This is a genomic window from Chryseobacterium arachidis (assembly GCF_900129245.1).
GTDB classification, from domain to species: domain Bacteria; phylum Bacteroidota; class Bacteroidia; order Flavobacteriales; family Weeksellaceae; genus Chryseobacterium; species Chryseobacterium arachidis.
Map to the genome: position 1 here is coordinate 115,343 of NZ_FQUT01000004.1, position 57,671 is coordinate 173,013.

Below are 57,671 nucleotides of genomic sequence, written 5' to 3' on the forward strand. Positions count from 1 at the left end.
CAACAAAAAATGCCCTGCATTTCTGCAAGGCACTCTTATATTGTTTACTAATAATTAGTGTTCAGCCTTTGGAGCGTGTGCTTCTTCAAGTTTTGCTGCTGAAGCTGCGCTATCTGTTTTTGGAGCTTCTTCACCATGCTTTTCAGCCATTGCTCCTTCTGTATGTTCTGCCGCAGCCTCATGACCATGTCCGTGGGCTTCACCGCCACCTTGTACATCTTCAGAATATCTGTCCGCTCCTTCTTCAAGCTTTAAAGTATTTTTGTTTCCTCCAGCCTGAATTTTTTTGCAGCTTACTGCAACAGTAGCAAGGGCTAAACATATAACTAATTTTTTCATATGCAAAATTTATTTTTTTAAGATCCTGTGAAATCACATTGCTTCAGAAGCAGGCAATTTCATGTTTCAATTTTTGTTTGCCCAAAATTAAGAAATCCTACATTTTTCGGCAACATTTTTAGACTGATTTTATTATTATTTTACCTTTTTTGGATTGTGTAAAAATAAGATATTGATCTCCACCGTCTTTCAGTCCGTATTTCCTCTTGATTTCTTCCGGTTTTAAAGGATAATTTTTTGAAATAATATTAAACTGACTTTTCTTTTTAATCTGTTTAGCATCAATAACTTCCACTTCTAAAATCCTTCCGGGAAAATCATTTACTTTTTCATTTGAAGTATAAATATGGGTATTGGGATGAAGTTTCTTTAGCCCGAAACGTTGTGAAATTAAATTGAAAATCCCAGCTTTTAAAATTGAATTGTTGGGGATATAAATAAATTTTTCAGGTTCTGAATATTCTGCTGCAGTATTTTCTTCATCACCCCAATTAAAAGTAAAAACAGATTCATCACTTTCTAAATTCACACAGTTGCAGATAATATTCTCAGAATTTTCCTTCGAAAGAAATACAACCACTTCTTTTACATCATTTTTAACAGCAATAATTTCAATCCTAAATATACCTTTCAATACAGAGACAAGATATTTTAAATCGATTAAAGGAGATAGTTTTATGACTACTTCATCAGAAATCAAACGCAATTCTTCCTGAATTTCAATAATATTCGGTGATAAATCTTCCAATAAAAAGACTTTATTCTTATTATTATCCCTTCTTGCCGGATCAAGATAAACGACATTAAAATATGCTTTATTGTCGTTAAGAAAATCTTCAAGTTTCTGATTGAGGAATTTTGCTTTTTTATCTAAAATATCCCAATTATGTTCAACAATTTCCAAAAGGTCGGAGTTTTGTTCGACTAAAGTAATTTCGTCAAAATTTTGAGATAAATAGTAGGCATCAATTCCAAAACCGCTCGTAAGATCAATGAATTTCTTTCCTTTTAAAATTCTTGATTTGTAAAGTGCTGTTTTTTCGGACGAAGACTGCTCTAAGTTTAATTGTGGAGGGAATATTATTCGGTCTTTTAGCAAAAACGGAAATTTCTTCTGGGCAACCTGTTTTCCTTTGATCTGCTGAACAATTTCCTGCATAGAAACTTCAGGAAATGGAGATTTTTTTAACAGTAAAGAATGTAAATCTGTATTTAGATTTGCGTTGATATAGTTTTGAATTTCTTGATTTAATATAATTTTTTCCACAGATTGCACAGATTTTCACAGATGATGATGTATATCTCTGCTTAGATTGTATTAATCTAAATTTCCATTTATTTTTCTAAAGATATTTTTAGCAATATAATCAGTATTGAAATTGACTAATATTCCTAACTTCAAATCTGATAATTTAAGATAAGTCAACAGCTGCTTATGATGAACTTGGCTGATTCTTGAATAGATTTAATTTCTAAATTACTTTATCTTCAACAATTATATCCGCAATAAAACTTGAATCAATAACTGTATCTTTAAATTTTATAGACATTGGAACTTGATTTCGAACCTTTAATCCGTGATTTTCAAGCTCAAGCATTAAAACCTTTTCATAAACTTTCTCCAACAATCCTGGGCCTAATTCATTATAAACAGAAAATATTGATTTTCTGACATAGAAACTTATCTCATTTTCTTTCATCGGTAAATGTGTTTTTTTGTGTTTATAAAATTTTCCCAGAATCTCATATACATCATCATCTGTGAAAATCTGTGCAATCCGTGGGAAAACTACTCAAACATTTCCGCCCAACGAACTGCTTTAATTTCCTTTTCGTTATATAATTCCTCCACAGACTTTTTTACGTCTAATTTTGGATATAAATTAACGCCGATCAGCTTTATTTTTCCCTCTTCTACCCATTTTTGCTCTTCAATAGCATGATCGTAGATTTTCTTTTGAATAATTCCCTGTTTTAAAAGTTCCAGATATCCTCCTGCTTCTTCGATTTCTACAAACAAAGCCCAAGATTTTTCGGCAATCTGTTGTGTAATGTCTTCCACATAATAACTTCCGTTGGAAGCATCTTCAAACACATTAATAATGCTTTCGTAAGCCAGAACAATCTGCTGTTTGAAAGAAATTTCTTCAGAGTTTTCCGTGCTTTTGTCAACTAAGTAATTATTACTGAAAACCGCATCAGCTCCACCAATCATCGCAGAAGCTAATTCTAAAGTTGAACGGATCAGGTTGTTTTCGTTGTCTGAAACCGCCTTATTTCTTAAGGAAGTTTCCGCAAAAATATAAGGAATTTCATCTAGGTTATATTCTTTTGAAAGTTGGTTAAAAACCAATTTAAAAGCTCTCAATTTTGCCATTTCAAAGAAATAATTCCCTCCGACTGCAATTCTGAAAATTAATTTATTTAAAATTTCTGAGCCGTAAATTTCAACCAGTTCTTTTGTTTTTGCTAAAGCAATCCCCAATTGCTGATCAATAGAAGCTCCCGCATTTTGGTGAAGGGAAATATCTACACAAATATTTCTTCTAAACTCTTTCGCTAATAATTCTTTTACCAGCTGATCATTAATTACAGCTTCTTTTTCATCAAAAACATCAATCAACGAAAAATACTGATCTTCCTCTTTCGGGCTGATGTGCCCGGCCAAATCAACATTATTAACGAAGATAGTTTTCTGTTCCAGATTTTCTACATTCTGATCCAAAATAAAAGCAAAAACATCCTCTTCCAGACTTTCATGATATCTTGCCACCAAATGTGTACTCTCTTCAATTTTCGGCAAGTTTACCAGTTGTTTCTCTACCGAATCATAGAAAGGTTTCACCACAATTCCCTCCAAATTTTCTTTTGTAAGAATTGAATAGATATCGTCTGTTTTAAGTTGTTTCTTGACTAAATTTTCCCAGGCTGTATTTGACATAGTTTTGTTTTGAGTGTGAATTGTGAATAGTCAATTCGCTTTGCTTGGTAATTTTAAAAATTCACTTACGAAGTAAAATTCACCGTTAACATTTCACTTTTAGAATTATTTTTTTGCAACGTTAGCACTATCCACCACCAAAATAAAGATTTCTTCATTTGGTTTTTTCATGAAATAGTTTTCTCTTGCATATTTTTCCTTTTCGGATTTGTTGTTCATCAGTTTTTTATAAAACGCATCATTTTTTTCGTATTCGGTTTTATAGTACTGAAGCTGTTCTTCATATTTATTAATCTCGCCGTTCAGCTCATTAATTACCAAAAAAGAAGTTTTATCAAAAAAAATCATCCACACCAGAAATAGACATATGGTAATGGTGTATTTGTTCAGAATATATTTCTGAATCAGTTTGAATGTATCAGACTTCGGCTGAATTTCTTTGATAAGTTTATTTTCTTTCATTTTAATGTTTTCTCAACGAATTTTTAATAACGGTAGTTAAAAAATCAATCGCTACGGAATTCTGCCTCATATTGGGAATAATTAAATCTGCTTCATTTTTAGAAGGTTCGATAAATTCCTGATGCATAGGCTTTAAAGTAGTCTGATAGCGATGCAGTACCTCATTAAGATCCCTTCCTCTTTCCTGGGTATCCCTTCTGATTCTTCTGATCAGTCTCTCGTCTGAATCGGCATGAACGAATACTTTTAAATCAAACTCCTTTAATAATTCTTTATTGGTAAGAACCAAAATCCCTTCCACGACCAAAACGTTTTTCGGCTCCACAGTAACGTGATCTCCTGTTCTTCCGTGTGTTACAAAGCTATAAATAGGCTGTTCAATCGGTTCATGATTTTTCAGTGCTTTCACATGTTTTATCAGTAAATCAAAATCGATGGATTTTGGATGATCATAATTTAAGGCTTCTCTTTCCGTTAAGGTTAAATTATGATTATCATGATAATAATTGTCCTGTGAAAGGATATTCATTCCTTCAATATCAAGCTGCTGAATAATCTTATCAACAACCGTAGTTTTGCCGGATCCTGTACCTCCTGCAATTCCTATTACAAGCATTGTTTTTTTGTTTCTTTATAGTTTTTACAAATATACTATTTTAGTTGAATGCAAATAAAATTATAAAAGCTGAATTTATTCCAAGAAAAAATCCGATGTGTATACACCGGATTGATTATTGAGTTGATTTTTATTTTTTAATAAATTTCGAAGATAGCTCTAAGCCCTTTATTCTTAAGATATAATCTCCTGTCTGTAAATGGGAAACATTAATTGTATTTCTTCCGTTTCCGATGGTTGTTTCCAAAATTCTTCGGCCCTCCATATTGTAGATTTCCACTTTTTCATCTTTATTCATTTTCATTGAAACCGTTAAAATATCAGATACTGGATTCGGATAAATAGCTATTATTTCTTTTTTCGAAACATCATCTACCGCCAAAACACAATTATATGCCGGCAAAACATAGCCCGCAGCTGTGAATTCCTGTGTCATGTCCGCAATATCAGCACAGGTAAATCCAAACGTTCCCAACATATCGATCGCCGCCTGTCTTACGGCAATAGCAGCACTTTGCTGGTTTGTATTGGAGTTCGTCATGCTTATTCCTTCCAAAAATGCTCTGTCGGTTTTTGCTTTACCAATTTTGTTGTAAATTCTCATCAGAGCGGATGCCCAGATCTGACCTCTGGTATGGATTGCTCCGGATCCCGGATATAAAACAGTATAATTGGTAATTCTTCCTGCCCAATATTCGTTGTGTCCATCCCAACTAAACATCCAGTTGTATGCAGCAGCAGATGAAGGCCACTGATTTAAACTTCTGCTGTATGACTGCGCCCAGTAATCTCCACATCCTTCGCTTAATCCCTGAACCTGAGACAGACTTCCGTTGGTCAACCAATCGTGTATCCCATGTCCTAATTCATGCAGAACCACATCGGCATCTTCAGCATCATCCACACCTCCTTCTCCGAAAACCAGCCTGCCGTTGCTGTAATAGGAATTATCATCTCCATCTAAGCCATGAGGATCATACCATAAAATTCCGGCGTTGGTTAATGGTTTACAAACAATATTTAATGTTTCATTAATATATCTTAAGCTGTTATCAACATGCCAATAAGCATTTACGGCTTCAAATCCCTGATCATTTCTGTTAAATAAAAACTGATTGCTAGATTGTGTAAAAAGTCCTGTTGAAGGTGTCTCCAAATCCTTGATTTCCGCATAAGAGCCTTTAAGCTTATACACTCCTGAAACCAAATCCAGCTCCGGAATGGTAACCAGCGTTCTTGCAGCATCTAAACTTGCATTGGTTGCATCATTATTATCCACATACTCTCCTGAGTAAGGCACCTGCATTTTAGAAAGCGGATCAGGATTGAAAATATAGCCTGTTCCTGAAACAAAAACTTTCTTGGACGCTACTTCATTTTTAGTGTTTTTCTTCCTGGGTCTTGGAGAATCGTTTTTATCATGATGATAAAATGCAATGTCTTTCACGCTTAAAACGTCTCCGCTTTGTGCATCAATAATTGTTTCCCAGCTTCCTGGATTTTCAAAAGAGTTTGTCAGTACCCGATAAACCAGTTTAGTATCCTGATTATCGGTGATGTAAACAAATAATTTATTTTCTTCAAACGTGATTTCTCCTTTCGTTCCCGATGCCTGATGTGCTTTTTTAAGCGCTTCGGCCGCAGGAAATGATGGTATTACGTTGATATCTTTTACGTTTTTTTTAAAGCTTTCCGTAGAAGTATAGGTTATTCTTCCTTCTTTATTGAAGTGTAAAACGATTTCCGACTGGAAAACAGGAACATTTTTTATGGTCTGCTGAAAACGCAATGTTTCGCCACTGTTGCCTTTTCTTACGAAATTTAATGTAAGCTTGCTAAAGTTCTGAATTCCGAGGGTTGCAGAATTTTCGGTCATCCATTTTCTTGCAGAAGATTCCAGAGAGGATTCCTGGCCCATTAATGCCGAATAAGACAGCACACAGCCAAGAACTAAAGAATTAATTTTTAGTTTCATATTATTGTTTTTTTATCTTAGATAGCTAATATAATAAATATTATTATATGTTAACTATTTTTAATAAATAATACGCAAAAAAAAGCTCCGACTATTGTCAGAGCTTAATATTATACGATTTCGCTTGTTAATTCCCTCGAAAGCAATTTCTCATGCATCGGCTTCAAAATATCCAATGAGCCTGTTTTTACCGTGCATTTACCTTTAAAATGTACTAAAATGGTACACTGCTCAGCCTGTTCTAAAGTATGTTTGCAGATCTCGATCAAAGAATCAATTACATAATCAAAAGTATGAATATCATCATTATGCAAAACGAGTTTGTAGACTTCATCCGTATCGTCCAATACAAGAACTTCTTCTTCATACTGACGTTTGGGGTCTTCATAATCTTTTATGGTATTATAAAAAATCATTTTTATTTTGTTTAAAGTAAATTAAACCTCTCCTATTTTATCGGCAAGGTCGTTGATATTATTGGGTTCATTATAAACCAACTCTACAAGTTCCACGCTCTTATTATTCATTTTTAAAATCTTAAAATGATAATTGTCCAGATCAAACTCCTGATTTTCTTCCGGAATTTCTTCCAAGGCATGCAAAATAAATCCGGCTAACGAATTATACTCACTTTCTTCTGAAAGAGGAAGTCTTTTAGGTAAGAATTCATTGATTTCATCCAATGGCTGTGTAGCCTGAACCCAATAGGTATTCTCTCCCATCTTATCAACGATTTTCTCTTCATCATCTTCTTCATCCTGAATTTCACCTACCAATTCCTCCAAAATATCTTCAAGGGTGATAATACCTTCAGTACCTCCGAATTCGTCGATTACAATCGCCAAATGCTGTTTTTTCTGCTGGAAAATCTTCAATAAGTCTGAAATTTTCTTGCTTCCGACAACAAAAAACGCATCACGCATTAATTCTTTAAGATCTTCGTGATTAAGCTCACCTTTCCTCTTAACAAATTCTCTGATGATTTCCTTTGTATATAAAACACCGGTGATATTATCAATCGAATTTTCGTAAACAGGAATACGGGAGTAGCCGCTGTCCATGATCTTATTGATAATCTCGTTGATATCTTCTTCAAAATCAATTGAAGTAATGTTCTGACGAGGAACCATGATCTGTTTGGCAGAATGATCTGTAAAATCAAAAGCATTTTTAATGATTTCATAGTTCTCTTCCTCGATTTCTCCACTGTCGGCACTTTGTTTTACCAACAGCTGAAGTTCTTCTGTGGAATGAATTTCCTGTTCAGAAGCAGGATGAATTTTAATTAATCTTAAAAAAGTATTCGACATTAAATTCATCAACCAAATAAATGGTTTGAAAACGGTATAAAAAACTCTCAACGGAACCGCAGTTGCCATTGTCGTTGATTCTGATTTTCTGATCGCAATCGATTTAGGTATAAGCTCACCAAATACAATGTGCATTACAGTGATGAGTACAAAGCTGGTCGCTACTGAAACTGTAGTAATCGTCGCTTGGCTCATTTCAATATTTAATGAATGAAAAATTCCTTCCACAACGTGGTGTAAGGCACTTTCTCCTACCCAACCAAGGGCTAAAGAAGCTAATGTAATCCCAAGTTGTGTTGCAGAAAGATACTCATCAAGGTGTTTGATTATATGCTCTGCCTGCTTTGCCATAGAGTTTCCTTCTGCGGCTTTCAGCTGGATTTGTGAATAACGAACTTTAACAATTGAAAATTCTGCGGCTACGAAAAAGCCATTAAGTAAAACAAGTAATAAGGCTAGCAAAAGCCTGACTATGTCCGAGTCCATTTAGAAATTATATAAATTTATTCTTACAAATATATACAAAATAAAAATAAGAAAAAAAGCATTGAGATACCCAATGCTTTTAATATTTGTTAAAAAACGTAATTCTTTAAGAATTTTTCAAAGCTTCTGCTCCTGAAACGATCTCTAGGATTTCGTTTGTAATAGCAGCCTGTCTTGCTTTGTTGTAGAAAATTACTAAGTCATTCTTCAAAGCCTGTGCGTTGTCTGTTGCCTTGTGCATTGCAGTCATTCTCGCTCCGTGTTCAGATGCAACTGAATCAAGAATGGCTTTGAAAACCTGAGTTTTAATAGATTTAGGAATCAAATTATCTAAGATTTCTTCTCTATTCGGCTCAAAAATATAATCTGTTTCTACTTGAGGTTCTGTATTTTCAGGCATTGAAATCGGAAGAAGTTGTTCCGTAGTCACTTCCTGAGTGGCAGCATTCACGAATTTATTGTAGATTAAATAAACCTCGTCAAATTTACCTTCTTTGAAGCTTGTCATTACTCCTTCTGCAACGTGAGCCACAGAATCGAAGTTTAGGTTATCAAAAACAGAACTTCCATTAGTATAAACTGTACGACTTTTTCTTACAGCGTCGAAAGCCTTTTTACCTATAGGAAGAACTTCAATCTCGTATTGAGAATTATTCTGAAACTGGATATTAAGCTCTTTTACAATGGAAGAGTTAAAAGCACCCGCCAAACCTCTGTTTGAAGTAACAGCGATGAAAAGTACTCTTTTTACCTCTCTTTTTTGAGCGTAAACAGAAATCTGATCAGGATCTGAGCTAGAATTCACATTCTGGATAAGCTCCTGTAATTTCTCAGAATAAGGTCTTAACATTACGATTGCATCCTGTGCTTTCTTTAGTTTCGCCGCGGAAACCATCTTCATAGCACGTGTAATTTGCATCGTAGATGAAATTGAACTAATTCTGCCTCGTATTTCTTTTAAGTTTGCCATTAATTGTGGTTCAAGGTTTAAGGTCTTAAGTTTAAGGTTTAAACATTAAATTTTAAACCTTAAACATTGAATTTTTTAGTTATATTTAGAAGCTAAATCATTAGCCGCCTGCTTAAGAACGCTCGTAATAGAATCATCGATTTTCCCAGCTTTGATCGCAGCCATTGTATCTGGGTGCTTAGATCTTAGGAACTCGATATATTCGTGTTGGAATTCTTTAATTTTTCTGATAGGAACGTTTCTCATTAAGTTTTCTGTTCCGGCGTATACGATCGCTACCTGACTGTCTACAGGAAGTGGTGCATTTACCGGCTGCTTAAGGATTTCTACGTTTCTTTCTCCTTTAGAAATTACTGCCAAAGTAGAAGCATCAAGGTCAGAACCGAATTTCGCGAACGCTTCTAATTCTTTGTATTGAGCCTGGTCTAATTTAAGAGTACCAGAAACTTTCTTCATTGATTTGATCTGAGCGTTACCTCCAACACGAGATACAGAAATACCTACGTTGATCGCCGGACGAACCCCTGAGTTGAATAGATCAGACTCCAAGAAGATCTGTCCGTCTGTAATAGAGATTACGTTTGTTGGAATATACGCAGAAACGTCACCCGCCTGAGTTTCGATAATTGGAAGTGCTGTTAATGAACCACCACCTTTCACGATTGGTCTCAAAGACTCAGGTAAATCGTTCATTTGGCTAGCGATTTTGTCATCAGCGATAACTTTAGCCGCTCTTTCCAACAATCTTGAGTGAAGATAGAAAACGTCTCCAGGATAAGCCTCACGTCCCGGTGGCCTTCTCAATAGTAGAGAAAGCTCACGGTAAGCTACCGCTTGTTTAGATAAATCATCATAAACGATCAAAGCCGGTCTACCAGTATCTCTGAAGAACTCACCGATAGATGCTCCCGCCATTGCAGAATATACCTGCATTGGAACCGGATCTGATGCGTTTGCTGCAACGATTACAGTGTATGCTAAAGCTCCTTTATCAGAAAGGGTTTTAACGATTTGTGCTACAGTAGAAGCTTTCTGACCGATCGCAACATATATACAATATACTGGTTTACCAGCATCGTAGAATTCTTTTTGGTTGATGATCGTATCGATCGCAACAGTAGTTTTACCTGTCTGTCTGTCACCAATGATAAGCTCTCTCTGTCCTCTTCCTACAGGAATCATCGCGTCAATTGCAACGATACCAGACTGTAAAGGTTCAGTTACCGGCTGTCTGAAGATAACTCCGGGAGCTTTTCTTTCCAATGGCATTTCGTATAAATCCCCAGTAATAGGACCTTTACCATCGATAGGATTACCAAGAGTATCCACTACTCTTCCCAACATACCTTCTCCTACTTTAATAGAAGAGATTCTGTTTGTTCTTCTTACTGTATCTCCTTCTTTTACTAATTTACTTTCACCAAGTAAAGCAACACCTACGTTGTCTTCTTCAAGGTTTAGTACAATACCTTCTACATCACTAGAAAATTTCACCAACTCTCCGTATTGTACGTTTTCTAACCCGTATACACGAGCAATACCATCACCGATGGTTAAAACTGTACCTACTTCCTCAACGTTGGATTGAGTATCGAAGTTGGCCAATTGCTGTTTTAAGATCGCAGATACTTCTGCCGGATTTATTTCTGCCATTGTATGGTTGTTTTTCTTTTTTTAATTAATTTAAGCTAAAATCTTTTTTAACCTGATTAAGTTTAGACTTCACAGAAGCATCTACTTGCTGGTCTCCCACTCTCAAAATGTATCCTCCTAAAATTTCAGGCTTTACATTCAGTTGTAAATCGAAGTTTGAGTTTGGATTAACAAGGTTGGTAGATCTTAAAATTTGATCCAGGTTTTCTTCAGAAAGCTGAGTCGCTGTTGTAAGAGTTACTCTCTGTACTCCATTGATATCTTCCACTTTATTGATGAACTCCTGAGCGATATTTTTCAATTGGCTTTCACGACCGTGCTTGATAACCAACGTGATCAAATTCTTTGAAGAACCTGATAAACCTTTGAAAATTTCGTTTGCTACTTCTACTTTCTTTTTAGAATCGATGTAAGGGGTCATGAAAAATTTGTTTAAATCCGCAGACTCTTTCATGATCTTTACTACATCTTTCATTTCAGAAAATACAGTAGCCGTTTGACCTGACTCATTCGTGAAATCAAGTAAACCTTGTGCGTATCTTTTAGCTACTTTAGATGTAAGCATTCTTAGTTAAGATTTGATTTGTTTAAATAATTCTGAACTAATTCGTTTTGAGCTTCGCTGTTATCCAACTTCTGTTTTAAGATAGATTCTGCGATGTTCACAGATAAAGCACCAATCTGAGTTTTGATGTCTGCCATTGCAGCATTTTTTTCAGCAGTAATTGTTTGTTTGGCTGCTTCGATCATTTTGTCCCCTTCTACTTTAGCAACATCTTTAGCTTCACCCACGATTTTATCTCTAATTTCTCTCGCTTCTTTAAGGATAGCATCTCTTTCGATTTTAGCCTCACGAATGATTCTTTCGTTATCTGCTTTTAGCACTTCCATCTCCTTTTTAGCCAAAATAGCTTGATTTAATGCATCCTGAATAGAAGTTTCTCTATCATTTACTGCATTTACAATTGGTTTCCAAGCGAATTTTGCAAGAAGAAATAATAGGATAACAAATGTAAGAGTCATCCAAAACAAAAGTCCAATTCCAGGTTCTATAATTCCCATATCTGTAGATTCTTTTTTAAGTGTTATTTTATGGATTGTTTTTAAAATTCTTAGCAGCAGCCAACCGCTTCACTGCTAAGAATGTTTTTTTTTGAGGATAATTACTTGATGAAAGCACCAAAGATAATCGCGATAAGACCAGCACCTTCGATAAGACCAGCAGCAATAAGCATTGCTCCTTGAATCTTACCAGCTTGCTCAGGCTGTCTAGCGATAGCGTCCATTGCATGACCTCCGATTTTTCCGATACCAAGACCTACTCCTAGTACTGCTAAACCGATACCTACGTAAATTAATCCTGCTCCAGTTGATAAATCCATAATAAATAAATTATATTAGTTAAAAATTATTTTCTTTTTTAATTAGTGAGCGTGCTCTTCATGACCATGCTCGTGCTCGTGTTCTGCAACTGCAATACCAATAAACAATGCTGATAATACAGTAAATATATATGCCTGCAATGCAGCAACTAATAATTCCAATACAGAAACAAATAATGCTAATGGTACAGATGCAAATCCTAAGAATGGAGATTTGAAAATGAAGATTAGTGAAATAATCGCCAGGATCATAATATGTCCTGCTGTAACGTTAGCGAAAAGTCGCATCATTAAAGCGAAAGGTTTTGTAAAGATTCCGATAATCTCGATTGGAACCATGATAGGATACAATAAAATTGGAACTGGCGGCATAAAGATGTGTTTCCAATAATCTTTATTAGCACTGAATAATGTAATTAATAATGTAATGATTGCTAAAACCGCAGTGATTGCAATGTTACCTGTAAGGTTTGCACCAAATGGGAAGAAAGGAATCAATCCGAATAGGTTATTAAACCAAATAAAGAAGAATGCTGTTAATAAATAAGGCATATATCTTTTATATTTTACAGATCCAATGTTTGGAATTGCTACTTCATCTCTAAGAAATACAATTACCGGCTCCAATAATTTACCAGCACCTTTTGGTAATTGAGATTTTTTATAGTTCCTTGCCATTCCTATGAAGATTACTGCCATAAAAATTACAGACAAAAACATTGAAGCTGCATTTTTAGTAATTGAAAAATCAAAGAACACTTCGTTTGATTTTTGCTTCCCACTAATTATAGCAAATAAAGTTGCTTTTTGAATCCCTTTAGTAGAAACCACCTGCCCTTCTTCTAAAGTATATCCATCATGCTCATGACCGTGAGCAATACTGCTTGATAGAAAAGTATGCACCCCTTCATTATCTTTAATAATTATCGGTAGCGGAACAGAAACGTGATGCTCTTCGCCGTTCTCATCTTTTGTAGTCCATAAATGCCATTCGTTTGAATCACCAATGTGCTCCATGATCATCTTGGTCGCATTGAAGCTCTCCCCGGCTTCTTTGTTCTCTACTTTTTCAGCTGACTTTTCACCTTCAGATTCGTGTTGTGCATTAGCGAAACCACTAATAAATACAAATAAAAATGCGAAAAATAATGAAGAAATTTTTCTGTTCATATCTCTTTTTTAATCGTGTGCAAATATATCGATTTTATTAAACTTTACCAATATTAAAAATTGATTTTTATCATCAAAAAAATTAAGATTTGTTAATGAGTTTTATTATAAATGTATATATAAGAAGTGATGCGACTATAAAGCATATCACTACAAAGAGAAAGTTTTCTTTCGTTTTATCAATAATCATTAAAGAAATTACAAGCCAAACAATATCCTTAGATATATTTACTATCAAAAACTTCATTCCGGCATCTTCTTTATCATAAATATTCCTTTTAAATATTATATATACAATAATATTGAAGATTAAAATCAATAGTACGATAATTAAACAATCCATAAAATTCATTTTGCAAAAATAGAATTATAATTTTTATACAAAAGAAATCTCCATACCTTATATATAATATATACTAAAATTCCTTATTTTTGCAAACCTATAATTTACAATACATATGTTTAATAGTTTACAGGATAAATTAGACAAAGCGCTTCATAATATCTCCGGAAGAGGAAAAATTACGGAAATCAATGTCGCGGAAACCGTAAAAGAGATTCGTAGAGCATTGGTGGATGCCGATGTTAATTATAAAGTTGCAAAAGATCTTACTAAAAGAGTTCAGGATAAAGCTTTAGGGCAGGATGTGCTTACATCGCTTACACCGGGGCAGCTGATGACAAAAATCGTTCACGACGAATTGGTAGATCTGATGGGAGGTTCTCAGGAGGGAATCAACCTTTCAGGAAAACCTTCAGTGATTCTTATTGCAGGTCTTCAGGGTTCTGGTAAAACAACTTTCTCTGGAAAATTAGCGAATTATTTAAAGACAAAAAGAAATAAAAAACCTCTTTTGGTAGCCTGTGATGTATACCGTCCGGCTGCGATCGACCAGTTGAAGGTTTTAGGCGGACAGATTGGGGTTCCTGTTTTTACGGAAGAAGGTTCTATGGATCCTTCAAGCATCTCTCAAAACGCGATTAGTTTTGCCAAATCTAATGGTCACGATGTTGTAATCGTCGATACAGCAGGTCGTTTGGCGATTGATGAGCAGATGATGAAGGAAATTAAAACTGTTCATTCTACGATTACACCAAACGAAACTTTGTTCGTTGTTGACTCAATGACAGGTCAGGATGCTGTGAATACGGCAAAAGCATTCAACGATACTTTGAATTTTGACGGGGTTGTTTTAACGAAATTAGATGGCGATACCCGTGGTGGAGCCGCGTTGACGATCCGTTCCGTGGTTGAAAAACCAATCAAATTCATTTCTACTGGCGAGAAAATGGAAGCTTTAGACCTTTTCTACCCTGAAAGAATGGCGGACAGAATCTTGGGAATGGGAGACGTTGTTTCCCTAGTAGAAAGAGCTCAGGAGCAGTTTGATGAAGAGGAAGCAAAAAAACTTCATAAGAAAATTGCTAAAAACGAATTTGGTTTTGATGATTTCTTAAAGCAAATTAATCAAATCAAAAAAATGGGTAACATGAAGGATTTGATGGGGATGATTCCAGGAGTTGGAAAGGCGATTAAAGATGTGGAAATCAGCGATGATGCCTTCAAACACATCGAAGCGATCATCTACTCTATGACACCTGAAGAAAGAAGAAGACCTTCTATTATTAATACTCAGAGAAAAAACAGAATTGCGAGAGGTGCAGGCAGAAAAATTGAGGATGTAAACCAATTGATGAAGCAATTTGACCAAATGGGGAAAATGATGAAGATGATGCAGGGTCCACAAGGAAAGCAAATGATGCAGATGATGAGCAAAATGCCAAATATGCCGGGAATGGGCGGAATGTTTGGAAAATAATTTAGCTTACATTTCATTTAAAATATAAAATCCGACTCAGTTTTGAGTCGGATTCTTTGTTTTTATCTTTAAAATAAATGGATTATTTATCAGATTTTTGAGCTTTAGCTTTGATGAAATAAGAGAAGCCTACGTTTACGCCAAAAGTGTTAACATTGTTTTTGAACTCAGTTCCTAAATAAGTTTCTTTGTTAGAAAACTGATCGAAAGATACTCCTAAGTTAATACCTAAAGACTGAGTAGCCATATAAGTTACACCTCCTTTTACTTTCCAAGCTAAACCATCAGCAGTATACTCGTCTGAACCACCTCCAGCATAAGTTTCTTTTGTCTTGTTAGATGCATAACCAATACCAGCACCTAAGAAAGGAACCAATTTGCTGCTGTTTGCAAAATAGTAAGTAGCAGTCGGCATTACAGAGAAATTAGAGATTGTAGCCTTATCACCATCTTCTTTTGTTGTAATACTTGCAAAATTCAAATCGATACCTACGGCTAATTTGTCAATTACAAAATATCCCACAGATGGGGTAACAGAAAACGAGCTCACTTTAGGTCCGTCAAAAGATTCACCATCAACTTTAGTCTTAGTGTTAATACTGTTGAATCCAAAACCTGTGTTTCCACTGATTACCCAGTCACCTTTAGTCATTTGAGCATTTGATAAACCGAAAAGTGCAACTGCACCTGCCAATAATAATTTTTTCATAGTTATTTATTTAAAATTAAAAAAATAGTTTTTATAAGTAGAAAAAGCCCTAAGTAAACTTAGGACTTTATTTTAATAGATATGCTTTGTTTATTATTTTGCAAAAACATATTTAACTCCAAAAGTTACTGAAGATAAATTTAAACCAAATGTATAGTTGTTTGTAGCATCACCATCTTTTGGTTTGTAGTTGTTATAACCGAATTCACCGATAGTAGCTTCGATAGACCAGTTTTTGTTTAAGAAATAATCTAAACCTGGCTTCACAGTTACACCAACCTGAGTGTATTTAGCTTCTGTAGAAGTTGAAGCTATACTAGTTGTAGAACCTGTAGTAGTTACAGTAGTGTTTTCAACCTCAGTTTTTCCAAACTGCATTGGCACTGCTAATTGACCGAAGATATATAATTTATCTCCTAAAGTCCAGTATTTTCTTACGAAAGGAGCAACTACGAAAGCTGGTTCCTTAACTTCGTTTGTAGTAACGATTGTTGCACCTCCAAATTGAGTTGTAGCAATGTTAGTCTCTTTTTGAGTCTGGTATCCAACTCCTACACCTACTGCTAAGTTAGTTCCTACAAAATAACCAACTGTTGGCAATACATTGAAGTTTTCTACTTTATTGTTACCGTTGTTAGTTTCTTGTTGAGAATATCCTACTGAACCAGATAAATAAGCTGTTCCTTTAGCGATTTGAGCATTTGATAAACCGAAAAGTGCAATAGCACCAGCTAATAATACTTTTTTCATTTTTTTAAAATTTTAATACTTTCTGACGACAAATTTACAGAGGCATCCGCTAAGATTAAAATTTGTTAACGTGATTAATATCATTAGAAAAAACTACCATTTTTCAGTAATAAAACGTACTAAACATACAGTTTTGACTTTTTCACAATATTTTGAATAAAAAAACTCCAATTTTACAATTGGAGTTTAATATAATTGATTTAAAGAAAATATTAATTAAGGAAGAAATTAGCACCGAAGTTAACAGCACCAAAATTAAATCTGTCTCGATAATCCCAATAAGGACCTCTATCCCTATATTTGCTACTAATATTCTGGAACCCAAGATATAGTTCAGCTTTTTTCATCTGGTAACCGACTCTTGGTGCTACATACAAACCACTGTTGATATAATCTCTGGTAGAAATAGCAGCTCCTAAATCCAATCCTACAAAAAGCGGGATTTTGTTGAATTTGTATTTACCTGATGCCGCTACCGGTACGAAACCAAAATCCTCGAAACGGTCTTTACCAAAAAAATGAGAATATCCTGTAGTAACCCCGATATCCAAGCCTTTGGTAATATTCCACATGTAAGCAGCATCAATGCCTAACGTTACGCTTGCTGCATCGGCAGCGTCCCCAAGCGGAGCGCCCACATGAGCTCCCAATCTAAAGCCTTCCTGCGCCTGCGCAAGACCACCTAAAAGTGCAAAAGCACCTAATAATAACAGTTTTTTCATTTTAATAAGTTTAATATAAGAATATGAAATTCTCTAAAGTAATGTGCCAAATTGTAACACACGAAAAAAGCGATACAAATTCTGTACCGCTTTACTTTTTTATGAGAAATAATTCTTAGTTTCCTCCGAATTTAAATCCTACGCCAACTTGGAAAAAGCTGTTAGTCATTTTTTCACCATCAGAAGTATTTTTAGCTAAATTAGATACCCCTAAGTTATATCTTGCATCAAAGAATAACCCGTTTTCTAGCATATATTCAGCACCAAGGAAAGGGGCAATATTTAAAGTATTCATTTGATCTTTAATATCCATTTCATCCTCTGAATTAAGTTCAAATCCTGGGATTACACCTCCTAACCCTAAATCAGCAGAATATTTTTGCTTAGCGGAAAGGATAACACCAAAGCTAGCACCTGCAGAAACAGATAAACCTTCTGTAATGAAATATTTAGCAGAAATAGGAACCAATAATGTATGATACGTTTGTTTTGCTTTTATATTTAAAAAGTTAGTAGGATCATCTGGATCAACTTCAGCAACATTTAGTTTTCCTCCAAGAGGAGAATACAAAACTTCCCCCTGTAACCCGAATCTGTCACTGATTTTATATTCAGCCAAACCTCCCACGTAGAAAGTATGTACAGGATCTGAAGTTTCAGAATTAGAGTTATCTTTAAGTTTTACATTTGAAAAAGAATATCCGGCTTTAGGGCCAAACCTGAATTCCTGAGCCGATACGCTCACACCCATAACAGCAACTGCTGCAAGAAGTAATATTTTCTTCATGATAAATAGTTTTTTTTAATTAATTCGGGGCAAAAATAATACTTTTTTTTAAATATCAAAATATTGGGAATTCTTATTCATATTAAAATAACAGCAGAATAGCTTTCGCTATTCTGCTGTTATAATTGTCCGATTTTGAACTATTTAATCATTTCTCTGTCTTTTTTCCTCGTCGTTATACGCCAGAATAATTTTTTTAACAACAGGGTGTCGTACAACATCTTCTTCGGTTAAGTGTACAAAACCTATTTCTTTCACGTCTTTCAGAATTCTCATGGCTTCTCTTAATCCGGATTGCTGTTTCGGAGGTAAATCAATCTGGGTAGGATCTCCTGTAATGATGAATTTGGCATTCATCCCCATTCTCGTTAAAAACATTTTCATCTGAGAGTGTGTTGTATTTTGTGCTTCATCCAAAATCACAAAAGCATCATCCAGGGTTCTTCCTCTCATAAAAGCCAAGGGAGCTACTTCGATCACTTTCTTTTCAATAAAACCTTCCAGCTTTTCATGAGGAATCATATCACGAAGAGCATCATATAAAGGCTGTAAATAAGGATCAAGCTTTTCTTTAAGATCACCCGGTAAAAATCCTAAGCTCTCTCCTGCCTCTACAGCAGGTCTTGTAAGGACAATTCTTTTAACCTGTTTGTCTTTTAAGGCTTTTGCTGCCAAGGCAACACTTGTATAGGTTTTCCCCGTTCCCGCAGGCCCGATCGCAAAAACCATATCTTTTTTCTCAGTTTCCTTAACTAATTTTTTAAGATTGGTCGTTTTAGCCTTAATAATTTTACCATTTACTCCTTTTACAATAATATCCTGATCAAAAACCAGCTGTTTTTCGTTTTCGTCTTTAATATTTAGGATATTTTCAACGTCTTTCAGGTCGATAGAATTGTTTTTACTGATAAATTTTACGATGTCATCCAGCTTCTGTTTAAAAATATCCAAAGCTTCCTGGTTCCCCATCGCAAAAATATAATGATCTCTCCCAGTGATCTTAAGTGTCGGAAAAGTAGATTTTATTAAATTGAAATATTGGTTATTAACTCCATAGAAGATTTTCGCATCGATATCTTCCAAATCATATGTTAATTCAAACATGCAGTAGTATTATTAATTTTAGATTTTAAATTTAAAGCTTTTTTTCAAACTTATATCAAATTCTTTTCCATAATTTTTCGGGCTTTCCTTTTATTTTAGATAAATTTGCATTTCTATCATTCTATTAAACAATCAATGTCAATTATTACCCTTACTTCAGATTTCGGAAATTTGGATTACAGAGTTGCCGCTGTAAAAGGCCGCATTCTTTCTCTGAATCAGAAGGTTAATATTGTTGATATTACCCACGATATTCAGGCTTTTAACCTTATACAGACTTCGTATATCGTAAGAAACGCCTACAAACATTTTCCGAAAGGAACGATTCATATTGTTGCCGTCGACAGTTTTCATCACAAATCAAGAAAAAATATCCTGTACAAAGCAGACGGACATTTCTTTTTGGCAGCTGACAACGGACTATTAAGTTTAATTTTTTTTGACATTAAGCCTGAAGCCATTTATGAAATTACTCTAAACAACAGGTTTGATGATATTGTCAACTTTACTTCAACCGATGTTTTTGTTCCTGCAGCCGTTCATTTGGCGAATGGCGGACTTCCGGAAGTGATCGGACGAAAAATAGATGCTGCCAAACAGCTTTTATTTCCAAAACCGGTTTATAACGAGTCTGAAAAAATGATTATCGGGGAAGTAACTTATATTGATAATTTCGGAAATATAATCTCAAATATCAGCAAAGATTTTTTTGAAAGTACAGGCAACGGGTACGAAAATTTCACGATAAAATTCAGAAACTTAGCGCTTTCGAAAGTGTTTTCAAGCCATACAGAAGTAGTTTCTGACTGGGAAAGAGAGACAGAATTTCACGGTCAATCTGCAGCAATCTTCAATGACAGTCAGCTTTTGGAGCTTACAATCTATAAAGGCAGCAAAAAAAACGGGGCTAAAAGTCTGTTCGGACTCAATGTCGGCGAGAATATTTATATCGAATTTTTCTAAAATTTAATATTTCATAAAAAAATCGATTTTTTTTATATATTTGTCAAAATCTAAAAATTAAAAATGGCAGAATACAAATTATTGCTTCCTTCCATGGGAGAAGGTGTTATGGAAGCGACAATTATCACTTGGTTGTTCAACGAAGGCGATACTGTAAAAGAGGATGATTCCGTAGTAGAAATTGCGACAGATAAAGTAGATTCAGACGTACCGACACCCGTTTCGGGGAAAATCGTAAAGATTTTAAAACAGAAAGACGAAGTTGCAAAAGTAGGCGAAGCCATTGCTATTTTAGAAATTGAAGGTGAAGGCGGAAACACAGCTTCAGAAGAAGTAAAAACAGAAACTCCGGCTGCTACGCCAGACGCTGAAACATTAAAAACAATCGAACAGCCGTTACAGGTGGCTGCTTCAACAGAGTTTTCGGGAGATCTTTACCTTTCTCCACTTGTAAAATCAATCGCACAACAGGAAAATATTTCTGAAACTGAACTGAAATCCATCAAAGGAAGCGGTTTGGAAGGAAGAATTACTAAAGAAGATATTTTAGCTTACGTAAAAAACAGAGGAAACCAGCCAGCTGCGCAAGTTGCTCCTGTACAGGCAGCCTCTACTCCACAGCCCGTGGCAACTTCAGCTCCGGCTTCTACAATTCCTGTGGCAGCAGGTGACGAGATCATTCCGATGGACAGAATGAGAAAGATCATTGCTGAAAACATGGTAAAAGCTAAGCAAATTGCTCCGCATGTTACTTCTTTCATCGAAACTGACGTAACTAACGTGGTAAAATGGAGAAATAAAAACAAATCTCTTTTCGAAAAACGCGAAGGTGAAAAACTGACTTTCATGCCTATTTTCGTGAAAGCGGTTGTAAAAGCAATCCAGGATTTCCCGATGATCAACGTTTCTGTAAATGGAGAAAACATTATTAAGAAGAAAAACATCAATATCGGTATGGCAACTGCTTTACCGGACGGAAATTTGATTGTTCCTGTCATTAAAAATGCAGATCAATTGTCACTTTCAGGATTGGCAAAAGCAATCAACGATCTGGCGTACAGAGCAAGAAATAAAAAATTAAGACCTGAAGACACGCAAGGCGCCACGTATACGATCTCTAATGTAGGAAGCTTCGGAAACCTTATGGGAACTCCTATTATTCCTCAACCTCAGGTTGCTATTTTGGCCATCGGAGCAATCGTTAAAAAACCAGCAGTTCTTGAAACAGCTGATGGTGATGTAATTGCAATCAGAAATTTAATGTTCATGTCTCATTCTTATGATCACAGAGTGGTAGACGGTTCTCTTGGCGGAATGATGTTGAAGCACGTTCACGATTACCTTGAAAACTGGGATCTGAATACGGAAATTTAATTATAAATAATGAATGATGATGATGAGTTATAAATGATATTTTATCGCTTATCAAAATGTCTTTACCATACAAAACCTTCGATTTTTTTCGGAGGTTTTTATTTTTTAAAATTAAATTCATCTAAATTTCAAAAGATTAAATCTTGTTTTGTTCAGATTTAAAATATACAAACAAAACAAGATTTATTTATCAAATTAGCAATCAAATAGAATTTATTTTACATTTGAACATTTTCTTGTAATTTAAGTTTATTAATATTAAATTTAAGATAAATAAATTTTAGTAAAATGGATCTTCATATCAGAAAATTAAATTCCAACAAGCTTTTTGATTTTTCAAAAGAAGAAGAAAAATTAATTTTTGAAGTTTTTGACGAACTTTTCAAGCTTTACGATATTTCTGTGGTTGACATTAAGGGTTCGCTTTACGATAAATTTAGTTCTGATATTGGAAATCCTTTTTCGTTGTTTGTACCGAAGATCTGCTATTTTGTAACAGATAAACACAAAAGAAATTCTTTTAATTTATTTATCGTCAGAAAGATTGAAAAAACAATTAAAGGCGGCCGTCTACCAGCTCAGCTTGAAACTTTACAGATTTGGGGATTAAAAGATTTAAATGAAGATTTCGGATATATTTCTATCAATAAAAAGAGTTTTATGGATAAACTTGCAGGAATTTTCAGCAGTTTTAATATCAATTTCAACGATCGTGATTTTAAAGATTTTTATGTTGTTGGAAATGATAAATTTAAAACCATGGCATTTTTAGCAACAAAGAGAAAAGAAATTATAAAATCTTTTCCTGATGAAGATTTTAAATTGGAAATTAAAAACAATATTTTAAGTTTCGGATTACCAAAAGAACTCTCCGTCGAGAATGCTTTGATTGTTTCTAAATTTTTATATGAAATCTAAATTCTACAAAAAACTTATTTTTACACCTCAAAATCAACAAATGCTGAAAATTTTCATCCTAATCCGAAGAAGCCTCAAAAAGTCCTTCGACAATATCCGCAACGAGCAACTGAAGCACAACTTACTTCAGGCTATTCCTTTCTGGATAGGCTCTGTGATTACAGGATTTTTGGCAGTGATGTATGCTAAAATTTTTGCTTGGGGCGAGAACCTTCTTCATTACATTCTGGATTGGCATTTGTGGATGATCTTCATTATTGCTCCGATTGGTTTTGTGCTTTCGTGGTGGCTGGTGAAAGAATTTGCACCCAACGCCAAAGGAAGCGGGATTCCACAGGTAATGGCTGCTGTTGAACTGGCAAATCCTAAGGAACACAGAAAGATCATAAGCTTATTAAGTTTAAAGATCATTGTATTTAAAATTATTTCTTCGGTTATTTTGGTTATCGGCGGTGGCGCAGTGGGCCGTGAAGGCCCGACTATTCAGATTGCAGGTTCTGTTTTCAGAAAAGTAAACGAATATCTTCCCGAGTGGTGGCCGAAAATATCAAAGAAAAATATGATTATGACAGGCGCAGCTGCAGGACTTGCAGCCGCTTTTAATACTCCTCTCGGCGGAATTGTATTTGCCGTGGAAGAACTTTCAAAAACACATATCAATTATTTCAAAACAGCATTATTTACAGCGGTTATCATTGCAGGATTAACGGCTCAGACTTTGGCCGGTTCTTATTTATATTTAGGATATCCAAAAACGAATGATGTTTCATTAATGGTGATGTTTCCGATTATTCTTGTGGGAGGAATTGCAGGGATTTTAGCAAGTCAGCTTTCGGTAACCATGCTGAAAATAAATGATTGGAAAAAGAAAAGATTAAAGACCAACCGTGCTAATGTAGTTTTTTTAGTGATCTGTGCATTAATCATTGCATCCATCGCTTTTTTTATTAACAGAGAAATTTTAGGTTCCGGAAAAGAAATTATGGAACGCGTCCTTTTCACCCCGAAAAAACATGAAGATTGGTATGTTCCTATTTTAAGGATGCTGGGACCTGCCCTATCCTTTACCTCTGGGGGTGCGGGAGGAATCTTTGCCCCAGCTTTAACGGCCGGAGCAAGTATAGGATCTGTGATTTCCGGATTTATTCATTTAACTCCTAATGAAACCAATGTGGTTGTTTTGGCAGGGATGGTGGCGTTTTTAACTGGAATTACAAGAGCTCCTTTTACATCGGCTATTATTGTACTCGAAATGACCGACAGACATTCTCTTATTTTTCATTTAATGTTAGCAGGAATGATCTCTTCTATCGCTTCAATTTTGGTGAGCAGACATTCTTTATATGATTTAATTAAGGTAAATTTTCTTACAGAAATAAGAAATAAAGATAATTAACACTTTATGATTCCTAAATTTTCATTGATTTCTAAAATTATGTTAAAAAATCTTTAACATTAACCCTAATTAAATATAAATTATTGACATATTGATAGTTACGTATTTTTATTATCTTTGGTTTATCCAAAATTAATAATTATGCGAAAAAAATTACTTCAAACAGTACTCATCGCTTTGCCATTCTTTGGCTTCGGACAGGTGATCATCAGTGAGGATTTCAACGGTACAGCAATACCTTCCACATGGACTGTACAACAATTAAACGCCAATGAAACATGGGGCATCTATACTAATACATCGGGCAGTGTTGCCTCCGTTGATTATGACGAGAGTCTCGGACAACAAAACGAATGGCTGATTTCGCCCTCTTTTGCTTTGGGGAATGCTAATTACTACTATCTCAAGTTTAAAGCAGGTTTAAGCTACTATTGGGCTGTAGATCCCAATGACAATTACGATGTCTTTGCAAAGATCTCTACCGACAACGGTGCTACGTGGACTCAGATCTGGTCTGAAACCAATCTAGGAACATTTTCTAATTATGTAATGAATTCTGTGATGATAGACCTTAATTCCTACAAAAACAATCCGAATGTAAAAATTGCATTTCAGTATGTAGGTTCGGACGGTGCGGCGTTTTACATTGATGACTTTTCGGTTGAGGCATCCACTACCGTTCAGCTCAATTACTGCGGTCCTTTAGCATTTGTAGACAGCTTCTTTGGAGCTGATGGCGACGAACCCATTACCCTGGTAAATTTTGCAGGCATTAATAATACTTCAGACTCTGATTTAAATGTTGGAAACAGCCATGAATTCTTCCTGTCTCAATCTGCAAATGTAACGCCGGGACAATCTTATGATATTACTTTAAAAGGAAATACCGGAGGAAATTACGAAAACAGTTTTGCTGTATTTATCGACTGGAATCAAAACGGAATCCTGAACGATCCGGGGGAAGTTTATCCTGTAACACAAACCATTACTGCATCAACAGGGGAAGATGCCATACAGGCAGTACATTCTATTGCGGTTCCTGCAACTGCGCTTACGGGCTCTACAAGAATGCGTGTCAAAAAGATCTATGGAACTCTTGATGACAACCCGGATCTAATTGATCCTTGTGCAGGTTCCGATTACGGGCAGGCCGAAGATTATAATGTAACTGTTGCCTTATCACCTTTGGCTGTTAATGAAACTGATAAGAAGGATGCTTCATTCAAAGTATATCCCAACCCAACAAGTGATATTTTAAATTTTGATTCTAAAACAAAAGTAAAATCTGTATATGTTGTGGATTTATCAGGCAGAAATGTCATCAGCTCGGAGGTTAATCAGAATAAATTCAATATCGATTTATCGAAATTACCTGCCGGTACCTATATTGTAACAGCACAAACAGAAAGTGGCTTACAATCCACGAAAGTGATTAAAAAATAATAATTAGCTTACAACAATTTTATGAGGCCTGCTTTGCAGGTCTTTTTTATTTTAATAATTTTCCAGATTTATTGCATAATAGAAATAATATTCCTACTTTTGCACCTCGAAATAATTAACAAATTCATTTAACATTATGAACAATTACGAAACTGTTTTCATTTTAACTCCCGTTCTATCTGAGGCTCAGGTGGAGGAAGCAGTGAACAAGTATGTAGATCTTATCAAAGAAAAGAACTGCGAAATCGTTGCTAAAGAAAACTGGGGATTAAAAAAATTAGCTTACCCAATCCAATTGAAAAAGAATGGATTCTACACTTTAATCGAATTTAAAGGTGAAGGTTCTGTAGTTGCTGATTTAGAATTAGCATTCAAGCGTGACGAGAGAGTAATCCGTTACCTTACTACAAAACTAGATAAGCACGCTGTAGAGTATGCTATCACTAGAAGAACTAAAGTAAAAGCAGCTAAAGCTTAATTATTAACCCAATTTTTAAAAAAAGACAAGACATGGCAATAGATGATATGGCTAAACAAGCCTCAGCTGGAGGAGAATCTGAAGTAAAATTCCTTACTCCACTTGATATCAATACAAAATCTGAAAAGAAATATTGTAGATTCAAAAAATTCGGAATTAAGCACGTTGATTACAAAGATGCTGACTTCCTTTTACAGTTCGTAAACGAGCAAGGTAAAATTTTACCAAGAAGATACACTGGAACTTCTTTGAAATACCAAAGAAAAGTTTCTGCTGCTATCAAAAGAGCTAGACACTTAGCTTTGATGCCTTACGTAGCTGACTTATTGAAATAAAAAATTGCAATTAGCCATTAGCTTTTAGCTTTTGGCTTTTTGTTGCTGAATACATAATTAATTCTAACTTGATTTAGATTTCAGATAATAGATTTCAGATAACAGACAAAGTCTTATTTCTAACTTCTAACATCTAATTTCTAACATCTAAAAAAGGACAACAACAATGAACATTATTCTTAAAAAAGACGTAGAAAATTTAGGTCTTGAATTCGACACAGTAAGCGTAAAGCCTGGTTATGCAAGAAACTTCTTGATTCCTCAAGGATTTGCACTTTTAGCTACTCCTAAAAACATCGCAGCTCTTGAAGCTACTTTGGAAGCTAGAAAAGAAGAAGAAGCTAAATTAATCGCTGCTGCAACTGCTGTAGTTGATCAATTGAAGAAAACTTCTATCACTATCCCTGCAAAAGTTGGTGCTGGTGACAAATTATTCGGTTCTATCAACAATGCTGATTTAGCTGAAGCTCTAGGAAAAGCGGGTGTATCTGTAGATAAAAAATACATCAAAATCCCTGGAAACACAATCAAAAGAACAGGAAAATTCACTGCTCTTGTTAGACTTCACAGAAACGTTGAGTACAACTACGAATTCGATATCGTATCTGATGCTCCTGTTGAAGCTCCAAAAGCAGCTCCTGCTAAGAAAGAAGAAGCTCCTTCTGAAGAAGCTTAATCTTATTAACAAGACGAGATTTTCTCAACATATAAAACCACTTCGATTGAAGTGGTTTTTTTAATGCCATTGCGAACAGACTAAAGGTCTGCAAACCTAATTCTAAAGGGAAGAAGCAATTTTTAATAGACTAATTTCAAAAACTCTAAAACCCTTCCACACTCCAACACAAAAGATACTCTCCCACCTAAACATCCCCCTTCAACCTCTGCAGATACTCCGTCGGTGGAATTCCAATCACTTTTTTAAAGATATTGCTGAAAGATGAGAGACTGTTATACCCTACCATCATAGAAATTTCGTACATATTATACTTTCCTTCCAACATTAATTCTAATGATCGCGTAATTCTCAATGCACGCAGAAAACGGACGTAATTCATACCCAAAATTTCTTTAAATTTTCTCGATAAGGTTCTGGTGCTCATTCCGAATTCTTTTGCAGTGGATTCGATGGTTAAAGGCTTTTCGAGATTGGCGTGAATATATTTGGCCACTTTCAGTAAAGTTTCATCTTTCGGAAAAGGATGTTGAACAGGAAAAGCTAGCTTTTTATCCCTCTTTTCAGGTAAAATTCCTTTTAAAGCTTTAAGGAAATAATATTTTGTTTCATCATTTTTTGTGATTTTCCCATCCCAGTCTTTTGTATATAAAATCATCTCCCGAAGCAGGTGACTGACAGAATAAATATTAATTTCATCAAAAAAGCCACTTTCATTTTCTTCTTTTTTAAAATAAAAATTGTACAAATCTACTTTCGGACTGGTAGAAAAAATATAATGAGGAGTTCCCGCAGGAATCCACATAAAACACCTTGCCGGTAAATACCAATGTTTCAGATCCGTAAAAATATGCACAATGCCTCCTTCTGCATACACCAATTGCGCAGAACTGTGATGATGGATCTCTGTTTTTACATCTCCCGTAAGAACGTGATACACGTAAAAAGCTGCATCTTCTTCTTCAACGGCTCCAAAATGACGATCATTCATAGAATAAAGGTAAAAATAAAATTTCAATTTGGCGTAAATGGACAAATCTTTTTCTGTTTTCACAAATACTGTCCGAAGTTACTCATCGTAAATTTGCAGTATCAAAATCATTTTAGCAAAAAACCTTTAATTAAATTATGAATATGATATTTAACGCATGCAAATATCAGTGTATTGCGTTGTGCTTATTATTGATAAGCTTTAATTTTCAATCACAAGTGATAGATTTTAAGCATCTCAGCTTGCAACAGGCGGTTGAGATCGGCTTAAAAAACAACAAAAATATTCAGATAAGTCATTTGAAAAATGAAATGTCTGAAACGAAAGAGAAAGATCTTAAAATGGAAAAACTTCCGGACATCGAATTTCATACGAGCTACAATCAGGTGACCAATCTTTTTCAGCACGAAAATGGCGTATTCGGAAAAGCAACAAAATATGACATCATCAATGGAATGTATGACTTTACTCTTTCCGCATCAATTCCCGTTTACATGGGTGGAAAAATAAAAAACACGGAGAAAAAAGCTGCCATTGATACTGAGATTTCTTCATTAAAGACCCATTTGGATGAAAGACAGCTGAAAATGGAAATTATTACCGCTTTTCTTCAAATCCATCATTTAAAAGAACAGCAAAGTCTGATTAATGATAAAATGAAAGAAGATTCCGTGAACATCAAACAGGTAAAAGCTTTAAAAGCAAACGGCGTTGTTACGGTAAATGAAGTGTTGAGAACTTCTTTGCAGCTTTCCAATCATAAAATGAGCTGGACGGAACTTGATAACGATATTCAGATTGCCGAACATAAACTGAAAACCATTCTTTCCCTTCCCGAAAATAAGGAAATGCATGTGGATACAGAAGATCTCATCTCTGAAAATGCAGAAATACCTTATGTAGACGAATTAACGGAAACGGCCTTGCATAAAAACGAATCTGTTGCAATGGCCAATAAAAATCTTTCGCTTAAAGAATTAGATCAAAAAATTACAAAAGCGAATTATTTACCGAAAATTACAGCAGGCGGAGAATATTTTTTAAAATATCCGAATATGATGTTCTTCCCTCCCGAGCCTTATGCTTATCGCCTGGGAATGATTGGCGTCAATCTTACCTATCCTATCGAAAGTCTGTATAAAAACAAATACAAAATGCAGGAATCGAAGGAAAATATCAACCTTGCCAAACTGCAGATCGAAGAAAATGAGGAAAATATAAGACACAATGTTTATGAAGCCTACAAAAAGTTTGAAGAGACCGACCAAAAGGTAAAAATCTCAGAGGAAGCGATTAATCAGGCTAAAGAAAATTATCGAATTGTAAGAACGAAATACGCCAACAAATTAAGCTTAATCACCGAACTGATCGATGCTGACAATGCTTATCTGGAAGCTCAGTCCAATCTTATTTCCGTAAAAATTAACAGACAACTTAAATATTATCAACTCCAATATACGATTGGAAACTTATAAAAACTATGGCACAAAAGCAATTAACACGAAAAGAAAAAAGAATCAACAAAACGATTACTCTATTGGCGTGGATCCTTATTATTAGTGGGATTACAGGTATGGTGAGCTTTTATCTTTTTTCGAGAAAAAATGTGACGACCAACGATGCGCAGATCGAACAATATATCACACCTGTTTCAAGCAAGGTTTCGGGATTCATCAAAACAATTAAGTTTAATGAAAACCAATTTGTACACAAAGGCGATACATTAATTGTAATAGACAACCGCGAATTTGTGAATCAGGTAAAAATGGCCGAAGCAAATCTTCATGCCAATTCAGAAAATATAAGCACTATTGAAAGCGGTGTGAATACAAAAGCAAGCGATACAAAAATCATTGATGCTAAAATTGCTTCAGCAAAAATTGACATCTGGAGAAATGAACAGGATTTTAAAAGATATAAAAATTTAGTTTCAGAAGATGCTGCCACTGAACAACAGTTTGAAAATGTAAAAGCTTCTTACGAACAGGCAAAAGCGAATCTTTTAGCTTTAGAACAGCAAAAAAATGCAGTGAGAGCAAGCGTAAACGAACAGGAAACAAAAGTTGCCCCTGTAAAAAGTCAGATTCAACAAAGTTCGGCAAGTCTGAATAATGCAAAACTCTTCCTTTCTTATACGGTAGTGACTGCACCTTACGATGGTTGGGTTGGTAAGAAAACGATTCAGGAAGGACAATTGATCAAAGAAGGTCAGGCCTTGGTTCAGATCGTGAGCAAAGAAAAATGGATCATTGCCAATTACAAAGAAACGCAATTGGGACAGATCGATCAGAATAAAGAAGTCATTATCACGGCAGATGCTTATCCAGATGTAGAATTTAAAGGAAAAATAGTTTCCGTTTCTCCGGCTTCAGGCTCACAATTCTCTTTAGTAAAACCGGATAATGCAACAGGAAATTTCGTAAAAATCGAACAAAGATTTCCGGTGAAGATTATTCTGGATCAAAATCAAAACAACGAAAAATTACTTTCCGGAATGAATGTTCTGGTGAGCGCGAAGAAAATATAGAGTTTGAGAGTGAGAGGGTTTGAGAATTTTAGAGTTTTGTATGGAAATGTTTAGTGTATAGATCAAAATTTTAAAATCCTCTTCTCAAATTTTAAATTAACCAATTAAATTATTTTTTAAGCGAAAAGGCAGAATGCAATTTACCATCTTACCTTTACTTTTACATGTTGTTCTTTTGTCTTTTCGCATTTTTCATTAATAACAACTTTGTTTAAATTTTCTAAAGTTTATTTCCAGCAAGTCTGTCATTCCGCAGAATCTAAGCATAGTATTAGAATTCTATTGGAAAGATTAGAGCCTGAATTTCTACGGAATGAGAAGCTCTGTGTAATTATAAAATATTCAAAGGAACGGCTGCAACCCTAGCCCCGATTGCAACGGCATCCTCTTGTGTTGCGGCTGGAGCAAAGCGGAAGCCGTAACACAAAAGATAGAGTGGAAAGCGGGAAAAAGCTTCTAAAAAAATTAAACAGATTTAATATAAAACACATTTGGCAATCATTACTGATTCGCCTTTTAAAGAAAATCATGCAACACAATACAGTTTATCATCAATGGGTACCACAATGGCTGAAACTGCCGCTTCTTATTCTGGCGCTGTTTCCCCACCTGATGTTGTTGTCGCTTTTGCATTCCAATAGCGCCTTCACATCTTCTTTTATGGACGTCGATTCAGACGGCATCCAATACTTAATGATTTTGATGTACGGGACATTTGTGGTTACCCTTTTAGTTATACAGCGGTTTATGGCGTATTTCAGCGTAAAATATTACACCTTGCTGATGTCTTCCGTTTCCATTCTTATCCTTTACGGGCTTTCAATTACGAGTGACTACCATGTTATTTTAGTTATCCGCTTTCTGGAAGGAATCTTTGGAGTGATGGAAGGTGCCATTTTCCTGCCGCTGATTGTCGCTGAGCTCAAAACGAAACACGCCAAAGAAATCGCCTACACTTTTATGTACACCATTATCCTCACAGGTGGAACTTTGACGACCTCTCTAATGAAATCCAGCATTGAAGATTACGATTTTAAACACATGATCCTTATGATGGTTTATTTCCATGTTTTTGTTTTAATTATTGCTTTTGCGATCTTTAATAAAAACAGATTTTTCCCTAAAAAACCATTGTATCAACTGGATATTACAAGCTGGTTTTTGCTTTGGGTATGTCTTCAGGCAGGCGGTTATGCTTTAATTTACGGAAAACGATTAATGTGGTTTGAATCGGATATTATCATTTTATGTTTTCTGATTTTCTTACTATTTGGAGGATTGTTTATGTTAAAACAGAGAAATCAGCCGCGTCCTTTTTTTCATTTTGAAGTATTTGGTTCAAAAAATTTGATTGCCGGAGTGATTCTTTTCTTCATTTTTTATATCCTGAGAGCTTCCATAAACAATGTGTACAGCATTATGGCAACCGTCTGGAAATGGCCTTGGGATTATATCGTAGAAATTCAGTACTGGAATGTTGCCGGAAGTCTTTTGGGCGTTTTTTTATCAGCTTTATGCATCACAAAGGGAGCATCTTCAAAATTAATTTTCTTTACAGGATTTCTGATCTTGGCGATTGACTGTGCTTGGTTTACCTACACTTTTTACCCTGACACAACACTTCAAACGATTTGTCCGCCATTATTTTTACAAGGTGTCGGACAAGGATTGCTTTTCACGCCGTTGGTTTTCTTTTTAATTTCCGGAATGCCCGAAAAATATGTTGCCAACGCATCTGCAGTCGGAACAGCAACCAGGTTCTGGACAACCGCTATCGGATATGCTTTAATGCAGAATTTAATGTTATTTTTAACGTTGAAACACTCAGATACATTAAGTTCAAACTTTATCGATACCAATCCTGTTTTCTATTCACAATGGAATCAGATTTTTGGAGCTCATATTTCTAAATTTCCGATCAATGAATCAATATCAATGACGGCAGGAGCTTTCAAAGCCAAAATCAATGCACAGGCTATTTTGCTATCCAATATGGAAATCTTTACAGGGTTATTCTGGTTGGCTTTAATTACGGCATTGGTTATTTTACTGTATCATCCCGTAAAAATTGCGGTGAGAAATATTATGTAGCTTTTTAGGCAAAAAATTTGCAATAATTCCTGAAATTCGCTTTATGGAAATTCAGGAAATTGTATATAAACAGAAAGATTTTTTCAAAACACAACAAACGAAGAATATCAGGTTCAGAAAAATGTATCTTGAAAAACTTCGGGATGTGATTTTAGAGAACGAACATCTTTTGTATGAAGCCATTTACCAAGATTTTGGAAAGTCTAAATTTGATACCTTCACCACTGAAATCTCCTTTGTTTTAAATGATATTGAATATTATCTGAAAAATTTAAAATCACTTTCAAAACCCAAGAGAGTCAGAACTAACCTGGTGAATCAATTCGGGAAAAGCAGGATTTATTCTGAACCTTTGGGTAATGTTTTGGTCATCGGAGCCTGGAATTATCCTTATCAGTTATCCCTTTCTCCTATTGTTGCCGCATTGGCTGCCGGAAACTGTTGTATTTTAAAACCGAGTGAAATTGCAGAAAATACAATGAAAGTCATGGCAAAAATCATCAATGAAAATTTTCCACCCGAATATGTATACGCTTATGAAGGCGGTATTGAGGAAACTACAGAATTGTTAAAACTCAAATTTGACAAAATATTTTTCACCGGAAGTACAAAAGTCGGGAAAATAGTTTACGAAGCCGCCGCAAAAAATCTGACGCCTGTTACCCTGGAGTTAGGTGGGAAATCTCCCGCTATAATTACAAAAGAAGCGAATCTTGAAGTAGCTGCCAAAAGAATTATCTGGGGAAAGTTTTTGAATGCCGGACAAACCTGTGTTGCTCCCGATTATTTATTGATTGAAGAATCTGTTCAGGAGCAGTTTTTAGAAATGCTTAGAAAATATATTCAGGAATTTAAATATGAATCGGGTTCGGAACATTATACAAAAATCATCAATCAAAAGAATTTTGAAAGGCTTATTACACTGATTGATAAAGACAAAATTTACTTCGGGGGAAATTTCAACAGAGAAAAATTATTCATCGAACCTACGATTTTAACGAATATCCATTGGAATGATGAAGTTATGCAGGAAGAAATTTTCGGACCAATATTACCTGTTATTTCTTTTACCAATCTTAATGTTATTTTAAATGAAATTTTAGAATTGGAAAAACCTTTGGCCGCTTATTTATTTACGGACAATTCAGAAGAAAAGGAGAATTTCTTGCAAAAACTTTCTTTTGGTGGAGGATGTATCAATGATGTGATGATGCATTTAGGGAACGAAAATCTTCCGTTTGGTGGTGTTGGAAACTCAGGAATTGGTAATTATCACGGTAAATTTGGTTTTGAAACCTTTTCAAACCAAAAAGCTATTCTTGAAAGAGCAACATGGGGCGAGCCGAACATTAAATATCCACCATATTCTGAGAAAAAACTAAGCTGGATCAAAAGATTTCTATAAATAAAAAACCGAGAAATTTTCCCGGTTTTAATTTTTATGATTTTGGACTCCAAACATTGAAGAACTCTTTTACTTTTCCAAGATTGTATCCTTTTCCTTCTTCCAGAACATCACTTTGCTGAACATGAATCATTTTACCATTCTGATCCAGAATAATGAAAACAGGATAGCCGAACTTTGTACCCGGATCTCCATACTTTGCGAAAATCTTTTCGTTTTTATTTTCTGGGGAATAATTCAGGTGATAATATTCGTAATTTTCATCTACCAGTTTTTTCAGTTCAGGAGTCGTCTGTACAAACTGATTAAATCTTAAACACCAGATGCACCAGTTCCCACCCGCCTGAATCATGATATTTTTCTTTTCTTTTTTTGCCTTTACAATCAAAGCCTGAATATCTTTTTCTGCATCAGCTTGTGGATTGTATGGTTTCGGTAACTTTACTTTTTCCTCCGCTGCTTTTTTCTTTGCATCAAGCTCTGCATGATCAGTTTTCACCAACAAAGCCTTATCCGTTTCTCTTGCATTAGGTTTATCTTTCAAGTCCTGGGAAAAGCCTAAAAAGCCTAATCCCAGAAAAGCTGTTAATAATAATTTTTTCATAATATAAAAATAAAAAAATAATACTATTTGCAAGCAAAAATAGAACCATAATTTTATTATCCGTAAATTTGCCTGTTTTATGAATTTCCTTATCAAAATATTATATCTAATTTCTAAACTTCCGCTGAAAATTTTATACATTTTTTCAGATATAATTTTCTTTCTGAATTATTATATCGTAGGATATAGAAAAAACGTTATTACGCAAAATTTAAAAAACTCTTTTCCTGAAAAATCAGATGAAGAGATCAATAAAATCAAAAAAAAGTTTTACCGCAACTTTTCCGATTATCTGGTTGAAACTGTAAAATCTTTCAGTATTTCTGAAACAGAATCAAGAGTAAGGATGCAGCATATTAACCAAGAGGTTTTTCATCAGGCTAAAGCTGAAGGTAAAAATGTGATTATGCTGGCAGGGCATGTTTTCAATTGGGAGTGGATTAACGTTTTAGCAAAAGTTATCCCTCAGGACCATTGTCATCCTGTGTACAGAAAGGTAAACAGTGAGTTTTGGGAAAATCAGATGAAACGCGTACGAAACAATTTCGGAAACGAAGCTCTGGAAGCCAAAGAAGTTATTTTAAATATTTTCAGGTCTAAAAATGACGGCAGTTCTGCATACATGTTTGTGGCAGACCAGACACCACACTCTTCCAAAATCACTTACGGACTGGAATTTCTGAATCAGAGAACACCTGTTTTTATCGGATATGACAAATTAGCTACCAGAATGGATCTTGCCTTTGTTTACTGTGAAATGAAGAAGGTAAAACGTGGTTATTACCAGGTAAATTACCACAGAATCTACCCTGACGGAGAAAAATTTACAGAACATGAAGTGGTGAAAAAATTCCATAAGTTACTGGAAAATACCTTACACAAATATCCTGATAACTACCTTTGGTCACACAGAAAATGGAAATATCAGGATTCGATTAAAAGTTTTGATTCAGAAAAAATATAGATTCTCATGTCGAAAAAGTTAGCAGTTGCGATCTTAAACTGGAATGGAAAAAGCTGGCTGGAAAAATTTCTTCCCAGTGTCGTTCAGTTTTCTCAGGAAGCGGATATTTATGTAATTGATAATCTTTCCACTGACAATTCTATAGAATTTCTTCAAACTCAGTTTCCAACCGTAAATATCATTAGAAACGATAAAAATTACGGTTTTGCAGGAGGTTATAACGAAGGTTTAAAAGAAATTAAAAACGAATTTTATTGCCTTCTGAATTCTGATGTGGAAGTTACCGAAAACTGGATTGGATCTGTTTTAAATTTATTTGAAAAAGATTCATCGATTTCAGCCATTCAGCCTAAAATTTTATCATTCAACAATAAAAATTATTTTGAATTTGCCGGAGCCGGAGGTGGATTAATCGACAATCTGGGTTATCCTTATTGCAGAGGAAGAGTTTTCGACGATCTGGAAGAGGATAAAGGTCAATACGATGATGAAACAGAAATTTTCTGGGCTTCAGGATGCTGTTTTTTTATCCGTTCAAAAGATTTTTGGGAACAGCAGGGTTTTGATGAAAGGTTTTTTGCCCATCAGGAAGAAATCGATCTTTGCTGGAGATTAATCAATTCTGGAAAAAAGATATTTTATACTGGAAAATCAAAAGTTTATCATGTTGGTGGTGGAACTTTAAATAAACAAAGCGCTCAGAAAACTTATTTAAATATCAGAAATAATCTTTCAATGATGCTGAAAAATTTACCTTTTCCTAAGCTGATTGGATTGATATTTTTCAGATTATGTTTAGATGGCATAGCTTCATTTTATTTTGCATATAAAAACGGGATCTCACATCTTTGGGCTGTTGCAAGAGGACATTTTGGATTTTATGCACAGCTTCCTGAAACTATCAAGCGCCGTCAAAAGTATCAAAAATCAGAGTATTACCAAACCAGATGGCTTATTTTCAGGCATTTTTTAGGAAAAAAGAAATAGCTTTATAGATGTAATGTAAACTTTGAACTAAAAACATTAAACACAGTCAATGGATTTTTGTGCAATAGATTTCGAAACAGCGACACACGAGAGAAATTCTGCGTGCGAACTGGGTGTTTGCATTGTGCAGGATTCTAAAATTGTTGATACAAAAACATGGCTGATAAAACCGCCGAGTTTTCCTTATTTCAGTCCGTTTAATGTGAATGTTCATGGAATTTTTCCTGATGACGTGAAAGACGCTCCTACTTTCGATGAAATCTGGTATGAAGTGGAAGAAATGATGTACGGGACATTGATGATTGCTCACAATGCAGGTTTTGATGCTGGAGTTTTGCGAGGCTGTCTCAATCATTACGGAATGTTTACGCCAAAATTGAACTATTTATGCAGCATTCAATTAGCTAAAAAATCATGGAACTATTTGCCTAAATATGGATTAAAACATTTGGCTGAATATCATCAGATCAAATTTAACCATCACAGAGCAGGTGCTGATGCAGAGGTTTGTGCCAAAATATCTCTCTTAGCCTTTGAAAAATTGTTTCTCACAAGCAATGAAGAAGTTTCCGAGTATATGAAACTGAAGATAAAAAAATTGTGATTTGTGGTTTTTCCCAACGGATTTTTGATTGAGCTTTTGTATTCACTTATATTCTCCCGCTGATTTTTTTTTAGATTGCGTAGATATTTAAGAATATTTTTAATTTAAAATAATCTTTTAGCTCTTTTTAAATTAATTGCTCAATACTTCAGATAACAAGTTAAACTTAGGAATATCTATTTCAAAATTTTCCTGTGTCTCCATGTTTTTAACCAGGTATTTTCCGCTCATATTTCCTACTCCGGAACGAAGCATTACATTGGAGAAATAAGCGAAATTTTCACCCGTTGCAATTTCCGGCGTTAATCCGATTACTCCATCACCGATAATTTCTGTATATCCAAAACCAACGTCGAAAATTAACCATTTTCTTTTAAGGATTTTTATAGGAAAACTTCCGTCATTTTCGATGGTAATGTTGTATTTGAAAACGTGTCTGTTTTCAGAAGGATAACTGTTTTTACTATCATATTCAGGTATTACTGAAACTTTGATATTTGAGGTCATTTTTGAGAACATCATCTTAGTATTTATTATACAGGATACAAAAATCTCGCCTTTTTGAGGCGAGATTTAAAATTTATATTATAATTTTCTTAAAATATTATAATCCAAGACCTTTTCTTTCGTCTCCTCCCAATAAGATCTCTACCGGATTGTCGATACCTTCTTTTACCGCAACAAGGAATCCTACAGATTCTTTTCCGTCGATAATTCTGTGATCGTAAGACATTGCAACATACATCATTGGACGAATAACAACCTGTCCGTCCACCGCAACCGGTCTCTGGATAATGTTGTGCATACCCAAGATTGCAGATTGAGGAGGATTAATGATCGGCGTAGACATCATAGATCCGAAAGTACCACCGTTTGTAATGGTGAAAGTACCGCCCGTCATTTCGTCAACTGTAATTTTTCCGTCTCTTACTTTAATAGCTAAATCTTTAATGTTAGCTTCAACGCTTGCAAAAGACATGTTTTCAGCATTTCTCAATACAGGAACCATTAATCCTTTAGGACCTGAAACCGCAATTGAAATATCGCAGAAATCGTAGTTTACTTTGAAGTCTCCGTCGATCGATGCATTTACATCCGGATACATCTGTAATGCTCTAGTAACCGCTTTTGTGAAGAAAGACATGAAACCAAGTCCTACTCCATGTCTTTGAGCGAATTCTTCTTTATATTGTTTTCTTAGTCTAAAGATCTCAGACATGTCAACCTCGTTGAAAGTAGTTAACATCGCTGTTTCGTTCTTTACAGAAACTAATCTCTGAGCAATTTTTCTTCTAAGAACTGAAAGTTTAGTTGTTGTAGTAGATCTTGAACCTGTAGCCGTAACCGGATTTCCTCCAAATGCAGGAACAGCCGCCAATTCAGCATCAGACTTAGAGATTCTTCCGTCTCTCCCAGAACCTGAAACCTGAGAAGCATCGATACCTTTTTCGTCAAGAATCTTCTTCGCTGCAGGAGACGGAGCACCTGTTGCATAAGTTTGAGTTGCAGCAGCTGCTACTGGCTGAGCAGCAGGTTTTGGAGCTTCCTGTTTAGCCGGTTCAGCCGCTTTCGGAGCCTCCTCTTGTTTTGGAACTTCCGCAGCTGGAGCAGCACTACCCGCAGGTTTTGCAGCATCCATATCGATTAAACAAACCACTTGTCCTACCTGTACCACGTCACCTTCTTCAGCTTTCAAAGTGATAACACCACTTTGTTCAGCAGGCAATTCAAGAGTCGCTTTATCTGAATCTACTTCAGCGATGGGTTGATCTTTTTCTACATAATCACCATCTTTCACAAGCCAAGTTGCAATTTCAACTTCTGTAATTGACTCGCCCGGTGAAGGAACTTTCATTTCTAAAACTGACATATCGTATTTTTTATTTTTTAAATGATTATTATTTCTTTTTTAGACTTTAAGAAAATAGATGAAAGATAAAAGACTTTTAAAATGCTAATTTCTAACCTCTCGTTTCTAATTTCTATTTTTAATTAAGCTGTTACAGGTCTTTTTACCGGAGCATCGTTTCTGTCAAACACTCTGTTGATTACTGCATTTTGATTTTTTTCAAACATTTTGTGACTTCCCGGAGCCGGAGCACCGCTTGGGACAGGAGCTACCACCTGAATTCCTGTATCTCTGAAGTTTCTTAAGATATAAGACCAAGCACCCATGTTTTCCGGTTCTTCCTGAGCCCAAACAATTTCTTTTCTGTTTGAATATTTTTCGAAGATCGTGTCGATGGCATCAGTTTGAAGAGGGTATAATTGCTCGAATCTTACCAATGCAATATTTTCAGCATTCAATTCTTCTTTTTTAGCCAATAATTCGAAGTACAATTTACCTGAACAAAGTACTAATTTTTCAACTTTTGCAGGATCTGCAGTAGGATCGTCTAAGATTGGCTGGAATCCTTTGTTAGAGAAATCTTCAAGCGGAGAAACCACTCTCGGATGTCTTAATAATGATTTTGGACTCATTACAATTAACGGCTTTCTGAATGACCATTTCAACTGTCTTCTTAGCAAGTGGAAATAGTTGGCAGGAGAAGTAATATTTGCAACCACCATATTTTCGTTAGCACAAAGTGTTAAGAATCTTTCCAGTCTTGCGGAAGAGTGTTCTGCTCCCTGTCCTTCCGAACCGTGAGGCAACAACATAACCAAACCATCCTGAATTTTCCATTTTTCTTCTGCAGCCGCTAAATATTGGTCAACGATAATCTGAGCACCGTTCACGAAATCTCCGAACTGAGCTTCCCAGATCGTTAAAGTATTAGGAGATGCCATCGCATAACCATAATCGAAACCAAGAACTCCGTACTCAGAAAGGTGAGAATTGAAGACATCAAATCTGCTTTCAGAAACATGTCTTAATGGGATATATTCTTCTTCAGTATCTTCAGTTTTTACCACTGCGTGTCTGTGAGAGAAAGTACCTCTTTCCACATCTTCTCCTGAAATTCTTACGTTGTGGCCTTCAACAAGAAGCGTTGCGTACGCCAACCACTCTCCAAGAGCCCAATCTAAATTATTGCCCTCGATCGCTTTAATTCTGTTTTCGAAAAGTCTTGTGATTTTATTTAAGAACTTTTTATCAGCCGGAAGTGTAGACATTTTAATGGCCAATTCTTTCAACTTCTCTAAGTCATATTTTGTATCAACAGTTTCCTGAACCGCTCCTCTTTTTCCAATAGGATAATTCGTCCAGTCATCTGCCATGAAAACATCCATTACGTTCTTTTCAATTTCTTTTGAAGCATCAAAATCTTTATCTAAAAGAGCTTTGAAATCAGCTTCCATTTTAGCAATAAGATCATTTGATACAACGCTGTCTTTCAACAACTGATCTTTATAGATCTCTCTTGGATTTGGGTGCTTAGAAATTGTTTTATATAAATTAGGCTGAGTAAATCTTGGTTCATCCCCTTCGTTATGACCATATTTTCTATATCCTAATAAATCGATGTAAACATCTTTACCAAACTTAGCTCTGAAATCAGCTGCAAAATGGATCGCGTGAACAACCGCTTCTGCATCATCCGCATTTACGTGCATTACAGGAGATTCTGTAACTTTTGCAACATCTGTACAGTATGTAGAAGATCTCGCATCCATATAGTTAGTTGTAAATGAAACCTGGTTATTTACCACGATATGAACTGTACCTCCTGTTCTGTAACCTTCTAGAGTCATCATCTGAGCCACTTCGTAAGCGATACCTTGTCCGGCAATCGCCCCGTCACCATGAATAATGATTGGTAAAACTTTAGAATAATCTTTATACTTATCATCCACTTTAGCGCGGCAAATTCCTTCTACAAGAGCAGCAACCGTTTCAAGGTGAGACGGGTTCGGAGTTAGATTAATCGCAACCTCCTCTCCTGAAGCCGTTTTGATTTTTTTAGATGAACCTAAGTGATATTTAACGTCACCGGAGAATACATCCTCTTCGAATTCCTTTCCTTCAAATTCTGAGAAAATCTGCTTGTAAGATTTCCCGAAAATATTAGTCAGAACATTTAATCTTCCTCTGTGAGCCATTCCCAACACAACTTCATCTACGCCTAACTGAGAAGATCTTGAAATCAACTGATCCAATGCAGGAATCAACGTTTCACCACCTTCCAAAGAGAATCTTTTCTGACCAACAAATTTTGTGTGAAGATAGTTTTCAAACGCTACCGCCTGATTTAATTTTAATAAAATTTCAGTTTTTTCATTCGCTGAAAGATTTGGGTGGTTTTCATTCACCTGAAGCCACTGCTTGATAAAATCTTTTTCTTCAACGTTGTTGATGTGCATGTATTCTACACCGATAGAATCACAGTAAATGTTTTCTAAATGCGTGATCAGTTCCTGTAAAGTTGCAGGACCTTTCATCCCTGTTTCAACAGCGCAATTGAATTTTGTATTTAAATCTGACTTATCAAGACCGAAGTTTTCGATATCCAAAGTCGGAGTATAATGTCTTCTTTCTCTGATCGGGTTTGTTTTTGTGAACAAATGCCCTCTCGTTCTGTAAGCCTCGATAAGGTTTACTACCTTAAATTCTTTCTTGATATGTTCAGGAACTTCACCGTTTGAAGCCGCCTGAGTTGCCTGCTGTACTACCGGAGCAGCAACAGCCGGAGCCTGAATATATTGGATGTTATCGTCATCACCGTAGTTCTCCAACGCAAAATCGAAGCCTTGAAAGAAAGCTTTCCATGATGGTTCTAAAGAGTCCGGGAATTTTAAATACTGTTGGTATAAATCCTCAATTAACTGAGAATGAGCTGCGTTTAGGAATGAAAATCTGTCCATTATTACAGTGTATCTGTTATTAAAATTTGTTTGTAGAATTAATCTTCAAATTTAATAAAAAAAACCGAGTTAAAACAGCCTTTAAACTATTAAAAAAACTATAAAAGAAATAAATTTATTGAATTTACTTAAATACTGATAATGAGAGCTTCATATTCACCGGTTGATCCTCCATAGGGCGCTCTATGAAAGTCTGACGAATGTCATTAAATCTCATCTCATCTTTCTTTGCTTTCTGGATTAATTGTTGTATAGCCTTCACCCTTCCTTCATAACTTCCTTTGTAATACATAATGTAATTTTGGGTAGGAGCCTGCGTTCTGAAGCTGAAATTATTATCGGTAACCCCAAACTTTTTAGACAAAGGAATCCCCAGATAATAAGACACTTCTTTATCTTTGTAATTATCGGCATCTGTAATCAAAGTCGGAAAGCCGAATTCGTCGTCTTTCTTGCCCAGATCCATTGTTGTATAATTATAAATTTTGTTATAATTCATCACAATATTCTTGTAGAGTGCATCTTTCTTGTTGGAGGTACTTACGTTAATCCCCAATAATAATTTTTCCTCATCCTTTTCAACCATTAGGCTGTCGTATTTTATAGCCGCCATCTGATTGTCTTTTTCCACTTTATTGCCTAAAACATTGCTAAGGTTTACCATGCTTTTATTAATGTTTTCGGCAAACCGGTCTTCAGTCCAAAAATTTTCAACCCTTCTTAAAACAGATAATTTTGGGGTGTGAACGATCCATGTAATTTTTGTTCTTTCCGCAGAAACGGCTTTAAATTTAACATCAACCATTGTCGGACTTTCATTTTTGTCTTCAAAAAGCTGATATCTCAAAGTTTTGTTGGGATTTTCGTAACGGATGAACATTTCCCCACCCGTATCATTTTTAGGATCTACATAACTGATAGAACTCCCCTGCCCTTCATAAGGCGTATAATAATCAATATCAATGGATTGGGAGCTTGTAAAGAAATTATTCCATCGTGTAAAATGCTGTAGGTTATTAAATTGTGAAAAGACTTTTTCCAAAGGATAATCAACCTCCTTTTCAATCTTAAAATCCTTACTTTCATCCACAAAATAGTACATCGAAGCCGCGTAAGCTCCAATCAACAACACAATAAATACCGCTATGATCTTAAAAAAACGCATCGCACAAATGTATAGAAAATAACAAAAGTGACCAATATATTGATCACTCTGTTTTAATTATTTTTAGTTTCAGGATGAAGGAATACGTGATGGAAGTTTGGTACTTTTCCATTTAATTTTTTTTAAAATTTTAATTAAAATCAAACTCCTTAAACTTTCCTCTTCCAGCTTCATACTTCTACTTTTTAGCCGATATGAGTTCCCGCCTTTAAAACGGCTCCTTTTTTAACAACAATAATCCCGTCCTGAACCGAATGTGTCCCGTAATCTCCGTCCTGAAGATGTTTTCCACCGATAATCCTTACATTGTCTCCGATATAACAGTTCTTATCTAAAATTGCTTTTTCGATGTAGCAGTACTTTCCGATTCCCATATTAGGCTGGCCATTTCTGTCATTCATAACAATTTCTGTGGTATCCTGATAGAAATCTGCTCCCATCACATAAGAATTAACGATCGTACTGCCTTTATCAACACGCGTTCTGTTCCCGATTACCGAATTTTCGATCTTATCTGCCATAATGATACATCCGTCCCCTAAAACTGCTTTACTCACATAAGATCCGTTAATTTTGGATGGCGGAAGCATTCTTGCTCTGGTATAAATTGGTGAAGATGAAAACAGATTAAACTGAGGAAAATCCTGACAAAGATCCAGATTCGCTTCGTAGAAAGACTCTATCGTTCCGATATCTGTCCAATATCCTTCGTACTGATAACTCAATGTTGTATATTTTCCGATAGAGTTTGGAATGATATCTTTTCCGAAATCGTCACCAGCTCCTTCATCAAACATTTTTTTAAGAATACTTTTCGTAAAGATGTAAATTCCCATCGATGCTAAATATTCTTTTCCTGCATGCTTATTTTCTTCGGAAACTTCAGATTTTAAGCCATCCAAAAGATCATAATTTGGTTTTTCTACGAAAGAAGTAATGTTTCCTTCATCATCAGAACTTAAAATTCCGAAACCGGTAGCATCTTTTGCATTTACAGGAATAGTTGCAATCGTCACATCACCCCCTTTTTCAATATGAAAATCCAGCATTTCCCTGAAATCCATCTGGTACAATTGATCTCCGGAAAGAATTAAAATATAGTCATAATCATACTTTTCCAGATGTTTCATCGACTGACGAACGGCATCTGCCGTTCCCTGATACCAGCTTTCGTTTTCAACATTTTGTTCTGCAGCCAAAATATCAACAAAACCTTTGCTGAAAATATCGAAATGGTAAGAGTTTTTAATATGAGAATTTAAAGAAGCTGAATTAAACTGTGTTAGAACCAGGATTTTGTTCAGTCCTGAGTTTAAACAATTTGAAATAGGAATATCTACCAACCTGTATTTTCCAGCGATAGGCACTGCCGGCTTCGATCTTGTATACGTTAGCGGGAACAATCTTGTTCCTCTACCCCCTCCTAAAACAATGGAAATTACATTGCGATTCATAAGTTTATCTTGCGTTTTATTTTATTAAGTTTACTGTTCTCTCTTTAGTGTTTACCTGTACTGAAAAACATTCTTTATTTTCAGCTTTTAATTTTTGATTATAAACTACAACTTTATACAAACCTTCATCCAATTCCTTTACATTTTTATCTACATCATCAATCTCTATATCATTTTTCTTCAGCTCGTTTCTGAATAATTTATTGGTGATTAAAACATCCATTACCTCGACCTGATTCATCGCAAAATGGCTGAGATCATTCTCATATTTTGTACGCCAATCTTTTCCGTATCTTTTCTCTAATGCCGCAAATGTTTTCTGATTTTCTGTTTTTATACTGTCCATCAGTTTTTCTGTTACCACACATCCTGCAACATCGACATGTTTAATTTTCCATTTATCTATAATTCCAGCTTGTAGTTTTTCTCTTTCCATATTTGAAAATCCAAAGCCAAGAATTCTATAATAACCATCTTCATGAATCATTGTTTCCTCTTTCGTTTCGCACGAAAAAGTTAATATGACTATGAACAACAAAGACAGTTTTTTCAGCATTTTAATTCTTATATAAAGCTATATATTTTTCCGCTGATTTTTCCCATGCAAAATCAAAATTCATGTTCGCGTGAATCAGATTTTCCATTTCTTCTTTTTGATTATAAACCAATAGTGCCCTGTTTATTGCATGGATAATATCATCAACTCCCGGAAATGTAAAATTAATTCCTGCTCCGCCTGTCGATATATCTTCCACCGTATCTCTTAATCCTCCCGTATATCGAACAATCGGAACTGTTCCATAACGCATCGAGTACATCTGATTCAGACCACAAGGCTCCACTCTGGAAGGCATCAGCAAAAAATCCGCCGAAGCGTAAATTTTATGGGAAAGATATTCTTTATACCCTAAATCCAATGCAAAATTGGTGTAGATATAATCGTATTCTTTCAGTTTATTTTCAATATAAGAATTCCCTGAACCTAAAATCATGATATTTAAAGCTCCGTAACTCTGTTTAATACTTCTCCAAACTACGTCCGGAAGAAAATCTGCCCCTTTTTCTGTTGCAAATCTTCCGATAAAGGCAAACAAAGGAAGTTCCGGCTTTAAGCCATATTCTTTACAAAGTTTTTCTTTATTCTTCTTCTTCTGAGCAATGGCATTTTTAATATTAAAATTAAAATCCAACATCGGATCTGTTTCAGGGTTCCAAACCTCCGTATCAATTCCGTTGATAATTCCATATGCTTTTCCAAACTCATCCCGAACCAGACTTTCAAGCCCTCTGAAACTTACAAAAAGTTCTTCAAGATACCCTTGAGAAACCGTTGTGAAAGCCGTTGCGCATTTAATCATACTTGCCAACGGATTTATATATCCGTTCCAATCCATTAAGCCCCACTTGTATTGATCGAAAGACGGCATATAGTTCGCCATATCCCAACTCATCATCCCCTGATATTCGCCGTTGTGGATCGTTCCTATGGTTTTTACACCTTTTAAGAACTTAAATTCCGGACAATATTCTATCATAAAAGGAACCAATCCTGTATGGTAATCGTGGCAATGCAGAATATCAGGACGAATTTCCATTGCGCTCAGCCAATGCAAAGCCCCATGCTGAAAGGCCAGAAACTGAAAACTTTCGTCTTCATAGCCGTAAGGATTATCACGATCCAAAAGCCCGGGAATTTTTACCATGTATAACTCAAAGCCCAAAGCGTTTGATTTCTCCTTCAAAACCTGTACCTGAAGCATATTCGGTCCCTGATGAATGAAGCCATCAAAAACCATGTCAAACTCATGATCGTAAACAAAAGATTTATTGTACCAGGGCATAACCACCTTCGCATCAATGTCTTTTATTTTGTTCTGATATTTGGGCAAAGCACCCACCACATCTGCCAGACCTCCTACTTTTGCAACCGGATAACACTCCGTACTTAGATGATAAACTACCATTTTCCCTTTTTATCTTTTGTGTTGTTTGATTCTATTTTGCTTATATTTTTTATCTTTCTTCTTTAAGATAATTCCGGCAAGCGGTGGCAATTTTATGCTGATCGATTTCTGATGCCTCATGTAATCTCCATACTGTTCGTCAAAAATTTCAGGTTTCACGCCACTGCCGGCATATCTTTCATCATCAGAATTAAAAACAATCTCCCAATGACTTCCGGCACTTACACCGATTTTATAATCAATGACTCTCGGTGTTAAATTTAAAACAACCATGAAAACGTCATCTTTCTTTTTTCCCTTTCTTAAATATACAAAAACCGAATTTTCCAGATCATCCGCTTCTACCCATTCAAACCCTTCTTTATTGAATTGATTTTCGTAAAAAGCCGTTTCATATCTGTAAATATGGTTCAAATCTTTCACCAAATTCTGCAAACCTTTATGAACAGGATATTCCAGCAAATGCCAGTCCAGGCCTTTTTTAAAATTCCACTCACTTGTTTGCCCGAATTCGTCCCCCATGAACAGTAATTTTGCTCCCGGATGCGTAAACATATAAACATATAATGCGCGAAGATTTGCAAATTTCTGCCATTCATCACCGGGCATTTTATAAATTAAGCTTGCTTTTCCGTGTACCACTTCGTCGTGTGACAAAGGCATCATGTAATTTTCATTATACATATACATTGACGCAAAAGTCAATTTATGATGATGAAATTTCCTATTAAACGGATCTACCTTAAAATAATCCAAAGTATCGTGCATCCAGCCCATCATCCATTTCATTCCGAAACCGACACCACCGTCATGAACAGGCTTCGTGAGCATCGGAAAATCTGAGCTTTCTTCCGCAATTGTGATGATATTATCTCCGAATTCTTTATAAACCGCTGTATTAAAATCCTGCAAAAAAGCCTTCGCTTCGAGATTTACATTGTTTCCGTAAATATTGGGTTCCCATTCTCCTTCATTTCGCGAATAATCGAGATGAAGCATGGAAGTTACCGCATCCACCCGCAATCCGTCGGCATGATAACGTTCCAGCCAAAACATCGCGTTGGAAATCAAAAATGATTTCACCTCATTTCTTCCGTAATTGAAAATGTGCGACTTCCAATCCGGGTGAAAACCTTTTCTAGGATCTTCATGTTCGTATAAATAAGAACCGTCAAATCTGTGTAAACCGTTTGCATCACCCGGAAAATGCGAAGGAACCCAATCTAAAATCACGCCAATCTCGTTTTGATGAAGTTCATCAATCAAAAACATTAAATCCTGCGGTGAGCCAAAACGTGAAGTCGCAGCATAAAATCCGGTAATCTGGTATCCCCAGCTCGGATCATAAGGATATTCCATCACAGGCATAAACTCTACATGAGTAAAACCCATTTCTTTTATGTAAGGAATAAGATTTTTAGCGATATCACGATAATTGAGAAATTTTTCAGGATCATCATCTTCTCTCAGCCACGAACCCAAATGCAGTTCGTAAACAGAAATCGGAACGTTTAAGCTGTTTTTTTTCCAACGATTCTGAAACCATTCTTTATCATTCCATTCATACCAGGTTGTAGAAACCAGCGAGGCCGCCTGAATATTCTGCTCCCAGCTTAAAGCATAAGGGTCACTTTTTTCCAGAATTTCTCCACCGGGAGTTTCCACAGCATATTTGTACAAGGTTCCCCAGGTGAGTCCTGCAATAAAACCTTCCCAGATCCCGGATTCATCCCATCGGGGAAACAAAATATGATCTTTATGATTCCAATTGTTAAAATTGCCAATAACCGAAACTTTTTTGGCGTTGGGAGCCCAAACTGAAAAATAAACACCTTTTACTCCGTCTTTTTCAGCGGAATGTGCACCAAATTTATCATACAGCTTATAATGTTTACCTTCTTTAAAAAGATAAATATCATGATCCGTAAAAAGTGTATATGTTTTAACCGAATTCATCACGGTTTTGATTTAATTTTTATATTTTCTCTGAAACTACGAAAAATATCAACAGTAAACATTAACTATTATTGAATTAATTATTATGTTAATCTCTTTCTATCACTTGATTCTATCAAATATAGAGTTTTTTTAATCACCGATTTAGGATTTTAAAAATTAATTTGAAATAAAAAGATTTTTTATAAATTTACCTTTAATTTTTTACGAAACACAAGGATGAAGTTTGAACTTTATACAGCAGAAAGTGACCGGAGAACCATATACATTACAGGAAATTTCAATCAATGGAATCCGAAGCAATACGATCTTCAGCTTACCTCAAAAGATTCTCAAAACTACTTTATCGAGATTGATGACCGTCTTTTACCCGATGTTATAGAATATAAATTCACGAAAGGCGGCTGGGAAAATGTAGAGCTTGATCAATACGGAAACATTACCCCAAACAGAAAAGTTTTAAAATCTTTAGGAAAAACTGTTGATACTGTTGAAAAATGGAGGTTTAACTGGGGACCTTTTAAGGACGAATATTTTCCGATTGCTGAAATAATTTCCGAGGAATTCTATATCCCACAACTCGATCGCTACAGGAAAGTCTGGGCACTTTTACCTTACGATTATTATGTTTCAGACAAAAGCTATCCTGTGCTTTATCTTCAGGATGCGCAAAACTTATTTAATGAAGGAAGCGGCTACGGAAACTGGGAAATCGACAAAAAGCTTTCAATTCTTGCAGAATACGGTCGTGGGGATGTAATCATCATTGCTGTTGAACATGGAAGTGAGGAAAGAATTAAGGAATATATTTTTGATAATGACAATGTCGCCAACGGTTCGGAAGGAAAAAAATATATCCGATTTATTACTGATACATTAAAACCGTATGTAGATCAGACGTACCGCACCAAAAAAGATCGTGACAATACAGGGATCGGAGGAAGCTCTTTGGGCGCTTTAATCAGTATTTACAGTGGATTTCTCTATCCTGAAGTCTATTCTAAATTATTGATTTTCTCCCCATCTCTTTGGGTAGAACCCAATAATAATTTTCCGATGATGAATTTTCGGGTTCCGTTTAAAACAAAAATCTATCTTTACGGAGGAGGTCAGGAAGGTTCTAAAATGGTAAAAAGAATTCACATTTTTGAAGAATATTTAAAGCGTTGGGAGAAGAAAAACCTGTTCGATTTTGAGTTTAAAACCAATATCAATCCGGAAGGAACGCACAGCGAATTTTACTGGTCTCAGGAGTTCCCAAGAGCCATTGAATGGCTGTATTACAACAATACAGAAAACCCTGTGGAAGTGAAGCCGCAGCAACAAAGCATTAAAAATTAAATTTATGAAATTAATCAACAAAAAAAATAAAATTTACACTCAGGTTTTTCATCTTTTTACTGAAGAAGAATGGACGAAAACAAGTAAGAATTTTAATAAAAATATTTCCACTTTCTTCACCGGAAAAAAATATGAAATTTTTGTAAATGCTCATGAAGAAGGAATTACTTACTTTATTGGATTAGGGAAATCAACCCTACAAAATTTCGAAGTTCAGCAGGTCGCCATAAAATTTTCTCAGACGCAAAAAGGAAAAGTACAGGCAACACCAACGCTGTTTGTAGCAGATTTCATGAACGAAAAGCAATTCGAAGAGTTTGCAAAAGGACTTTTGATCGGAACCTACAGCTACCCTTTCGAAAAAACACATGCTTTCTGGAATGCAAAGTTTGAAATTCATTTTGAAAACTTAAGCCAGAAAAAACTGGACAATATCAGTAATAAAGCCGAAGCTTTAAGCAACGGACAGATTGCCTGCCAGGAATGGCTGAACAAACCTGCCAATCTGAAAAAGCCTGACACATTAAGCTTATATTTAAAAAATTTAGCTAAAAAATACGATCTCAAATACACCTCGTTCAATAGAAAAAAATGCGAAGAATTGGGCTTGGGAGCTTACCTTTCCGTTAATCAGGGAAGTGCTTACGATGCCGCTTTTACCATTTTAGAATATAAAACGACTGCTAAAAATGCAAAAACATTCGGATTAGTTGGAAAATGCGTTTTATTTGACACAGGGGGAATTTCTTTAAAGAATCCTGATAACATGCACTATATGAAGTCGGATATGGGCGGAGCGACGGCTGTTTTGGGAACGTTAATTTATGCTGCCGAAATGCAGCTTCCCGTTAATATTGTTGCTATTTTACCCATCACAGATAATGCGATTTCAGAAAATGCGTTTCTTCCGAGCGATGTTATTACGGCTTACAACGGTAAAACTATTGAAGTTTTAAATACAGATGCGGAAGGCAGAATGATCCTGGCAGATGGGCTTTCTTATATGGCAAAAAATTTCAAGACAGATTTCCTGATCGACCTCGCGACCTTAACGGGAAGTTCGGTAAGAATGTTTGGAGATACTTGTGGCGCCATGTTTTCGAACAATGAAGAATTGAAAAATCTTTTGATAAAAACAGGAGATAAAACCAACCAGAGACTTTGGAATCTTCCGTTGTGGGATATCTGGAAAGACGATATCCAGTCGGATGTGGCAGATTTAAAAAATATTTCGATGAAACCTATCGGAGACTGTATCGTTGCGGCAAAATTTTTAGAACAATTCATCGAAAACCATCCTAAATGGGCGCATCTAGACATTGCCGGTGTAGCTTTCGGAAGTGTCGGTTACGCAACAGAAAAAGCAGCAACCGGCTTTGGAGTACAATTATTGGCAGATTTAATCGAAAATTATCACTAAAAATTAGTTCAGTTCAAAAATTCTCTGTATAATTGATAGAGGATTCTCAAAAATTTATCTTATTTCAAAATTTAGTATTATTTAATTAATATTTATAAGCTTTTATTTTTGATAATTCACTAATAACTAAAAAACATTATATGGAGGAGAAAACGATAGTATGTATTTCGTGCTATTACAAGGGCTATGACTTTATGGATGAAATGAAGAAGCTCGGTAATAAAATAATCCTGGTAACTTCAGAAAATCTTAAAGAAAAAAACTGGCCGTGGGATGCAATCGACGAAGTATTCTATATGCCCGAAGTAAAGCCATCCGTCTGGAATTTGGATCATCTGATTCAGGGGTTTTCTCATCTGATGCAGACCAGAAAAGTTCATGCTGTCATTGCATTAGATGATTACGACGTGGAAAAAGCGGCTCTGATCAGGGAAACATTCCGTATTCCGGGCATGGGGCAAACGACCCATCGATATTTCAGAGACAAACTGGCTATGCGACAAAAAGCAAAAGACTCAGGAATTAACGTCCCTGAATTCACTGCTGTTTTCAACAATGATGAGGTTAACCGTTTTGTAGAAAAAGTTCCAGCTCCATGGGTGCTGAAGCCCCGCTCTGAGGCATCTGCTTCCGGAATTAAAAAACTGACCTCCAAGGAAGATCTTTGGGAAGCCCTTAATAAATTGGGTGAAGAACGTCATTTATTCCTTTTGGAGAGTTTTAAACCAGGTGACGTCTACCATGTCGACAGTTTAACATTTAATAAAGAAATTGTTTTCACTTCCGCTTCAAAATACCTGGCCCCTCCCATGCAGGTTTCCCATGAAGGCGGAGTTTTCAGGACTAAAACACTGGGAAGATATTCAGATGAATTTCAAGCGCTTGAACAGGTTAATGCTAAAGTATTGTCAAACTTTGGTTTAATGAATGGAGCTACTCACACAGAATTTATTAAAAGTAAAGACGACGGAAAATATTACTTCCTCGAAACCTCTTCAAGAGTCGGAGGAGCACACATCCCCGATCTGGTAGAAGCATCAAGCAATATTAATATCTGGAGAGAATGGGCAAAAATTGAAGATGCCTTATTGAGAGGGATAAATTATAAAATTTCAAAACCTACAGGATATTATTCAGGACTTATTATTGCTTTGATTAAAGATAAAGAGCCCGATTACACAGGTTTTGAAAGTAAAGAAGTCGTGAAGTTTTTACCCATCGATTATCATGTCGGAATTATTTATAAATCGAATGACTCTACCGTTGTGCAGGAAAGATTGGACAAGGCTGCCGAAAAAATCCATGCAGAAATGCTGAATATCCTTCCTCCGAAGAGTAAACCGACAAGTTAAAATCCTCAATACTAAACCCAAATAAGAAAAAAAATGCCGCAAATAGAGCATACAGACTATTACTCAAATATTTTAGGAATCAGCCTGAAAATAGAAGTTACAGGACATTATGGTTATCCAATCATTATGTTCCCCACTTCGCAGGGACTTTATACACAAAACCACGATTTTCATCTGAACGGAAGCATCAATTGGTTTATAGAACAGGGAAAAGTTAAATTATATAACATCCAGACAATTGACGCATGGAGTTTTTATGATGAAAAAATCCCTCCACAACAAAGAATTAAAAACTATGAAAGATATGTTCAGTTTCTGATTCAGGAGTTCATCCCTTACATTCAGAAACTTCATAAAGTGCATCGTGTTGCGATTGCGGGAGCAAGTTTTGGAGGTTACCATGCTGCCAATTTTGCGTTCAGATTTCCGGATGTAATTTCTCATTTATTTTGTCTTTCGGGAGCGTTCAGCATTAGAAATTTCATGGATGGCTATTCCGATGATCTGGTATACTACAACTGCCCGAGAGAATTTGTAAAAAATGACGAAGCATGGAAATACAAACATATGCACATCGTTTTAAGCACATCTGATCAGGATATCTGCAGGGATAAGAATATTGAAATTGCAGAAATTTTACGCTCAAAAGGAATTGATTTCTGGTATGACGAAAGAAAATGGATCAACCATGACTGGCCGCTTTGGAGAATGGTTTTTCCGACATTTATCGGAACTTTCTTTTCTTAAAGCAATTACATAAAATATTAATATAAAACATAAAAAAATACAACTATGGCTAAAAAAGTAGGAATTCTATTCGGTATGGAAGATACGTTTCCATGGGCATTTATTGATAAAGTAAATGAACTTGGAAAAGGTGAAATCGTTGCTGAACCGGTAAACATTGATAAGCTGGAGCAAGGTGCAGATTACGGATATGCGGTGATTATCGACAGAATTTCGCAGGATGTTCCTTTTTACAGAGCTTACCTTAAAAATGCAGCATTGAATGGAACTTATGTTATCAATAATCCATTTTGGTGGAGTGCAGATGAAAAGTTTTTTAACAATGCTTTAATGACAAAACTGGGAATTCCATTACCCAAAACCGTTTTGCTTCCATCTTACGAAAGACCGACAAATACTTCTGAAACGTCATTCAGAAATTTGAAATTTCCTCACGACTGGGATTATATTTTCGATTATGTAGGATTTCCGGCCTATATGAAACCTCATGACGGCGGTGGCTGGAGAAATGTGTACAGAGTGGATAACCCTGAAGATCTTTGGGCAAAATTAGGCGAAACGGAACAATTGGTTATGATGGTTCAGGAAGAAATTATTTTTGACGATTATTACAGAGTGTATTGCTTAGGTCAGAAATACGTTCACATCATGCCGTACGAGCCCAGAAATGCGCCGCATTTGAGATACGAAACCACTCATAAAACTGAAGGTAAGGAATTGGAAAAATTATTAAAAACAATTCACGATTATACCATCACCATGAACAAAGCTCTTGGCTACGATTTCAATACCGTTGAATTTGCTGTAAGAGACGGAATACCATACGCTATCGACTTCTGCAACCCGGCTCCGGACGCGGACAGAAACTCCGTGGGAGAAGAAAATTTCGCATGGATCGTAGAACACGCCGCTAAATTAGCAGTTGAAAAAGCAAAAGAATATGTTCCGGGAAAACCGAATATTTCCTGGGGAACTTTTGTAAAAGATTCTGTAAAATAATTATTGAAAAAAAAATAAAAGCACAAAGAAAATGCATCAATTTACTATTGGAATCGAAGAAGAATATCAGATCATTGATGTTGAAAGCAGGGATTTGATTTCCCATGTTTCGAAAATTATTGAAGGCGGAAAAGCTGTTTTAAGTGAAAATTTAAAGCACGAAATGCACGAATCCATGATTGAAATGGAAACGGGAATCTGCCAGAATATTCAGGAAGCAAAAGCCGAATTAACAAATTTAAGAAGACATCTCATCAAAACAGCCCATGAACAGGGGCTTCGTGTTTCCGGTGGAGGAACTCATCCTTTTTCAAACTGGGAACACAATACGATCACGAACGGTGAAAGGTACAATAAAATTGTAGACGATATGGGTGATGTTGCCCGTGGAAATCTAATTTTCGGATTGCACGTTCACATCGGAATTCCCAATCGTGAAGAAGGGGTAAGAATCCAGAATGTGATGAGGTATTTTCTTCCTCACGTGTATGCCCTGTCGACCAATTCCCCTTTCTGGATCGGAAGAAATACAGGCTTTAAATCGTACAGGCAGGAAATTTTCGTAAAATTCCCAAGAACGGGAATCCCTAGCTTTTTCAATTCTCTGGCGGAGTTTGACAGCTATGTTGACCTTTTGGTAAAAACAGGAACGATTGATAACGCTAAGAAAATCTGGTGGGATCTTAGGGTTCATCCATTCTACCCTACGATCGAGTTCAGAATTTGTGATATGCCTTTAAGGATTGAAGAAACCGTTTGTCTTGCCGCAATTATGCAGGCTTTAGTAGCAAAGATCTATAAACTTCACCAGCAGAATTTAAGTTTTAGAAGCTACAGAAGACTGCTGCTCAATGAAAATAAATGGAGAGCTTCCAAAAGCGGAATTGATGCTCATCTGATTGATTTCGGTAAAGAGGAATCTGTTCCTTACCCTGATTTGTTGAAAGAACTTTTAGAATTTATTGATGATGTTGTAGACGAACTGGGATGCAGAAAAGAAGTTGAATATGCATGGACTATTTTAGAGAACGGAACGGGCGCAGACAGGCAGCTTCAGATCTTCAAAGAGACAGGCGATCTTACCAAAGTCGTTGATTACATGATCTCTGAAACAGAATATGGGATAACACACGGCGAGCATGCTTCGTAATATTTTGTACCTTTGCAGAAAGATAATGCCGTATGAAAGATATTCGAATTGCTTTGCTGGACATGAACAATAACAATGTAAATCAGGGATTTAAAAATATAAAAGAGATTTCTGAAACATTTCAGCGAAGCACAGAAGAAAATGTAAGTATTGAAACATTTGATGTAAGATTTAAAAATGAAATGCCGAAGGTTGGAGATTTCCACATATTCATTTCATCGGGAGGTCCTGGAGATCCACACAGAGAAGGTTTGGAATGGGAAGACAAATTTGCCAAGTTATTGGATGATATTTTCGAACATAATAAAGTTAATAACGATAAAAAATATTTATTCCTTATCTGTCATTCGTTTCAGTTGGCGAGCATTCATTGGAAGCTTGGGACAATTAACAGAAGAAAATCTTATTCTTTCGGAGTCATGCCGGTTCATAAAACAGAAGACGGTGAAAAGGAATTTTTATTAGAAAATCTTCCGGATCCTTTTTATGCGGTCGATTCCAGAGCTTTCCAGTTTATTGAGCCTGATCATGATCGTTTTGAAGAATTGGGAATGAAAATCGTAGCGATTGAAAAGTTCCGTCCTCATATCAATTTAGAAAGAGCGGTAATGGCAATTCGTTTTTCAGAAGAGATCTTTGGAACACAGTTTCATCCGGAAGCCAATCCTGCAGGCATGATTGAAAACCTGAAGGACGAGAAGAACAAAGAAGCGATGATTGAAAATTTCGGAATGGAAAAGTACCTTGAAACCATCGACAGAATTGATGATGAGGACAAAATTATTCTTACTCAAGCCCAGATTCTTCCGAGATTTCTGAATTCTGCCAAAGAAAATATTTTGAAGCAGCAGAAAGAAGCAATCGCTTAAAATTAAAAAAAATAAAATACAGATAAAATCGGGCAACAACTGTCCGATTTTTTAAATCACAAAAAAGAAAAAGAATATGATTTCAAAATACAGAAAGCAATTTAATCAGGAGTTTTCACAGGAAAAATATCAGCAGCTTAAAGAAATTTTAAAACAAAAAAGCGGTCTGGAACCGGCATTCAGAATATCTGAAAGTCCTATATTTTTAACCAAAGAATTTGAATCCAAATTAATTGATGCCAGCGAAAGCATCATTGACCAGATAAAAACTTTGCCCAAAGATACTTTACAAAAAGCGATTCCTGATAACTGCCGTGTTCCCAATGATACGGAAAAACCTCATTTTTTCACCATCGATTTCGGAATCTGTAAAAGTGAAAACGGAGAAATAGAACCTCAATTAATCGAGCTCCAAGCTTTCCCTTCTTTGTATGCCTTTCAGAAAGTTTTTGAAGAGACATTTTGTGAAGTTTACCCCTTTCTTTCAGAGATCAGAAATAAAATGTCTCACGAAGAATTTAAAAATTATTTAAAAGATCTAATTCTTGGCAATGAAAATCCTGAAAACGTCATTCTTCTTGAAATTTATCCTGAAAAACAAAAAACAGCTATCGATTTTGCTTTAACTGAAAAACTATTAGGCATAAAAACAGTTTGCCTCACCAAATTAAAAAAAGAAGGAAAAAAATTATTCTATGAAAATGAGGGAAAATTAACTGAGATAAAAAGAATTTACAATCGTGTCATTTTTGATGAATTAGACAGGATTCCGGATCTTAAAACTGAATTTGATTTCCGTGAAGAAGTTGATGTTACCTGGGTTACCCATCCAAACTGGTTCTTTAAAATATCAAAGTTTTTGCTCCCGCTTTTACAACATCAGTTTGTACCTAAAAGTTATTTCTTGCATGAATTTCCGGAAACGGAAAATCTTGAAAATTTTGTTCTTAAACCTTTATTTTCTTTTGCCGGAAGTGGAGTTAATTTAAATCCTACAAAGGAAATTACGGATGCTATTCAAGATAAAGAAAACTATATTTTACAGAGAAAAGTAACTTACGAGCCTATTTTCGAAGATATTAACGGTGAATTTTCAAAAGCTGAGATTCGTTTATTATATATCTGGAGAGAAAATGACGAACGCCCTATTCTACTTGAAAATCTGGGAAGAATGACAAAAGCCGCCATGGTAAATGTAGATTTTAACAAGAAAGATGCAATTTGGATTGGAAGTTCGAATGCATTTTTTGTGGAATAAAATTTATGCATAAGTAAACCTCCGAATACAAAATAGGAGGTTTTCTTTATTCAATTAAATTATGATACCCAATAATTGCTTAACACATAATAAAAGTCTTAATATTCTATTATAAAACAATCATCATAAAATGATTCAAGCCTTTGGACTGAAGTTATTTCTTTTATAAAAAGACCAATGATAAAACTAGAAAGAGTTTTGGCATAATATTTAGATTTTTCTTGTATATACGCCTCTA

56 protein-coding genes (1 of these 56 cut by a window edge) are annotated in these 57,671 nt (G+C 35.5%); 24 read left to right on the forward strand and 32 right to left on the reverse strand.

Going from position 1 to position 57,671, the window contains the following annotated elements:
• Positions 1-54: 54 nt before the first annotated feature.
• The 16 genes from BUA89_RS09110 to atpB all read right to left on the reverse strand — a co-directional run bounded on the left by BUA89_RS09110 (position 55) and on the right by atpB (position 13,304).
• Positions 55-339, reverse strand: a complete 285-nt coding sequence (locus tag BUA89_RS09110; protein ID WP_072956097.1) for a hypothetical protein — start codon at positions 337-339, stop codon at positions 55-57.
• 118 nt (positions 340-457) lie between these two features.
• A complete protein-coding gene (locus tag BUA89_RS09115; protein WP_072956100.1) occupies positions 458-1,606 on the reverse strand; it encodes a class I SAM-dependent methyltransferase in 1,149 nt (382 codons plus the stop codon).
• Between the two features lie 51 nt (positions 1,607-1,657).
• Positions 1,658-1,765: a GxxExxY protein gene (locus BUA89_RS23435; RefSeq protein WP_317043386.1), complete on the reverse strand. Its 108-nt coding sequence runs from the start codon at positions 1,763-1,765 to the stop codon at positions 1,658-1,660.
• 46 nt (positions 1,766-1,811) lie between these two features.
• Entirely contained in the window at positions 1,812-2,039 is a 228-nt protein-coding gene (locus BUA89_RS23440; protein WP_317043387.1) for a GxxExxY protein, read from the reverse strand.
• Between the two features lie 89 nt (positions 2,040-2,128).
• Positions 2,129-3,280 carry a methylmalonyl-CoA mutase family protein gene (locus BUA89_RS09125; RefSeq protein WP_072956104.1) on the reverse strand — a complete coding sequence of 384 codons (1,152 nt, stop codon included), beginning with the start codon at positions 3,278-3,280 and terminating at the stop codon, positions 2,129-2,131.
• 105 nt (positions 3,281-3,385) lie between these two features.
• Positions 3,386-3,742, reverse strand: a complete 357-nt coding sequence (locus tag BUA89_RS09130) for an FtsB family cell division protein (RefSeq protein WP_072956107.1) — start codon at positions 3,740-3,742, stop codon at positions 3,386-3,388.
• Position 3,743: 1 nt separating this feature from the next.
• Entirely contained in the window at positions 3,744-4,358 is a 615-nt protein-coding gene (udk, locus tag BUA89_RS09135; protein WP_072956112.1) for a uridine kinase, read from the reverse strand.
• A gap of 130 nt (positions 4,359-4,488) precedes the next feature.
• Complete coding sequence (locus tag BUA89_RS09140; RefSeq protein ID WP_072956116.1) at positions 4,489-6,333, reverse strand: T9SS type A sorting domain-containing protein; 1,845 nt, start codon at positions 6,331-6,333, stop codon at positions 4,489-4,491.
• Between the two features lie 110 nt (positions 6,334-6,443).
• Entirely contained in the window at positions 6,444-6,749 is a 306-nt protein-coding gene (locus tag BUA89_RS09145; RefSeq protein ID WP_072956119.1) for an ATP-dependent Clp protease adaptor ClpS, read from the reverse strand.
• 21 nt (positions 6,750-6,770) lie between these two features.
• The gene (locus tag BUA89_RS09150; RefSeq protein WP_072956121.1) at positions 6,771-8,129 is read right to left on the reverse strand and encodes a hemolysin family protein; all 1,359 of its coding nucleotides are present in this window, start codon (positions 8,127-8,129) and stop codon (positions 6,771-6,773) included.
• A gap of 106 nt (positions 8,130-8,235) precedes the next feature.
• Positions 8,236-9,099: an ATP synthase F1 subunit gamma gene (gene atpG, locus BUA89_RS09155; protein ID WP_072956124.1), complete on the reverse strand. Its 864-nt coding sequence runs from the start codon at positions 9,097-9,099 to the stop codon at positions 8,236-8,238.
• Between the two features lie 75 nt (positions 9,100-9,174).
• Positions 9,175-10,752 (reverse strand): F0F1 ATP synthase subunit alpha, encoded by a 1,578-nt coding sequence (atpA, locus tag BUA89_RS09160; RefSeq protein WP_072956126.1) that lies wholly within the window; start codon positions 10,750-10,752, stop codon positions 9,175-9,177.
• A 25-nt stretch (positions 10,753-10,777) separates the two neighbouring features.
• Positions 10,778-11,317: an ATP synthase F1 subunit delta gene (gene atpH / locus BUA89_RS09165; protein ID WP_072956129.1), complete on the reverse strand. Its 540-nt coding sequence runs from the start codon at positions 11,315-11,317 to the stop codon at positions 10,778-10,780.
• Between the two features lie 2 nt (positions 11,318-11,319).
• Entirely contained in the window at positions 11,320-11,814 is a 495-nt protein-coding gene (locus BUA89_RS09170; RefSeq protein ID WP_072956132.1) for a F0F1 ATP synthase subunit B, read from the reverse strand.
• Between the two features lie 101 nt (positions 11,815-11,915).
• Complete coding sequence (locus BUA89_RS09175; RefSeq protein ID WP_007844726.1) at positions 11,916-12,134, reverse strand: ATP synthase F0 subunit C; 219 nt, start codon at positions 12,132-12,134, stop codon at positions 11,916-11,918.
• A gap of 42 nt (positions 12,135-12,176) precedes the next feature.
• On the reverse strand, positions 12,177-13,304 hold the full coding sequence (atpB, locus tag BUA89_RS09180; protein WP_072956134.1) for a F0F1 ATP synthase subunit A: 1,128 nt from the start codon (positions 13,302-13,304) through the stop codon (positions 12,177-12,179).
• Positions 13,305-13,762: 458 nt separating this feature from the next.
• On the opposite strand from atpB, the gene ffh reads away from it, so the two are divergent.
• Entirely contained in the window at positions 13,763-15,124 is a 1,362-nt protein-coding gene (gene ffh / locus BUA89_RS09190; protein ID WP_072956141.1) for a signal recognition particle protein, read from the forward strand.
• Positions 15,125-15,206: 82 nt separating this feature from the next.
• On the opposite strand, the gene BUA89_RS09195 is transcribed toward ffh, so the two are convergent.
• From BUA89_RS09195 to BUA89_RS09215, 5 genes are all read right to left on the reverse strand, one after another.
• Positions 15,207-15,833: an outer membrane protein gene (locus BUA89_RS09195; protein WP_072956144.1), complete on the reverse strand. Its 627-nt coding sequence runs from the start codon at positions 15,831-15,833 to the stop codon at positions 15,207-15,209.
• Positions 15,834-15,926: 93 nt separating this feature from the next.
• Positions 15,927-16,583: an outer membrane protein gene (locus BUA89_RS09200; protein WP_072956149.1), complete on the reverse strand. Its 657-nt coding sequence runs from the start codon at positions 16,581-16,583 to the stop codon at positions 15,927-15,929.
• 212 nt (positions 16,584-16,795) lie between these two features.
• Positions 16,796-17,305: a hypothetical protein gene (locus BUA89_RS09205; protein WP_072956152.1), complete on the reverse strand. Its 510-nt coding sequence runs from the start codon at positions 17,303-17,305 to the stop codon at positions 16,796-16,798.
• 115 nt (positions 17,306-17,420) lie between these two features.
• A complete protein-coding gene (locus BUA89_RS09210; protein ID WP_072956155.1) occupies positions 17,421-18,092 on the reverse strand; it encodes a porin family protein in 672 nt (223 codons plus the stop codon).
• A gap of 144 nt (positions 18,093-18,236) precedes the next feature.
• On the reverse strand, positions 18,237-19,196 hold the full coding sequence (locus tag BUA89_RS09215) for a PhoH family protein (protein ID WP_072956158.1): 960 nt from the start codon (positions 19,194-19,196) through the stop codon (positions 18,237-18,239).
• A 135-nt stretch (positions 19,197-19,331) separates the two neighbouring features.
• On the opposite strand from BUA89_RS09215, the gene BUA89_RS09220 reads away from it, so the two are divergent.
• From BUA89_RS09220 to rplI, 8 genes are all read left to right on the forward strand, one after another.
• Positions 19,332-20,159, forward strand: coding sequence for an SAM hydrolase/SAM-dependent halogenase family protein (locus tag BUA89_RS09220; protein ID WP_072956162.1), 828 nt, complete (start codon positions 19,332-19,334; stop codon positions 20,157-20,159).
• A gap of 63 nt (positions 20,160-20,222) precedes the next feature.
• A complete protein-coding gene (locus BUA89_RS09225; protein WP_072956166.1) occupies positions 20,223-21,533 on the forward strand; it encodes a dihydrolipoamide acetyltransferase family protein in 1,311 nt (436 codons plus the stop codon).
• A 288-nt stretch (positions 21,534-21,821) separates the two neighbouring features.
• The gene (locus BUA89_RS09230; protein ID WP_072956169.1) at positions 21,822-22,451 is read left to right on the forward strand and encodes a hypothetical protein; all 630 of its coding nucleotides are present in this window, start codon (positions 21,822-21,824) and stop codon (positions 22,449-22,451) included.
• A 40-nt stretch (positions 22,452-22,491) separates the two neighbouring features.
• Positions 22,492-23,847, forward strand: coding sequence for a chloride channel protein (locus tag BUA89_RS09235; protein ID WP_072957093.1), 1,356 nt, complete (start codon positions 22,492-22,494; stop codon positions 23,845-23,847).
• A gap of 141 nt (positions 23,848-23,988) precedes the next feature.
• Positions 23,989-25,290 carry a GEVED domain-containing protein gene (locus BUA89_RS09240; protein WP_072956172.1) on the forward strand — a complete coding sequence of 434 codons (1,302 nt, stop codon included), beginning with the start codon at positions 23,989-23,991 and terminating at the stop codon, positions 25,288-25,290.
• A gap of 136 nt (positions 25,291-25,426) precedes the next feature.
• A complete protein-coding gene (gene rpsF / locus BUA89_RS09245) occupies positions 25,427-25,768 on the forward strand; it encodes a 30S ribosomal protein S6 (protein ID WP_072956175.1) in 342 nt (113 codons plus the stop codon).
• A gap of 32 nt (positions 25,769-25,800) precedes the next feature.
• Positions 25,801-26,103 carry a 30S ribosomal protein S18 gene (rpsR, locus tag BUA89_RS09250; protein ID WP_027382072.1) on the forward strand — a complete coding sequence of 101 codons (303 nt, stop codon included), beginning with the start codon at positions 25,801-25,803 and terminating at the stop codon, positions 26,101-26,103.
• A 166-nt stretch (positions 26,104-26,269) separates the two neighbouring features.
• Positions 26,270-26,779, forward strand: coding sequence for a 50S ribosomal protein L9 (rplI, locus tag BUA89_RS09255; protein WP_072956178.1), 510 nt, complete (start codon positions 26,270-26,272; stop codon positions 26,777-26,779).
• Positions 26,780-26,966: 187 nt separating this feature from the next.
• On the opposite strand, the gene BUA89_RS09260 is transcribed toward rplI, so the two are convergent.
• Entirely contained in the window at positions 26,967-27,770 is an 804-nt protein-coding gene (locus tag BUA89_RS09260; RefSeq protein ID WP_072957096.1) for a helix-turn-helix domain-containing protein, read from the reverse strand.
• A gap of 143 nt (positions 27,771-27,913) precedes the next feature.
• On the opposite strand from BUA89_RS09260, the gene BUA89_RS09265 reads away from it, so the two are divergent.
• The 4 genes from BUA89_RS09265 (at position 27,914) to BUA89_RS09280 (ending at position 33,793) form a co-directional block, all read left to right on the forward strand.
• Entirely contained in the window at positions 27,914-29,245 is a 1,332-nt protein-coding gene (locus BUA89_RS09265) for a TolC family protein (RefSeq protein ID WP_394363795.1), read from the forward strand.
• Between the two features lie 5 nt (positions 29,246-29,250).
• Complete coding sequence (locus BUA89_RS09270; protein WP_072956183.1) at positions 29,251-30,297, forward strand: HlyD family secretion protein; 1,047 nt, start codon at positions 29,251-29,253, stop codon at positions 30,295-30,297.
• A gap of 528 nt (positions 30,298-30,825) precedes the next feature.
• Complete coding sequence (locus BUA89_RS09275) at positions 30,826-32,388, forward strand: MFS transporter (RefSeq protein ID WP_143152303.1); 1,563 nt, start codon at positions 30,826-30,828, stop codon at positions 32,386-32,388.
• Positions 32,378-33,793 carry an aldehyde dehydrogenase gene (locus BUA89_RS09280; RefSeq protein ID WP_262487543.1) on the forward strand — a complete coding sequence of 472 codons (1,416 nt, stop codon included), beginning with the start codon at positions 32,378-32,380 and terminating at the stop codon, positions 33,791-33,793. The genes BUA89_RS09275 and BUA89_RS09280 overlap by 11 nt, the downstream gene beginning before the upstream one ends.
• Positions 33,794-33,827: 34 nt before the next feature.
• Here the strand turns inward: BUA89_RS09280 and BUA89_RS09285 are convergent, their stop codons facing one another.
• The gene (locus BUA89_RS09285; protein ID WP_072956194.1) at positions 33,828-34,397 is read right to left on the reverse strand and encodes a thioredoxin family protein; all 570 of its coding nucleotides are present in this window, start codon (positions 34,395-34,397) and stop codon (positions 33,828-33,830) included.
• Positions 34,398-34,476: 79 nt separating this feature from the next.
• Between BUA89_RS09285 and BUA89_RS09290 the strand changes: the two genes are divergently transcribed.
• From BUA89_RS09290 to BUA89_RS09300, 3 genes are read left to right on the forward strand one after another with little or no spacing between them, the layout of a single operon-like run.
• On the forward strand, positions 34,477-35,361 hold the full coding sequence (locus tag BUA89_RS09290; protein WP_072956197.1) for a lysophospholipid acyltransferase family protein: 885 nt from the start codon (positions 34,477-34,479) through the stop codon (positions 35,359-35,361).
• A 6-nt stretch (positions 35,362-35,367) separates the two neighbouring features.
• The gene (locus tag BUA89_RS09295; RefSeq protein ID WP_072956201.1) at positions 35,368-36,348 is read left to right on the forward strand and encodes a glycosyltransferase family 2 protein; all 981 of its coding nucleotides are present in this window, start codon (positions 35,368-35,370) and stop codon (positions 36,346-36,348) included.
• A gap of 49 nt (positions 36,349-36,397) precedes the next feature.
• A complete protein-coding gene (locus BUA89_RS09300; RefSeq protein WP_072956204.1) occupies positions 36,398-36,952 on the forward strand; it encodes a 3'-5' exonuclease in 555 nt (184 codons plus the stop codon).
• Between the two features lie 132 nt (positions 36,953-37,084).
• On the opposite strand, the gene apaG is transcribed toward BUA89_RS09300, so the two are convergent.
• From apaG to glgB, 8 genes are all read right to left on the reverse strand, one after another.
• Complete coding sequence (gene apaG, locus BUA89_RS09305) at positions 37,085-37,459, reverse strand: Co2+/Mg2+ efflux protein ApaG (protein ID WP_228420545.1); 375 nt, start codon at positions 37,457-37,459, stop codon at positions 37,085-37,087.
• A gap of 97 nt (positions 37,460-37,556) precedes the next feature.
• Positions 37,557-38,822 (reverse strand): 2-oxoglutarate dehydrogenase complex dihydrolipoyllysine-residue succinyltransferase, encoded by a 1,266-nt coding sequence (gene odhB, locus BUA89_RS09310; protein WP_072956210.1) that lies wholly within the window; start codon positions 38,820-38,822, stop codon positions 37,557-37,559.
• Positions 38,823-38,944: 122 nt separating this feature from the next.
• On the reverse strand, positions 38,945-41,758 hold the full coding sequence (locus tag BUA89_RS09315; protein ID WP_072956213.1) for a 2-oxoglutarate dehydrogenase E1 component: 2,814 nt from the start codon (positions 41,756-41,758) through the stop codon (positions 38,945-38,947).
• 124 nt (positions 41,759-41,882) lie between these two features.
• Complete coding sequence (locus BUA89_RS09320; protein WP_072956216.1) at positions 41,883-42,923, reverse strand: SRPBCC domain-containing protein; 1,041 nt, start codon at positions 42,921-42,923, stop codon at positions 41,883-41,885.
• Between the two features lie 185 nt (positions 42,924-43,108).
• A complete protein-coding gene (locus BUA89_RS09325; RefSeq protein WP_072956219.1) occupies positions 43,109-44,377 on the reverse strand; it encodes a glucose-1-phosphate adenylyltransferase in 1,269 nt (422 codons plus the stop codon).
• A 16-nt stretch (positions 44,378-44,393) separates the two neighbouring features.
• Positions 44,394-44,933 (reverse strand): FEKKY domain-containing protein, encoded by a 540-nt coding sequence (locus BUA89_RS09330; protein ID WP_072956222.1) that lies wholly within the window; start codon positions 44,931-44,933, stop codon positions 44,394-44,396.
• A gap of 1 nt (position 44,934) precedes the next feature.
• Positions 44,935-46,341 (reverse strand): glycogen synthase, encoded by a 1,407-nt coding sequence (locus BUA89_RS09335; RefSeq protein WP_072956225.1) that lies wholly within the window; start codon positions 46,339-46,341, stop codon positions 44,935-44,937.
• 9 nt (positions 46,342-46,350) lie between these two features.
• Positions 46,351-48,297, reverse strand: coding sequence for a 1,4-alpha-glucan branching protein GlgB (gene glgB, locus BUA89_RS09340; RefSeq protein WP_072956228.1), 1,947 nt, complete (start codon positions 48,295-48,297; stop codon positions 46,351-46,353).
• A gap of 219 nt (positions 48,298-48,516) precedes the next feature.
• Between glgB and BUA89_RS09345 the strand changes: the two genes are divergently transcribed.
• The 8 genes from BUA89_RS09345 (at position 48,517) to BUA89_RS09380 (ending at position 57,433) form a co-directional block, all read left to right on the forward strand.
• Complete coding sequence (locus tag BUA89_RS09345) at positions 48,517-49,638, forward strand: alpha/beta hydrolase-fold protein (protein ID WP_072956231.1); 1,122 nt, start codon at positions 48,517-48,519, stop codon at positions 49,636-49,638.
• Positions 49,639-49,642: 4 nt separating this feature from the next.
• Complete coding sequence (locus BUA89_RS09350; protein ID WP_072956234.1) at positions 49,643-51,058, forward strand: M17 family metallopeptidase; 1,416 nt, start codon at positions 49,643-49,645, stop codon at positions 51,056-51,058.
• A gap of 140 nt (positions 51,059-51,198) precedes the next feature.
• Positions 51,199-52,410, forward strand: a complete 1,212-nt coding sequence (locus BUA89_RS09355) for an ATP-grasp domain-containing protein (protein ID WP_072956240.1) — start codon at positions 51,199-51,201, stop codon at positions 52,408-52,410.
• Positions 52,411-52,443: 33 nt separating this feature from the next.
• A complete protein-coding gene (locus BUA89_RS09360; protein WP_072956244.1) occupies positions 52,444-53,157 on the forward strand; it encodes an alpha/beta hydrolase-fold protein in 714 nt (237 codons plus the stop codon).
• A gap of 45 nt (positions 53,158-53,202) precedes the next feature.
• Complete coding sequence (locus BUA89_RS09365; RefSeq protein ID WP_072956247.1) at positions 53,203-54,156, forward strand: ATP-grasp domain-containing protein; 954 nt, start codon at positions 53,203-53,205, stop codon at positions 54,154-54,156.
• A 31-nt stretch (positions 54,157-54,187) separates the two neighbouring features.
• Positions 54,188-55,306 carry a carboxylate-amine ligase gene (locus tag BUA89_RS09370; protein ID WP_072956250.1) on the forward strand — a complete coding sequence of 373 codons (1,119 nt, stop codon included), beginning with the start codon at positions 54,188-54,190 and terminating at the stop codon, positions 55,304-55,306.
• 32 nt (positions 55,307-55,338) lie between these two features.
• Positions 55,339-56,175, forward strand: coding sequence for a type 1 glutamine amidotransferase (locus tag BUA89_RS09375; protein ID WP_072956254.1), 837 nt, complete (start codon positions 55,339-55,341; stop codon positions 56,173-56,175).
• Positions 56,176-56,251: 76 nt separating this feature from the next.
• A complete protein-coding gene (locus BUA89_RS09380) occupies positions 56,252-57,433 on the forward strand; it encodes a hypothetical protein (RefSeq protein WP_072956257.1) in 1,182 nt (393 codons plus the stop codon).
• Between the two features lie 98 nt (positions 57,434-57,531).
• Here BUA89_RS09380 and BUA89_RS09385 read toward each other — a convergent pair whose 3' ends face one another.
• Positions 57,532-57,671 carry the 3' end of a hypothetical protein gene (locus BUA89_RS09385; RefSeq protein ID WP_143152306.1) on the reverse strand. The gene runs 571 nt beyond the window's last position, so only the last 140 of its 711 coding nucleotides appear in the window; its start codon lies beyond the right edge, outside the window — the gene reads right to left on this strand; the stop codon is at positions 57,532-57,534.

What these genes read in the sequence shown, in the direction of transcription:
- BUA89_RS09315 (WP_072956213.1), bottom strand. Translation starts at nt 41,758, where the DNA reads ATGGACAGATTTTCATTCCTAAACGCAGCTCATTCTCAGTTAATTGAG.
- BUA89_RS09345 (WP_072956231.1), top strand. Translation starts at nt 48,517, where the DNA reads ATGAAGTTTGAACTTTATACAGCAGAAAGTGACCGGAGAACCATATAC.
- BUA89_RS09175 (WP_007844726.1), bottom strand. Translation starts at nt 12,134, where the DNA reads ATGGATTTATCAACTGGAGCAGGATTAATTTACGTAGGTATCGGTTTA.
- BUA89_RS09290 (WP_072956197.1), top strand. Translation starts at nt 34,477, where the DNA reads ATGAATTTCCTTATCAAAATATTATATCTAATTTCTAAACTTCCGCTG.
- BUA89_RS09380 (WP_072956257.1), top strand. Translation starts at nt 56,252, where the DNA reads ATGATTTCAAAATACAGAAAGCAATTTAATCAGGAGTTTTCACAGGAA.
- atpA (WP_072956126.1), bottom strand. Translation starts at nt 10,752, where the DNA reads ATGGCAGAAATAAATCCGGCAGAAGTATCTGCGATCTTAAAACAGCAA.
- BUA89_RS09125 (WP_072956104.1), bottom strand. Translation starts at nt 3,280, where the DNA reads ATGTCAAATACAGCCTGGGAAAATTTAGTCAAGAAACAACTTAAAACA.
- BUA89_RS09130 (WP_072956107.1), bottom strand. Translation starts at nt 3,742, where the DNA reads ATGAAAGAAAATAAACTTATCAAAGAAATTCAGCCGAAGTCTGATACA.
- BUA89_RS09200 (WP_072956149.1), bottom strand. Translation starts at nt 16,583, where the DNA reads ATGAAAAAAGTATTATTAGCTGGTGCTATTGCACTTTTCGGTTTATCA.
- BUA89_RS09375 (WP_072956254.1), top strand. Translation starts at nt 55,339, where the DNA reads ATGAAAGATATTCGAATTGCTTTGCTGGACATGAACAATAACAATGTA.
- ffh (WP_072956141.1), top strand. Translation starts at nt 13,763, where the DNA reads ATGTTTAATAGTTTACAGGATAAATTAGACAAAGCGCTTCATAATATC.
- BUA89_RS09335 (WP_072956225.1), bottom strand. Translation starts at nt 46,341, where the DNA reads ATGGTAGTTTATCATCTAAGTACGGAGTGTTATCCGGTTGCAAAAGTA.
- udk (WP_072956112.1), bottom strand. Translation starts at nt 4,358, where the DNA reads ATGCTTGTAATAGGAATTGCAGGAGGTACAGGATCCGGCAAAACTACG.
- BUA89_RS09140 (WP_072956116.1), bottom strand. Translation starts at nt 6,333, where the DNA reads ATGAAACTAAAAATTAATTCTTTAGTTCTTGGCTGTGTGCTGTCTTAT.
- BUA89_RS09210 (WP_072956155.1), bottom strand. Translation starts at nt 18,092, where the DNA reads ATGAAGAAAATATTACTTCTTGCAGCAGTTGCTGTTATGGGTGTGAGC.
- BUA89_RS09215 (WP_072956158.1), bottom strand. Translation starts at nt 19,196, where the DNA reads ATGTTTGAATTAACATATGATTTGGAAGATATCGATGCGAAAATCTTC.
- BUA89_RS09225 (WP_072956166.1), top strand. Translation starts at nt 20,223, where the DNA reads ATGGCAGAATACAAATTATTGCTTCCTTCCATGGGAGAAGGTGTTATG.
- BUA89_RS09360 (WP_072956244.1), top strand. Translation starts at nt 52,444, where the DNA reads ATGCCGCAAATAGAGCATACAGACTATTACTCAAATATTTTAGGAATC.
- BUA89_RS09325 (WP_072956219.1), bottom strand. Translation starts at nt 44,377, where the DNA reads ATGAATCGCAATGTAATTTCCATTGTTTTAGGAGGGGGTAGAGGAACA.
- atpB (WP_072956134.1), bottom strand. Translation starts at nt 13,304, where the DNA reads ATGAACAGAAAAATTTCTTCATTATTTTTCGCATTTTTATTTGTATTT.
- BUA89_RS09170 (WP_072956132.1), bottom strand. Translation starts at nt 11,814, where the DNA reads ATGGGAATTATAGAACCTGGAATTGGACTTTTGTTTTGGATGACTCTT.
- BUA89_RS09320 (WP_072956216.1), bottom strand. Translation starts at nt 42,923, where the DNA reads ATGCGTTTTTTTAAGATCATAGCGGTATTTATTGTGTTGTTGATTGGA.
- atpH (WP_072956129.1), bottom strand. Translation starts at nt 11,317, where the DNA reads ATGCTTACATCTAAAGTAGCTAAAAGATACGCACAAGGTTTACTTGAT.
- BUA89_RS09365 (WP_072956247.1), top strand. Translation starts at nt 53,203, where the DNA reads ATGGCTAAAAAAGTAGGAATTCTATTCGGTATGGAAGATACGTTTCCA.
- rpsF (WP_072956175.1), top strand. Translation starts at nt 25,427, where the DNA reads ATGAACAATTACGAAACTGTTTTCATTTTAACTCCCGTTCTATCTGAG.
- BUA89_RS09235 (WP_072957093.1), top strand. Translation starts at nt 22,492, where the DNA reads ATGCTGAAAATTTTCATCCTAATCCGAAGAAGCCTCAAAAAGTCCTTC.
- BUA89_RS09240 (WP_072956172.1), top strand. Translation starts at nt 23,989, where the DNA reads ATGCGAAAAAAATTACTTCAAACAGTACTCATCGCTTTGCCATTCTTT.
- BUA89_RS09265 (WP_394363795.1), top strand. Translation starts at nt 27,914, where the DNA reads ATGATATTTAACGCATGCAAATATCAGTGTATTGCGTTGTGCTTATTA.
- BUA89_RS09110 (WP_072956097.1), bottom strand. Translation starts at nt 339, where the DNA reads ATGAAAAAATTAGTTATATGTTTAGCCCTTGCTACTGTTGCAGTAAGC.
- BUA89_RS09205 (WP_072956152.1), bottom strand. Translation starts at nt 17,305, where the DNA reads ATGAAAAAACTGTTATTATTAGGTGCTTTTGCACTTTTAGGTGGTCTT.
- BUA89_RS09195 (WP_072956144.1), bottom strand. Translation starts at nt 15,833, where the DNA reads ATGAAAAAATTATTATTGGCAGGTGCAGTTGCACTTTTCGGTTTATCA.
- BUA89_RS23440 (WP_317043387.1), bottom strand. Translation starts at nt 2,039, where the DNA reads ATGAAAGAAAATGAGATAAGTTTCTATGTCAGAAAATCAATATTTTCT.
- BUA89_RS09370 (WP_072956250.1), top strand. Translation starts at nt 54,188, where the DNA reads ATGCATCAATTTACTATTGGAATCGAAGAAGAATATCAGATCATTGAT.
- BUA89_RS09260 (WP_072957096.1), bottom strand. Translation starts at nt 27,770, where the DNA reads ATGAATGATCGTCATTTTGGAGCCGTTGAAGAAGAAGATGCAGCTTTT.
- BUA89_RS09330 (WP_072956222.1), bottom strand. Translation starts at nt 44,933, where the DNA reads ATGCTGAAAAAACTGTCTTTGTTGTTCATAGTCATATTAACTTTTTCG.
- BUA89_RS09350 (WP_072956234.1), top strand. Translation starts at nt 49,643, where the DNA reads ATGAAATTAATCAACAAAAAAAATAAAATTTACACTCAGGTTTTTCAT.
- rplI (WP_072956178.1), top strand. Translation starts at nt 26,270, where the DNA reads ATGAACATTATTCTTAAAAAAGACGTAGAAAATTTAGGTCTTGAATTC.
- BUA89_RS09220 (WP_072956162.1), top strand. Translation starts at nt 19,332, where the DNA reads ATGTCAATTATTACCCTTACTTCAGATTTCGGAAATTTGGATTACAGA.
- BUA89_RS09355 (WP_072956240.1), top strand. Translation starts at nt 51,199, where the DNA reads ATGGAGGAGAAAACGATAGTATGTATTTCGTGCTATTACAAGGGCTAT.
- apaG (WP_228420545.1), bottom strand. Translation starts at nt 37,459, where the DNA reads ATGACCTCAAATATCAAAGTTTCAGTAATACCTGAATATGATAGTAAA.
- atpG (WP_072956124.1), bottom strand. Translation starts at nt 9,099, where the DNA reads ATGGCAAACTTAAAAGAAATACGAGGCAGAATTAGTTCAATTTCATCT.
- odhB (WP_072956210.1), bottom strand. Translation starts at nt 38,822, where the DNA reads ATGTCAGTTTTAGAAATGAAAGTTCCTTCACCGGGCGAGTCAATTACA.
- BUA89_RS09275 (WP_143152303.1), top strand. Translation starts at nt 30,826, where the DNA reads ATGCAACACAATACAGTTTATCATCAATGGGTACCACAATGGCTGAAA.
- BUA89_RS09230 (WP_072956169.1), top strand. Translation starts at nt 21,822, where the DNA reads ATGGATCTTCATATCAGAAAATTAAATTCCAACAAGCTTTTTGATTTT.
- BUA89_RS09300 (WP_072956204.1), top strand. Translation starts at nt 36,398, where the DNA reads ATGGATTTTTGTGCAATAGATTTCGAAACAGCGACACACGAGAGAAAT.
- BUA89_RS09150 (WP_072956121.1), bottom strand. Translation starts at nt 8,129, where the DNA reads ATGGACTCGGACATAGTCAGGCTTTTGCTAGCCTTATTACTTGTTTTA.
- rpsR (WP_027382072.1), top strand. Translation starts at nt 25,801, where the DNA reads ATGGCAATAGATGATATGGCTAAACAAGCCTCAGCTGGAGGAGAATCT.
- BUA89_RS09145 (WP_072956119.1), bottom strand. Translation starts at nt 6,749, where the DNA reads ATGATTTTTTATAATACCATAAAAGATTATGAAGACCCCAAACGTCAG.
- BUA89_RS09270 (WP_072956183.1), top strand. Translation starts at nt 29,251, where the DNA reads ATGGCACAAAAGCAATTAACACGAAAAGAAAAAAGAATCAACAAAACG.
- glgB (WP_072956228.1), bottom strand. Translation starts at nt 48,297, where the DNA reads ATGAATTCGGTTAAAACATATACACTTTTTACGGATCATGATATTTAT.
- BUA89_RS09285 (WP_072956194.1), bottom strand. Translation starts at nt 34,397, where the DNA reads ATGAAAAAATTATTATTAACAGCTTTTCTGGGATTAGGCTTTTTAGGC.
- BUA89_RS09295 (WP_072956201.1), top strand. Translation starts at nt 35,368, where the DNA reads ATGTCGAAAAAGTTAGCAGTTGCGATCTTAAACTGGAATGGAAAAAGC.